We start from the raw sequence: 57130 nt of genomic DNA on the forward strand, positions 1-57130 counted from the left end.
GCTCAGCCGAGATCACCGAGACATCCTGTACAGCCATCGGCAGCGGCTCGGACCGGAAGGTCCCGCCGATCAGCGCCCAGCCAATCAGGCTGACATGCGCAATTGCCGAAATCTTGGTGCCGGTATCCACCGCGCAGCCTCACTCTCACCCTTCGTCCAGCGTTGGCCCGCCGGTATCAGTCACAAGGCCAACGTTGGAAAACCCGCCCGCGTTCAAAGCACCCATGACCTGCATCACTTGCGCATATGGAATCGCGCCGTCGGCACGCAAGAACACGCGGTCGCTGCTGCGCTCAGCTGCGATCGCGCGCAGCTTACCGATCAGTTCTTCGCGCAGCACATCCGTGGTCTGGATCTGCACGCGCCCATCTGCGGTCAGGGTCACAGTCAGCGGCTCTTCATTGTCACCGGGTAAGGCACTTGCGGCAGTCTTGGGCAGATCGACAGGTACGCCGACGGTCAACAATGGGGCCGCCACCATAAAGATGATCAGCAACACCAGCATGACATCAACAAAGGGCGTCACGTTGATCTCGGCCATCGGTTGGGCGCGCCCGCGCCGCCGTCCGCGCCTGCGTCCGTTCCCGCCCGAGCTTTGCTGAACTGCCGCACCCATCGTCAGCTATCCAACTGACGCGACAGGATAGTGGCGAATTCATCGGCAAAGGCCTCGTAGCCGCCGACGATGCGGTCACTGTCTGCGCTGAGTTTATTATAGAATATCACCGCCGGGATCGCGGCCAGCAAGCCAAGACCGGTGGCCAGCAACGCCTCGGCAATACCCGGGGCCACAACGGCGAGGTTTGTGTTCTGCTGCTCGGCAATCTCGATAAAGGCATTCATGATGCCCCACACCGTGCCGAAAAGGCCGATGAACGGGGCCGTTGAGCCAACCGTAGCCAGAATGGGCAACCCTTTTTGCAGCCCCTCAGCCTCTTTCGCGATCGCCACGTCCATCGAGCGATCGATCCGCGCCGTCGCCCCTGCGATCAAGCCGCCATCGGTGCGGTGCGAGCGTCGCCACTCGATCATCCCCGCCGCGAAAATCTTCTCGGAACTGCCATCGGGTTGGGTTCCGATCTGCTCGAACAGCTCATCTAGCGGATTGCCAGACCAGAAGCTTTCATCGAATACCTGCGCCTCGCGCCGCGCGGCTCGGTAGTTGATCAGTTTCTGAATGATAATGCCCCAGGACCAGATGGATGCACCGATCAGCATCAACATCACCAGTTTGACGATAAAGGTCGCGCGGGCATACAGCCCCCACATGGAGAAATCGATCTCCTGCGCCAGCGCCAGCGTTTCAGCTTCCATGAACCTGCTCTTTGTTTTGCCTGATGGCCATTTGGCCTTGTTTTGCCAAACGCTAACGCAGATGGAGATGAAAAGCCAACATAACCACCCCGGAGGCTGAAAATGTTACATCAATGCGCGAATCTCTGCCGGAAGGCGCACGGGCTTGCCCTGCGCATTCATACAGACGGCCGTTACTACGGCGCGGAAAATCTCGGTCTCGCCACGCTTGACCAATTGCGACATTGTCAACCGAGCGCCCGATAGCGAAACCATCTCGGTCTCGACCATCAGCTCGTCTTCAAACCTAGCGGCGGCGAGATAATCCGCCTCGATCCGCCGCACGACCCAGACAATGCCTGCGTCCCGCATCGCGTTCTGATCATTACCCAGTTTACGCACCCAGTCCGACCGGGCGCGTTCGATGAATCTCAGATAATTTGCGTGATAGACCACGCCTCCCATGTCGGTGTCTTCGTAGTAAACACGGACCGGGTAGTGATGCTTCATTGCGACGGCTCCAATCTGGCGAACAAGCGCAGCGCATGAGAGGGATCCTGCGCGGCACCGGGCAGAACAGGATCGTAGGCGGCGCGGATCAAGGCCGCAATATCAGGCCGCAAGATCGTCGCGTCACCAGCAATCGCCAGAGGTGAGGCGCTGCGAAAAGCTGTGTCGGACCAAAGCAGGATCGTTTGTACAACCTGGCTTAACGCGAGCGTTTCTGCCGGCACTTTCGACAGCTCTTTGTCCATGCGCAAAAACACAAATGCCGCGCGGATGGCGCCGTCTTCTTCGAACCGGAAAATGCGATACTGATTGGCATCGGCAGCCACCAGCCGGTCAACCAGTGGGGCCAGATCCGGGATCAGGCGATCCAGATCGGGCACGTCCAACAATTCCTGCCACTCACGGAAGAAGAACACCATGCAATTGGCACCCAGTTCGGGATCCGTCTCGGCCATCTTGTGATTTGCCAGAGTGACAACCGCCTCGAACGCACTTTTTACGGTCGACAGCGTTTCATCCTCGACACCAAACACGATGGGCACGATGGGTCTGCCCCAGCGCGCAAACAGAAACTCACCGCTATCGCGTGTGAACAGCGCCTCAATCTCATCGGGTGTCACGCCCCAGTCCTTCTTCTCGATTTAGATACGACTGCCTGAGGCTTAAAATCTAATGCGCCCCACTTCAACCAAACAGATCGCTCTGTCCTTTGGGTGCAGCCATCCCCAGATGAGTCCATGCCTTTTGCGCCAGCATCCGTCCGCGCGGAGTGCGCTGGATCAGGCCTTGCTGCAGGAGATAAGGCTCGATCACCTCTTCCAGCGAATCCCGGCTTTCGGACAACGCCGCCGAGAGTGTTTCAATCCCCACTGGCCCGCCCGCATAGTTCTCGGCAATCAGCTTCAAATACCGGCGGTCGGCCCCGTCCAGACCAAGGTTATCGACCCCCAGCCGGGTCAGTGACCCATCCGCCAAGTCGCGCGTAATCCGCCCATCGCCTTCAACAATGGCAAAATCCACTACGCGTCTCAGCAGACGACCGGCGATCCGTGGTGTTCCACGAGACCTGCGCGCGATCTCACGCGCGCCTTCGTCATCCGCAGGTGCGCCCAGTTTGCGGGCATTGCGGGTGACGATCTCGTGCAACTCGTCGACCGAATAGAACTGCAGCCGGGTCGGGATGCCAAACCGATCGCGCAACGGCGTGGTCAGCAACCCCATCCGCGTTGTCGCCCCGACCAGCGTAAATGGCTGCAGCTCGATCCGTACAGTCCGCGCCGCCGGACCTTCACCAATGACAAGATCCAGCTCGAAATCCTCCATCGCGGGGTACAGCACCTCTTCGACCGCCGGGTTCAGACGGTGAATCTCGTCGATGAACAAGACATCCCGCGATTCCAGATTGGTCAGAATCGCCGCCAAATCCCCCGCCTTGGCCAGAACCGGCCCCGAGGTCATGCGGAAATTCACTCCCAACTCGCGCGCCATGATCTGCGCAAGCGTGGTCTTACCCAATCCAGGTGGACCATGGAACAGCGTGTGATCCATCGCCTCACCGCGTTGGCGGGCCGACTGGATGAAGATGCGTAGGTTGGCCCGCGCCTCGGCCTGACCAATGAATTCATCCAGCCCCTGCGGGCGCAGGGCGCGGTCATTGTCCTCGGGCATCGGTTCGGGTCGCAGGGCGGGATCAGCGTCTACCATTCAGTTACCCTTTCACTCAGCCTTTGGGGGCCAGTAGCTTCAGCGCGGCGCGTATCAGATCGGCCTCGCCCGCATCTGGCATATTAGCCGCTGCCTCGGCCACGGCCGATGCCGCCTCGGACGGTCCATAGCCCAGATTGCCCAACGCCGACAGCGCATCCGCAGAAGCAGCGGCAGCGCCCGAGGCCGGTTTGGCCACCCGTTTCGGAACAGGCGCAGGCTCGGTCGTCTCAACCACTTCAAGTGCCGGGCCATCCATCGCTTCGGTCACCGTGCCGCCCATCGCCATCACACCCGGGGCCTTGTCCTTGAGGTCAAGAACGATCCGTTGCGCGGTCTTGGGGCCGACACCCTTTGCGGCCTTCACGGCCCCCCAGTCGCCCAAGGCAATCGCGCGGCTGACACCATCGGGCCCCAGCGCACTAAGAATGGCCAGCGATACCTTCGCACCCACACCCTGAACCGAGCACAGCAGACGGTGCCATTCCTTCTCGACCAAGGACAGAAAACCATAAAGCTGCATCAGGTCTTCGCGCACGACCATATCGGTGTAGATTGACATTGCCTCACCCACCCCCGGCAGGGCCGCCATGGTCCGGTCCGAGCAATAGACGATATAGCCGACCCCCCGCACGTCGATCAGAACGTGATCCGCCGCGCGGTAATCCAGCCGTCCAGTGAGCTTGCCGATCATGCGCGCACCTCTTTCATCCGTGCCTGCGGTGCGGCGCCATAGTAGGAATGGCAGATCGCAATCGCCAATGCATCCGCAGCATCCGCCCCTTTGGGGGAACAACCGGGCAGTTGAAGTTTGACCATATGCAGAACCTGCTCTTTTTCGGCGTGGCCGACGCCCACCACCGTTTTCTTGACGCGGTTGGGGGCGTACTCGCCAACCGGCAAACCCGCCTGCGCAAGCGTCAGAAGCGCAACACCACGCGCCTGACCCAGTTTCAGTGTACCGGCCCCATCTTTGTTGACGAAGGTCTGTTCAATTGCCGCCTGATCTGGATTGTGCTCGGCGATGACTTCGACGATTTGATTGTGTAGCGACAGCAGCCTTTCCCCCAGATCATCACCATCGGATTTGCACAATCCATTCGCAATGTGGCTCAGGCGGCTGCCATGCGATTCGATGACGCCCCATCCCAAGGTTCTAAGCCCTGGATCAATGCCCAGAATTCGCATGTTTTGTCTCGGCCTGCTCGGGTTTGTGTGATCTTTTTTCATCGACTAGCACGAAGCGTGAACATTTTCCAAGGAAATCAACTCAGGGTCCAAAACCGACATTCATGTCGCCTCCGGTTCCTCGCGGCCTGTTTGCGACCGGGTTAGGTTCGTTTTCGACGCTTTTCCGATCGAACTTTAACCAATGATTTAAGGGGTTTTCATCAATTTCGAGCGTTGCAAAAAATGCATAGGACACATGCAATTTCTGCGCTTGCGCACGGCGAAACTCATCACTAGATGCCGCTCAGATCGCAAGATCAGAGTTTAACACAAACCAGAAGGAAACAGGATATGGCTGCACTGGATACCACCCGCACCACCACTGGCTCATTCGGCCTCGTCGGCCGTATCGGCGCACTTTTTGCATCGGTTGTAAACGCCGTTGTTGAATGGAATGACGCCCGCGCAACCCGTAACGCGCTGAACGGTCTTTCTGACCGCGAACTGGACGATATCGGACTATGCCGCGGCGACATCGACGTTGTCGCCGAAGGCCGCCGTTACTGAGATAACGGACTACCGCATACGCCCCTTCCTCCTCCCTGTGGGGCAAACAGAAACACCGCACGCCGTGAGGCATGCGGTGTTTTTATTAGGAGGGTGCAAGATATCCGGTTAGAACCAAACCTTGTTCAGTTGGCTCGAGAAAAACGCGGTCACCGGATCGGCCTGCATGATCCAGGCGCCAGCTTTCTCAACCGGCGTGCCCTGATTCAGGCTTTCAACACGCGTTTCGTACGCAGTCGGGCCAAGATGGGACAGTAAAAAGGCCTTGAAGGCAAAGAAGCCAACCAAACACAGCAACAAAACCCTCGCTGGAACCGCTGAACGCATACGCTGGGGTTTCATCACCACCAGCCCGTCTGAGCGCAACGTGGCACGATAGCCGCGGCTGAGTTTCTGGTGCTTTTTGTTCAAACGCGAGATGCGTTGATCGAATTCGAGTTGTTTTCCTGTCATGGCAGCCTCCGAAAACCGCCCCCCGAGTGCATTGAAAGACGGTAATTAGAGAATGCGACAAAAACGTGGCAAAAATCCACAAAACTCCCGTAAATGGCCTAAATTCAGCCCTGTTTGCTTAAGATTAGCGTCGTCCACTCACCAATCCGATCCTGGCGAACCAGATTGAAGCCGTTTTGGAGATAAACCGAGATCACGTCATCGGACTGTTCATTGAGGATTCCCGATAGAATCGCTTGTCCACCCCCCCGCAGGTTCGCCGAAATTTCAGGCGAAAGGGCCACGAGCGGACCTTTTAGGATATTGGCGAATATCAGATCGTAAGGCGCATGCGCCTTCAGATCCGGGTGATCGAAACCTGCAGCTTCAACACATTTAACCGCACCCGCCATACCGTTCGCCCGTAGGTTGGCCTCGGCCACGTCGACGGCAACCTCATCAATGTCGCTGGCGATGATATCGCCATCCCAGACCCGAGCTGCGGCCATCGCCAGCACGGCAGTACCGCAGCCGATATCGGCAACTTTGGTGGCCGTGAACCCATGATCCAGAAGATGGTCCAAAGCCTTGAGGCAACCAAGCGTCGTCCCATGGTGCCCTGTGCCAAAGGCCATCGCAGCTTCGATCAGCAGCGGAATGCGGCCTTCGGGCAGTTTGTCGGCATCATGGCTTCCATAGACAAAAAACCGACCGGCCTCGACTGGGGCTAGTTCGCGGCGGACATGGGCGACCCAATCCGTTTCGGGCAACTCCGAGACCACAAAGGGCTTGGCCTCGAACGCGGCGGCCAGAACCGCCAGCGCGGTTTCATCCGGGGTTTCGGTAAAATAGCCGCCGACCTCCCACAGGCCCGAGCCATCCTCGACCTCGAACACGCCGACGCCGGTTGGTTCCGGGTCCAGCCGTTCCATCGCCTCGCCCAATCCTTCGGCGGCTTTCTTGCCGGTCAAAGTGGTCAGAGCAGTGAATGTTGGCATGGGGGCCTCCTGTTTCGATCGAAACAGCGCCTAGGGGCACCGACCGCCAAGGTCAAGCGGAGTCGCTTATTCGGCGGGCGCGGGGGCGTATTTCGACAGGATGGTTTCGTTGCCCGGTTCCGGATGACGCGGGATCAGTAATGACAGCAGAAGCGAGATGATCGCCATTGCAGCGGCCAAACCAAACACAGCGCCGGGCGAAACGACCCATAGCAGACCTAAAAGTGCTGGCAAGAAAACAGCGGCGATATGGTTGATGGTAAATGCCACCGCCGCAGTGGGTGCAATATCCGCCGGGTCGGCGATCTTCTGGAAATAAGTTTTCAAAGCCAACGCCAGAGCAAACAGCACATGGTCGATCACATAGAGAATCGCCGCCAGCAGCACGCCCCAGCTAAACCAGTAGATGCCGCCATAGGCTGCGAAAACGATGGCGAGCCCGGCATATTCAAAGATCAGCGTGCGGCGTTCGCCAAACCGCGCGACTGCCTTGCCCAGCAGCGGAGCCGCCATCATGTTGATCATCAGATTGATCAGGTACAGGCTGGTCAGTTCGTGTACTTCAAAGCCAAATTTCTCGACCATCATGAAACCGGCGAACACTACAAAAATCTGCCGCCGCGCGCCCGCCATGAACTGTAATGCATAATACAGCCAGTAGCGGCGGCGTAGGATCAGCTTCTTGGTCTGCGGCGTCGGCGCGTCGAATTGCGGGTAAGCGATCAGGCAAAACAATGCCAGCAAGGCCGTCACGCCGCCCGCCGCCATGAACACGAAGTTATAGGACAGGTCGAAGCGGTCCCATGTCAGAACGATCAACCCATAGACCACAGCCGTCGCAGCCGAGCCCATAGCCACCAGCCAGCCAAGCACCTGCGGCGCACGGTCTTTAGGCAGCCATTGCAGCTGCAGTGACTGGTTCACCGTCTCATAGTAGTGAAACCCGATCGAGCTGAACAGCGTCACAAACAGCAGCCCGCCAAGGCTGGGAAACCAGGCCGTCACCGCCGTCGCCACGCCCAACATCATCAATGAGATCATGGCCAGTACCTGTTCGCGGATGAAAATGATCACCGCAATCACGCCAACGGCCAGAAAGCCCGGAATCTCGCGTACCGTGTGCAAAAGCCCGATATCCGCCCCGTCGAAGTTCGCCGCCTCGATGACGAAATTGTTCAGCAATGCACTCCACGCGTTAAACGCGATCGGCATGGTCAACGCCATCACGAACAAGAGCGTCATAGGGCGGCGCCAGAGCGGAAGACTCTGCGCCTCAGACAAGGGCATGGGTTTCAGCATGAGGATGCTCTACGCCCATTTGTACTTTTTGGCGAGGGGAAAGCGGCCGGCGCACAGCGGCTCTGCACTGATGCAGGGGTCAGTAGAAGCTTTGCGGATCGATATCCACGGTCAGGCGGATATCGCCTTTCAACTTCAACGGGGCGATCCAGCGGGCGATGGCGTCCTGAATAGGCGCACCTTTCGGGGCTTTGACCAACAGCCGGACGCGGTGACGCCCACGTATGCGCGCGATCGGGGCTGGAGCAGGGCCAAATACCTGAGCACCAACATCGCGCAACGGCGCATCGTTGCGCGCCATGGCGTTGCCGATGTCGAAGACCGGCCCGACCTCGGGGCCAGACAGGACAATCCCGGCCATGCGGCCATACGGCGGCACCCCGGCGGCCTGACGCCCGGCGGCTTCAGCCTTCCAGAACCCTTCTTCATCGCCCGATAGAATCGCCCGGATCACCGGATGTTCCGGCTGGAATGTCTGCAACAACGCCTGCCCCGGTTTTTCCGCACGACCTGCCCGGCCCGCCACCTGCCGCATCAATTGAAAAGTTCGTTCCGCCGCGCGCAGGTCAGCCCCATGCAGGCTAAGGTCCGCATCGATCACCCCTACAAGTGTCAGCTTTGGAAAGTTATGTCCTTTGGCCACCAGCTGCGTCCCGATAACGATATCCGCATCGCCTTCGGCAATCTCTTCGATCTTGGCCTTCAGGGCACGAGCCGAACCAAACAGATCAGAGCTGAGCATAGCGATTTTGGCTTCAGGGAACGCCGCCTCGGCTTCTTCTGCCAGCCGTTCAATCCCGGGTCCGACCGGTGCCAGTTTGCCCTCGACCCCGCAGGATGGGCAGGCATCTGGCATTGGCTTGGTCTCACCACATTGATGGCACATCAGACGCTTGAGGAACCGATGTTCAACCATTCGCGCGTCGCAATGATCGCAGGCAATCTGCTCCCCGCACGCCCGGCATAGTGTCACGGGCGCATAGCCACGGCGGTTGATGAACAGCAGTGACTGCTCTTCGCGTTCGATACGCTGTTGCACCGCCTGCCGCAGCGAGGGGGAAATCCAAGTCCCGGCCTGCATCTGCTCGGCGCGCATGTCGATCGGCTTCATTTCGGGCAGGACTGCTGCACCAAAACGCGAGGTCAGGTCCAGCCGTTCGTATTTACCCGCCTCGGCATTGGCCCAGCTTTCCAGTGAAGGCGTCGCGCTGGCCAGAATCACCCGCGCTCCGCAGATGGCCGAACGCAGAACGGCCATATCCCGCGCACTATAATGCACCCCATCTTCTTGTTTGTACGAGGTGTCGTGTTCTTCATCGACAACTACGAGACCAAGATCGCGAAATGGAAGAAACAGTGCTGACCGGGCCCCAACGACCAGTTGCGCATCACCCTGACCGACCATCCGCCAAACCCGGCGACGTTCGGTCATGGTCGCGCCCGAATGCCACTCAGCCGGACGCGCACCAAATCGCGCCTCGACACGGGTCAGAAATTCAGCCGTCAGCGCGATCTCGGGCAGCAAGACCAGTGCTTGCCGCCCCACGCGCAGGGCCTCGGCGACCGCCTCAAGATAAACCTCGGTCTTGCCCGAGCCCGTCACCCCTTTCAGAAGAGTCGTTCCATAATCTCCCGTCCGTTGCCCGGTCTGAAGCCGCATCACGGCCTCCGCCTGATCCTCGGTCAGGTCCTTTCCCGGCAATTCAGGATCAAGATGAGGATAGGGAAGATCACGCGGGCTGTCCTCTTCACGCACAGCGTTCTGTTTGACCAACCCCTTGATGACCGAAGATGTGACCCCCGCTTGCTCGGCCAGTTCCTTCAGCGTAAAGGCCAAGCCGCCATAGTCTCGCAAAACTTCAAGTACCCGCATTCGTGCGTCGGTCATTCGGTCCGGTTGACCACCGCCCAAACGATAAACCTTGCGCATTGAGGGCGGATCGCCCAACCCCGGCGCGCGCGTTGCTAGCCGCAGCATCGCAGGCATCGGCGTCAGGGTGTAGTCAGCCACTTTCCCCAGAAACACCCGCATTTCTTCACGCATCGGCGCGACCTCAAGCACCCGGTTCACCGACCGCGCCTTGGCCAGATCAAAACCACCCTGCCCCGGTCCCCAAACCACACCCAAAACTTTGCGCGGGCCCAAGGGCACCTCGACAAACGCCCCAAGAAAGCACCCGCCCTCGGGCGCTTTGTAATCCAACGTCCGGTCCAGCGGCTGCGTGGTCAGCACCGCAACCAGCTCTCCTTCGTCGAAAAATCCGTTAGCGCTCACGGCATATCCTTCGCAGGGGGTTCCAGCATGGGTCTCTTTGAGGTAAAGCCATCCGCGACCAAGGCCAACCCATCAAAGGACTGCCCTCATGAAATTCTTCGTAGACACCGCCGAAATCGACGCCATCGCCGAACTGAACGATCTGGGCATGGTGGACGGCGTAACCACTAACCCCTCGCTGATCCTGAAATCGGGCCGCGACATTCTGGAAGTCACCAAAGAGATCTGTGATCTGGTCGACGGCCCCGTCTCGGCCGAAGTTGTCGCCACCGAGGCCGACGACATGATCGCCGAAGGCCGTAAGCTGGCCAAGATCGCGCCCAACATCGCAGTCAAAGTGCCGCTGACATGGGCCGGTTTGAAAACCTGTAAAACACTGACCGACGAAGGCCAGATGGTCAACGTGACCCTGTGCTTCTCGACCAATCAGGCCATTCTGGCCGCCAAGGCGGGCGCGACCTTCATCTCGCCGTTCATCGGACGTCTGGATGATATCAACCTCGATGGCATGGACCTGATCGCAGATATTCGCCAAGTTTATGACAATTACGGGTTCGAGACCGAAATCCTCGCCGCCTCGATCCGCACCGTAAACCACGTGACCGACAGTGCCCGCATCGGGGCTGACGTGATTACAGCACCTCCGGGCGTGATCAAAAAACTGGCCGACCACCCGCTGACCGACAAAGGCCTTGAAACTTTCCTGGCCGACTGGGCCAAGACAGGTCAGAAAATCCTCTGATCCCAAGCATTGCCGCGCGGTGCCATCAGGCACCGCGCCCGGCCCAACGGCAAAAGCTGATCTTTGATCAGCGCCGGGCAGGCGGGAGCGCCCGCCACAGCAGCGATGAAATTCGCGTTTCGCGTGCATTTTTCCCAAGGCAAATCCAGCAACCCATGTTATAAGCCCGCCAAACAAAAAAACGACCGGACGGGACATGAGCAGCGATCCTAAACTCAAGGACAATCTCCGCGCCGCAATTCTGGCTGAGCCTGACGCCGTGCTGGATGACAAAGACCTGATGCAGGCCTTGGTGGCTGCAAATGAGCAGGCGCGTGGTGACAACGTTATCGACCTGCGCGGTATCGCCATGCAGCGGCTTGAGGCGCGTCTTGACCGCCTTGAGGACACTCATCGCTCAGTCATCGCGGCGGCGTATGAGAACTTGGCGGGCACAAATCAGGTGCATCGCGCCATTCTTCGCCTGTTGGAGCCAACCGTGTTCGAGGATTTCCTGCGCGCGCTAGGCAATGACGTGGCCGAAATCCTGCGTGTCGATCACATCACTCTGGTCCTCGAAACAACCGTCGTACGTGATGATCCGGTGGTGAACCAGCTCGGCGGCGTGCTGACTGTGGCTGAGCCCGGCTTTATCGATAACTATCTAACCGCTGACCGCAACGGTCAGCCGCGCGAGGTTACCTTGCGCGAAATCCGCCATCCCAATCCGCAAGTTTACGGTAAACAAGCCGATCAGCTACGATCCGAGGCCTGCCTGAAACTTGATCTTGGCACTGGCCGCCTACCCGGCATGATTGTCATGGGCGCGCGCGACCCGAGGCATTTCTCACCTCAGCTTGGCACTGATCTTCTTGCCTTTTTTGCCGGCGTGTTCGAACGCTCTATGCGCCACTGGCTGTCGTGAGCCTGATTTCCCCAGCCTGCCGCGATGCTCTGCAGCATTGGCTGGACAGTTTGGGGGTGCTGGCGGGGCGGTCTGAAAATACGCTCAACGCCTATCGCGGCGACGTGACAGAATTCCTGTCCTTCATGACCTTGCATCACAGCGAGCGCCAAGGGCTGGCCGCGCTGGAACGCATCAGCGTTTCTGACATGCGGGCCTGGATGGCAGAGCAGCGCAATTCTGATGTCGGCGCGCGATCTCTGGCGCGCAAGCTTTCTGCCGTCAAAACCTTCTATCGCTGGTTGGCCGAACGCGAAGGGTTCGAACCTACTGCGGTGCTGTCCACCCGAGCGCCCAAATTTACCAAGAAACTGCCCCGACCTCTGGCCGAAGATGCCGCGCGCGCAATGATCGACACGGTCGAGCTACAATCCTCATCGGACTGGGTCGCTGCACGGGATGTTGCAGTTGTGACGCTCCTCTACGGGTGCGGGTTGCGGATTTCCGAGGCGTTGTCTTTGACCGGTGTGGACGCTCCTCTGCCAGAAACGCTGCGCATATCGGGTAAGGGCGATAAGGAAAGAATCGTACCGGTCTTGCCTGCCGCTCGGGCTTCGGTGGATCGCTATCTTCACCTCTGCCCACATCCGCAATCCCCTGATAAGGCGTTGTTCCGAGGTGTCAGGGGCGGCCCGCTCAACCCCGGAATCATTCAGGCTGTGGTCGCCAAGGCACGGATGCAACTTGGCCTTCCCGCAACAGCCACCCCGCACGCGATGCGCCACAGCTTTGCCACCCATCTGCTGTCTGCGGGCGGCGACCTGCGCGCGATCCAAGAGCTTTTGGGTCACGCCTCGCTTTCAACCACGCAGACCTATACCGCAGTCGATACGGCCCGGTTGATGGAAGTCTATAACCGCACGCACCCAAAAGCCTGAAGCAAAGACCCTTTTTGCTTTGCATCTGCGCCTTGCTTCCGTCATGACACCACCATGACACTCAGATTCAAAGCGCTTTCCGTTCATCTCTTCACCGCTACAGGTGCCGTTTTCGCAATGCTCGCCATGTTGGCAGCAGTCGAAGAGAAATGGAGCCTGATGTATCTCTGGCTCGTTGTCTCGTTCATCGTCGATGGCATCGATGGCCCGCTGGCGCGGCACTATCATGTCAAAAAGAATGCACCCGAGTTTGACGGGGTATTGCTGGATCTGATCATCGACTATCTGACCTACGTGTTCATTCCCGCTTTCGCCTTGTTTAAGTCAGGTCTGATGGACGGCTGGACCGGCTGGTTCGCAATCATCGTCATCACCTTTGCAAGCGCGATGTACTTTGCGGATACCCGCATGAAAACCAAAGATAATTCCTTCTCTGGCTTTCCAGGCTGCTGGAACATGTTCGTCATTGTGATCTTCGCCCTGGAGCCCAACTTCTGGGTCATCCTGCTGCTGGTCACCTTGCTGTCTGTCGCAATGTTCCTGCCGCTGAAATTCATTCACCCAGTCCGGACCGAGCGTTGGCGCACCCTGTCATTGCCTATGGCTTTTGCGTGGACATTCTTTGCAGGCTGGGCCGCCTGGGTCGACTTTCACCCCGAAAGCTGGGCCCATTGGGGGCTGGTGATCACCAGCTTGTATTTGGTCTCGGCCGGTATTGCGCAGCAGATCATTCCGCCGCGCAAGGCCCGGGATTACAAGACTTCCTGAACCTCGAACTCAGTCCCGTTATGGGTGAACACGTCACCCTCTTGCAGGCCAACCATAGTCAGATAGATCGGGCTTTGGGTCGAAATGCCCATGTAGGTTTTGCCGTCCACCTCAAACCGAGTCGTTGAGACACATACGACGAAGCGGCGATTGTTGAACTTGATTACGGCGCCGGGCTGCACCGTATCCGTGAGGCCAAAATCGGTGTTCTCGATCACGTCAATCTTGGCGTGATGCGCATGAACAGGCGCATCAAAGGCGGCCGCCAGATCTGCATTCTCGCGCGAGGCAGCGATGTCGTCCTTGTCATGCCCTTCTCGGTCATCCAACTGCGAGTCCTTAAGGAAGGCATCATAATGTGCCTGTGCGGTTGCCAGTTCCTGTTCTTCCAAAGACATCAGATGATCGATGATGGCTTTCTTGCGTGCGGCGGGGTCTGTCTGGCCGGTCATTCAATTCGGTCCTTCAAATTCACTATTCGATATAGGTTGGGGCCGTGCCGCTCCGATTGCAACAGATAAGTACCGATCAGATCAACAGGCTGGCAGCACCTTCGTGACGCAGCAGAGCCACTTTGGTCTCAACACCGCCGTGGCCTGAAAACCCAACCATCTTCCCATCTGCACCCAGAACCCGGTGACAGGGAATAATGATGGGGATGGGATTTCCCCCGCATCCGCGCCCAACCGCCTGCGCCGAGTAGCCAAGGTCGTTAGCCAACTCGCCATAGGTGCGCGTATCACCAAATGGGATAGCATACATTGCATCGCACACCTGACGCTGAAATTCCGATCCCTTGATCCGGTAGGGCAGTTCGAACTGCTGCAAACGCCCTTCGTCATAGGCACGCAACTGCGCCGCCGCTTCTCGCAGAACCGGGGTGGCTAGACCTTCGTCACGGCCATTCCAGACAAGACGCGTGATGGCGCCGCTGGTCTCTTCGACACCAAGGCAACCAAACTGAGTTTCTACGGCGATCATCGGCATAAGAGAACGGTTGCAGATGTTTCACCTCACCTGCAACCCGAATCCTGACGATCCGCCTCTTCATCTGGCCAAAAATACCTCGGAGCGCGAGGCAGAGCCTCGCATCAGCGATCTCTCTCTCGCGCTCCGTTCGAATGTCAGCTCAGCGCCTCGTTACAGCGCCCGCATACGCCCGGATGGGCGTGCAGCCCAACATCAGGAAGGATTTTCCAGCAGCGCTGGCATTTGTCGCCTTGGGCTTTTTCGAACACTACAGCTACGCCCTCGATTTCCGGCACACGGAACGCCTCAGCCGGGGCTGGATCGCCTGTGACGGCCAGACCAGAAGTGATGCACATGTCATCCACGTCGAAAGTCGCAAGCAGATCGCGGGTTTCCTGATCTTCGACATGCACGATCGGTGCGGCCTCAAGGCTGGATCCGATCACCTTGTCCTGACGTTGAATTTCCAGCGCAGCGGTCACGGCGCGGCGAACGCGGCGGACTTTGGCCATGCTGGCTTCCAGGTCTTCATGGCGCCAATCAGCGGGCGTTTCAGGGAAATCCATTAAATGGACCGAACTATCATCGGCCGGGAACCGTTCCAGCCAGACCTCTTCCATAGTGAAGACCAGAACTGGGGCCAGCCATGTGGTCAGACGGTGGAATAGGATATCCAGCACAGTCCGCGCGGCACGGCGGCGTAGGCTGTCACCGTCGCAATAAAGCGCGTCTTTACGGACATCGAAATAGAACGATGACAGATCAACCGTGGCGAATGTGAATACGGCGCTGAATACACCCTGGAAGTCAAATGCTGCATAACCTTTGCGCACTTGCTCATCCAAATCGGCCAGTCGGCTTAACACCCAGCGTTCCAGGCGCGGCATATCTTCAGGCGCAACCCGATCCGCTTCGGTGAAGTCCGCCAGCGAGCCCAGCATGAACCGCATGGTATTGCGCAGGCGGCGATAGCTGTCGGCTGTCCCTTTCAGGATCTCCGGTCCGATCCTCTGGTCGGCGGTATAATCGGTCTGAGCCACCCACAGGCGCAGGATATCGGCGCCGTATTGTTTAACGACCTCTTCCGGCACGATGGTGTTGCCCAGCGATTTGGACATCTTGTTGCCCTTGGAATCCAGCGTAAATCCGTGGGTCACTACGTTGCGGTATGGTGCACGCCCCTTGGTGCCGCAAGCCTGCAGCATCGACGAATGGAACCAACCGCGGTGCTGGTCGGTGCCTTCCATATAGACGTCAGCGATGCCGTCCGCGGTCCCGTCCTCACGATCACGCAGCACAAAGGCATGGGTCGAGCCAGAGTCGAACCACACATCCAGCACGTCAAAAACCTGATCGTAGTCGTCGGGGTTCGCGATACCGTCGAGGATCTTCTCCTTGAACCCGTCCGTGTACCAGACGTCTGCGCCATCCTTCTCAAACGCGGCTTTGATGCGGGCATTGAGTTCGTCATTGCGCAGCAGGTAGTCCGCATCGGTCGGCAATGCCCCCTTCTTGGTGAAGCAGGTCAGCGGCACGCCCCAGGCGCGTTGGCGCGACAGGACCCAGTCCGGGCGTGCTTCGATCATGGAATACAGACGGTTGCGGCCGGTCTGCGGCGTCCATTTCACCAGTTCATCAATCGAGCGCAGAGCACGTTCACGGATGGAGTCGCCCATCTCGCCCATGCCGTCCTCCAGCTTGCGGTCGACCGAGGCAAACCACTGCGGCGTGTTGCGGTAGATGATCGGCGCCTTCGAGCGCCACGAATGCGGATAGCTGTGCTTGATTTTGCCACGCGCCAGCAGCCCGCCAACCTCGGCCAACTTGTCGATGACGGCCTTGTTCGCATCGCCTTCACCGCCCTTGCGGGACAGGATGTATTTACCGCCAAAGAACGGTAGATCGGCACGGAAGCAGCCATCATCCATCACGTTGTAAGTGATGACCTGTTCCAACATCCCCAGATCACGGTAAAGCTCGAATTCCTCCATCCCGTGCGACGGCGCGCAGTGGACAAAGCCGGTGCCTTCGGTGTCGGTCACAAACTCAGCGGCGCGGAAATCGCGGATGTCGTCCCATTCGCCATTACCACCTTCGGCCCCGGCCAGCGGGTGTGCCAGTTGGATCTTGGCAAGATCCTCCTGCGTGACATCACACAGGCGGCGGTACATCGTATCGTCCAGACGCGCGCGGGCAAACACATCCGCCGCACGGTCATCAGCCAGTAGATAGCGTTCGCCGATCCGCGCCCAGCACTCCTCGGGGCGGCCGATGACTTCGTAGAGGCCGTAGGAGATATCCTCGCCATAGACCACGGCCTTATTCGAGGGCATCGTCCATGGGGTCGTCGTCCAGATCGCCACATAGGCGTTGTCCAGCGTCACATCGCCGGTGTTCACAACCTTGAACTTCACCCAGATGGTGAAGCTTTCCTTGTCGTGATACTCGACCTCGGCCTCGGCCAGAGCCGTCTTCTCGATGGGCGACCACATCACGGGTTTCGAGCCTTGATAAAGCGTCCCATTCATCAGGAACTTCATGAACTCATCCGCGATCACGGCCTCGGCGTGATAGTCCATCGTGATGTAGGGATCGGGCCAATTGCCGGTGATGCCCAGACGCTTGAACTCTTCACGTTGGATGTCGATCCAGCCTTCGGCGAACTTGCGGCATTCCTGACGGAAGTCGACGATGTTCACCTCGTCCTTGTTCTTGCCCTTCTTGCGATACTGTTCCTCGATCTTCCATTCGATGGGCAGACCGTGGCAGTCCCAGCCAGGTACATAGCGTGAATCGTAGCCCATCATCTGATGGGACCGAACGATCATGTCCTTGATGGTCTTGTTCAGTGCGTGGCCGATATGCAGGTGGCCGTTCGCGTAAGGAGGGCCGTCATGCAGGGTAAAAGGCTTGCGGCCCTCTTTCTCGCGAAGGCGGTCATAGACGCCGATCTTTTCCCAGCGGTCGAGCCATGCTGGCTCGCGCTTGGGCAGGCCTGCACGCATGGGGAATTCGGTTTTCGGCAGGTTCAGCGTGTCTTTGTAGTCAGGTGTTTCGGCGCACATTTGGGGCGTCCTCAGGATGTTCTGGTCGTGTATGGATCGAAGCGGTCAGTGCGATAACTCAAGCACCTTTGCCCGGCGTCTCGCGATATCAGAGCGCCGGGGATATAATTCGAATAATGATGGCCAGCCGGTCAAACATGGCCGCGCTTATAGGACGCCTGCTCTCAATGGTCCAGAGGTTCCGGGTCTTGCGACGAATGGCGCAGCTTGGCCCAGCGATTGAGCCATGCGAGACCCGCCAGTGCGAGACCGAGCGCCAACAGCGAAAACACCCGGATCAGCCCGCCCAATCCGGCAATATCGATCAAAAACACCTTGGCCACCGCGAGGCCAATCACGGCCAAACCGGCCTTGCGCATCAAATCGGACCGGCGGGCCAGCGACTGGTAGAACAACCCTGCGCCGACCACCAACAAGGTGATGGTGTATGAATAAAGCTCGGGCTGGGTGACGCCGTTGCCTTCATACATGCCACCTGCCCCCTGCCAGACATGACGGATTGTAAGCCCCAGCCAAAAAGCGATCAGGGCACCTGCGACCCCATAACTGATTTGCTTCAGCAGAACGGGCTGCGTCACGACGCGCCAAGCCGAGAAGCCGATGGCCAGCGCAGGCAACAGATAGGCCACCGCCAACGTGTTCAGCACCGGCTGGCCGAGCACGGGATCGGCAGATGGGTCGAGCAACGGGTTAGCCTCAGACAAAGCCTGAACCAGACGCATCATGCCGTGTGCCGCAAAGAACGCCGCGAGCGCGTAACGCGCGTAGTTCAGCTTACCGCCAAGCTCGAACCGCTGTATTTGTGCAAAAGCCAGCAGCAGCCAGATCACCGCCAGCAGCCCCAGCCCCCAATGGCTGTCTGTCGCGCCGCCTTCTCCGAAGCTTTCCAGCCAGCGCAGCAACAAGAGCGATAGCAGTATTCCCGCCGTTGCCCAGGCCGCGCTTTCAAGCAGCAATGAGGCAATCGGGCGGTCCAAGGACCTTAGCAACGCCCACCCCATGATGAACCCGGCAACCGCTACCGCATAGACCAAGGTCATTTCGATCAACGGCGCGGTTTCGGCCCAATCGAGCCCCGGGTCGAGCACAAGCCGTACGGTCACCGTGAACACACCCGCCCAAATGAACCAACTCATCGGAGCCAGAACAAATCGCCGGTCCAGCGCCGCGGCCACAACAATCATGGCGACAAGTGCTACCGTCAAAGCGGCAGAGCTGAGTACGATGATGCAAGCAAAGCTAAGGCACGATAGCGCAGACAGAGTTGCCAGGGCAGGCCGCATCCGTTTCTCACCATCGGCCCGCGCAAACCGTTCGGCCAAAACCACCATCATCGCGCCTAATGCGATTGCGTGTAAGGCCCACGCATAAGCTCCGATCACGTTTGCAGGCTGCCATCCTACTTCAAGCGCGATCGCCAGCGTCGGGGCATATAGGGCTGCACCCCCGGCCCAGACCACAGCGTAGCGCCCGGCGTGGAAGGACCGCCACGCAGCGAGCACGCTGATCAAGGCCCCGAGGGCAACCAATAGCGTGACTACCCAAGGATAATCGGCCTCGGCCGTTTCCACGTATGTGTCGGCAAAGCCGCGCCACACGGAGCCACCGTCCAACCCGTGCAGCAGAACAAACCAGATCAGACCCAACGCAGGCAGCACCGTCACATCCTGCAACGCACGCGCAGCTTTTGTCCAAAGGATCAGCGCCAGTATCAAAGCGGTAAACAGTGCAACGCCCAGCCAAAACTCACCGCTTGAATCCGACCAATGCAGCGACAGGATGATGGAACTGGTGAGAACCGCACCAAAGGCAATTCGGGTTGGAAACTCGGGCCATGGATCCCCTTTCCGTCGCCGGATGACCTCGGCAATCATCGGGCCGGTGTGGTCGGGCCAGATACTGCGCACGGGTATCGCGATCGCAATCAGCGCCAGTGCTGTCACACAGGTCAGATACCCCGGTTCCGTGGAGGGGGAAGACAGCACCAGCAAAAACGCCGCCCCGTATGCACCTACTAGCGTCAAAATGGAAATCCATGCCCAACGCCTGACGGTATCGATACCCAAGCCCAAAATGGCGATGATAAAGAAATAACCATAAAGCCAATTGGGATCGTCCGATGCGCCTCCAACCAAAAAGGGCGCGGCAAAGGCTCCAATTAGGCCTACGGCGGCGAGCAGCGGCCCGTGGAACCATCCCAAGACCAACGCAAACAGAGCGATGATAACGAGACCGGCCAGAGCGGCCTCGGGGCCGATCAGATCATAAAGCTGGCGCGCGGCAAGGACGCCACCAAACAAGGTCACCAGACCCGCGCCCGAGAAGACCGATGGTAGATAAGCGGTCGACGCGTCCTCGTCATCGCCGAAGCGGCGGCGGATCACTTCACCTGACCCAATCAGCAGAAGGCCAAAGATCAGGGCTGCGGCGACCCGCGCGGTGGGTGGCAACAGCCCGTTCTCAACCCCGTATTGCACCAGAAATATCCCGGCCAAGGCCAGTGACAGCGCCGAAACCGCATAGAACCAGTTCTCACGCAACCACGCGCCCAGCACGGCAATCTTTTCCTCACGAAAAACGATGGTGGCAGGAGGATCGTCAGCCTCTGAGGCCTGCGGCACATCCGATTGATTTTCGTCAGTGGCAGATGAAGTTTTTGCCGCGGCCCAGGGATCATGCTTGGTTTGCGTCGTCGTCGGCTCCGGCCTTGATGTCTTGGAGGTTTCGGCGCCGCTTTCCGGTATTTGCCTGGCCAATTGCCGCTCAAGCTGTTCGACGCGCTTACGCAACCGCGATTGACCAATCAGCAAAGCGATGATCGAAACAGGAATGGCCAGAACGATCAGACCAACGAGGACAAGCAAGGATTCCAACCGAAACCTCCGGGATGCGATGCGCCAAACGTACCGTGCAGACAGGCTAGTTTATAGTCTGGAAATCCGCATGGATACCGCCTGCTGCTCAGGTAATCGGCCTAGAAAAGCAGGATGTGAGGGCGTGCCAGCATCAGCCAAGGGATCGCCAGCACTGCGGCATAGGCCGGAATACCGCAAGCGAACCATCTGCGGAACAGTTTGTCGTAACTGCTTGGCAAGGAGGTACCATCCCGATCAGCCTGCCTTGCATAATCCCTCAGACGCAACTGAATCCAAACCACCGGCAGCCAGAACAGGCCGGTCAGTACGTAAAGCAGCAGTGATGTCGCGATCCGACCCTCCGACAGCAACCAGCCCAGTTGCCAGGCCAGCAACACGCCGGTGATCAGCTGGAAAATGACTGAGGTGGCCGTAATAACTGTGTCGGCCAGCACCACGATTCCCGCCGTATGAGCAATCACCCGTGCATCTGCCGTGCGGTGCGCCATCAGCATGAAAAAGGCGATCCCCGCGCAAGTGCCCAATAGAACGCATGCTCCGATCACGTGAAGCCAACGCAAGATCAGATCCGGGTCCATCAGCGGCTCTCCAACATGGGTCGCGCGATCAGTGATAGCATCAAAGCCGGTGCTATCTTGACCAACGGTCCCAAAGGGTCGAGCCACAGTTCAGGCACCGTCAACGTGGCGGCGATCAGATAGAAAGCGGCGATTGCAGCCTGCGCGAGGCAAGCGCGCGCGGCCCACGGACGCCACAAGATTGCCAGCCCCAGCGCGATATTGATCATCGACCAAAACACCACGCTCGCGTTGGCAATCCCAACGGGCCAACCATTGCGCGAGAGTATCTCGGCTGCCCGCGATAGCCCCGTCAATCCACCGCCGACTTGAAATCACGTAGATCCCCCGAGATCAGCGCAATATCCGGAAGGACCCTCTCAGCCGTCTTCTGGCTGCGCACAAGCCCCTTCACACAGGCGCCATCCGCATGCAGCGACCGAACGACCGCAGCACCGATGAAGCCATAAGCGCCCAGCACCAAAACAGTTTTTTCAGGACGATCCGTTGCCACGAGTTGCCTCGCATTGGTTTACAACACCATAGCGGATCAGATTCTGAGGATCAGCCTGATCACCCCGTCCGCGACAACAGCACCATTCAGGGGTGAAACAACGAGCCAACCCAGAAGGCGATAGCTGCCGCCGCACCCCCGATCAGCAGGGTTTCTCCGCCTGATCGCCACCAGGGGGCAAGCGACCACCGGCTTTTCATCGCGCCAATGGCAAAGAATACGCCCGCAGTCATCCAGGCTGATACCGTGAACGCATTTGCAACGGATAAGAGGAACGGCAACAACGGAATCATCCCCGCGATCAGAAAGGCAAAGAACGTCGCCATCGCGGCTTTGAGGGGATGCGGGTCGACGCTGCCCAGCCCGTATTCGCCCTCGATCATCAGGTCGACCCAATTGTCGTGGTTCGAAGTGATTTCAGCCGTCGCGTCATCCAGAACGCTGCCTGAAAGGCCTTTTTGTGCGAGGATTTCGCGCACCTCCTTTCGCTCGCCATCCGGATACAACTTGATATGCCGTTCCTCGATGGCTCGAATACGGTGGATGTTATCGAGCTCGGCCTTGGTTCCCGAGTAGTTGCCCGCCGCCATCGAGAAACCATCCGCCAGCACGTTGGCCAGCCCAAGTGCCACGATGACAAAAGGCGATAAACCTGCCCCGGCAACCCCGGCAACGATCGCGAATGTCGTGACTGAGCCATCGATGCCGCCATAAACCACATCGCGCAGAACCCCACGCCCCGGAGGCGCATTGATCCGTTCGAAAATCTCTTGCTGGCTGTGGCCGTGTTCGGTCATGGCTGGCTCCGTCCTGTTTATGCAGGACAGGTTCAGGCACGGCCTTGCGCCAGATCAAGTCCTGGAGAACAACCCGCTGAGCGCGCGTTTGATCATGCCACGGGTCGAGGGCTGGTGGCGTTTCGAGAAAGGCAGCGGGCGGCAGACCTCCATCGCGGCAACACCAACACGGGCGGTGAGCGCGCCGTTGACCAGCCCCTCGCCGAACCGGCGGGACAGTTTGCTGAGGACTGAGCCGCCCAATATCGGTTCCAGCAGATCATCCCCAACCGCTACTGCACCCGTTGCCACCAAATGCACGAATACGGCGCGGGTCAGTCGCCAACTGCCCAAGAAACCTGCGCGACCGCCATAGATTTCGGCAATACGTCGGATCATTCGCAATGAGCTTGCCAGCGCGGTCGCGACATCGGCCAGCGCGAGCGGAACCAAAGCGGTAACGGTGGCAACCTGCCGGGCTGCGGCCTCGACCTCGCGGCTGGCAGCAGCGTCCAGCGGGGCCAGCAATTCGTCTTCGGCCAAGCTCAGCAGGGTTGCCGCATCGAATTGCTCTCCCATGCGTTCGGTCAAACGGTCGCGACCCCAGCGTGTTTCATCGCGTCCCTTATAGAACGCAATCAGCCGTGTGGTTACAGCGCGGGCTTGCGACAAGTCCTCGTCTGATAAAGCTGTGTCCGCCGCGCGCCGCAGCCCATCGACGCGAGACAGACGGCTGATTGCGGCCAACTCGCGCAGTGCAATGATCAGGACGACCAGCAAAAGCGCAGCGATCAGACCGGTGACGATCCAACCCAGAATTGGTGCGCGTTCCAGCAGAGAGATGGCGAAATCCCATGCGGCGACCGAGACCACCGCCCCCACAACGGCTAATGTCAGCCCCCAGAACCAACGCGCCAAAACCGAAGGTTTCCGCGCTGCGAACCGTACCGCTGCCTGCATCGCTTGCCCCTGCGGAGGCGCGATGTCCGGAACAGGAGGCGCGGTCGAGACATCAACTGCCGAGGCATCGTCTTCCAGATCAATCAAAACGGGGCCTTTAGCCATCGACCAACTCCTCGCGCGTCCAAACATATCTGATGTCGGGCAGGTTTTCGTCGTTCTCGGACCCATCGCCGCGTGCGACCTCGACAAAGCCGTTACGCTCATAGAACCGGCATGCGGAAGGATTGGCCTGAAACGCATACAAGTTGAGCGTGGGACGCTGCGCTTTGGCGCGATCCAGCAATTGCTGCCCGATCCCCTGCCCGCGCGCCGAGGCCGCCAGATAGAGCGACTGCACTTCGTCCCCATTCAACGCCAGAAATCCGGCCACCTGCCCCTGCTTTTCGGCCACCGTGACCCAGCCGAGATCAATCATCCTGCCGCAAAACGCAATGGTCTCGGCCTCAGAATGCAGTTCAGGCATCCAGTCGTTTTCGCGGGCGAACCCGTGCAGAATAGCACCTGTGGTTCCGGCATCGGTACTGCGAGCGGGGCGAAGGATCACGTTCACAGCCGGTCTCCGATCAGAAACTGCGCAGCCCGGTCCAGCCGAATATGTGGCGGACCGTCACCGGGATTCAGGGTCAAATGTGCGGGTGCAAAGGCCATATTGCCATAGTCCTCGCCCAGCCATCGCTCGGCCCCATTGCGCGCGGGGCCCAGCAGATGGGCAGGGTCCTCTGGCAAATCACCGGGGTAAAAGGCCGCCTGCTTACCGCTATCTAGCAGAGTGCCGCGCACACATGGCAGTTCTACGCCGTTATGGCTGCGCATCTCTTCCGTCGTTGTCCGAAGTGAAGCCAACGATAAGGCCGCAGTTTCAGCCCCGGCAAAGCTGGCGCGGTCGCGGGCCTCACGGGTCAGGGCCTCAATGATCGCGGTCAGGCGCGGGTGCTGCAGATGGTGCAGATGGTCCGCTTTGGTGGCCGCAAATAGGATACGCTCGACCCGCTTGCCAAGCAGCAGCCTGTTGAGCCATGCGTTGCGACCGGGGCGGAAGGCCGACAGGATATCGGCCATCGCGCGGCGCATATCCTCGACCGCTTGCGGGCCTTTATGGATTGCCCCCAACGCATCTACCAGAACGATCTGCCGGTCGATCCGGGCAAAGTGGTCGCGAAAGAAAGGTTTGACCACACGCGATTTGTACGCCTTGTACCGCCGCTCCATCTCGCGGTGTAGTGAACGCCGAATTGACGCCCCCGACACCGGGAGCGGCGCGAATGTCAGCACAGGAGACCCGGCCAGATCGCCCGGCAGAAGAAACCGACCGGGAGTGCAGTCATAGAAACCGGCATCACGCGCAGCATTAAGGTAATCGGTGAAGCTGCGGGCGAGGTCCTGCGCCTGCGGCTCATCATGTGGCGCGGTTGGGTCGGTCGCCTGAACCTTTGCCAGAAATGCCCCTGCTTGTGGGCGATTGGATATGTGTTCCAGCGTGTCCCGCGACCAATCTTCATAGGATTTGTCCAGTAGGGCCAGATCCAGCAGCCACTCACCCGGATAGTCCACAATGTCCAGATGCAATGTTCGAGGGCCCTGCAATCCCGAAAGCAGACCTGCGGGCTGGACTTTGAAGGACAGGCGTAACTCGGAAACAGCACGCGTGCTGTCCGGCCAGTGCGGCGCTGGTCCGGTCAACGCGGACAGATGGGATTCGAAATCGAACCGGGGCACGGTGTCGTCGGGTTGCGGCTGCAGATAACTGGCGGTGACACGCCCCTCTTGCTGCGCCACAAGACCGGTCATGCGGCCCCGATCCAGCAGGTTGGCGACCAGAGATGTGATGAACACCGTCTTACCCGACCGCGCCAATCCCGTGACGCCCAGCCGGATGACCGGTTCGAAGAATGTCTCAGACACACGGTCACCCACGGATTCGACGCCGCGCACCAGACTGTCTGCCAATGATGAGATGACCAAGCTGTCGCCCCGCAATTATCGTTTTGCCCAAGATAGGTAGCGGTTGCGGCACTTGCCAGAGCTTTCGCCCCCTTGCCCGTCCGACCAAGGCGCGATACCAGCGCCCCATGCCCAGATACGCGTTGCAAGTCGAATACCAAGGGGAACCGTTTGCCGGATGGCAGCGGCAAAAGGAGCTGCCTTCGGTTCAGGGCGCGATCGAATTAGCGCTTTCGCGGATCGAACCCGGAGACCACACAATCGCCGCCGCCGGTCGTACCGACGCGGGGGTTCACGCGCTAGGACAAGTGGCGCATTGCGATCTGGTCAAAGAATGGGACCCATTCCGCCTGTCCGAGGCGTTGAATTATCACCTCAAACCGCGGCCTGTCGCGATCGTGCAAGCTGCACGAGTGGATGATGATTGGCACGCGCGGTTTTCGGCGCTTGAGCGGCAATATCTGTTCCGTATCCTGATGCGTCGCGCACCTGCAACCCACGACAAGGGGCAGGTCTGGCAGATCAATCATTCTCTGGACGTTGCAGCGATGCAGGCCGGGGCGGATATGCTGATCGGGCGACATGACTTCACCACCTTCCGTTCATCCATCTGTCAGGCCGCCAGCCCGGTCAAAACACTGGATGAGTTGCGGGTGGAACAGGTTCAGGGCTTCTCGGGGGCCGAAATCCACTTCTATGTTCGCGCCCGATCGTTCCTGCACAATCAGGTACGTAGCTTTGTTGGCACGTTGGAGCGTGTGGGGGCTGGGGCATGGACGCCTGAGGACGTTCGCGATGCGCTTGAAGCGGTTGACCGTGCGGCCTGTGGGCCGGTATGCCCGCCGCAAGGATTGTATCTGGCACGGGTAGGATATCCCGAACCGGTGTTTGGCTAAGTCTACAAGGCCCGCAGTAGCAGCCCGCTTGCAATCACGGCGATGATAAGACCCGCAACCAGTTCGATGGTCGGGGCCAGTACCGATGCAAAGCGCGTAGCCGAGGCTGAGGCCAGCAACCCGCCGCGCAACCCAAAGGATGTCCAACCGACCAAAGTGGTGACGGTTGCGGTGCCTAAAGCCATGGCGAATGCGCCTGCGATGCCGACCATTGCGATACCCATCTGCCATGTCAGGATCAGCACAAACAACGCGCCCGTACAGGGGCGTGCGGCTATACCAGCGATCAGGATCAACGCCTCGCGAAAGCTGCCGACCTGAGCGACCTCATCGGCCGTCGGGCCGTGGCGGTGGCCGCAGTCAGCGCAAACCTCGTGGTCGTGATGATGGTGGTCGTGATCATGCGCATGGTGATGGTGGTCGTGCGCTTGAGAGGCTTGGTTTTTGTGACGCCGCGCAAAACTGCGGATGGCGCGGAAAACCAGCCACAGGCCTATAGCGGCAATTGCGCCGTAGCTGATCGGTGCCATGACCTGTTCGGTCGTGCCTACAAGCGATTCGCGTGACATCTGGAATACCAATACCCCGGCATAAACCAGCACAACCGCCGTCACTGCTTGCCCTAGGCTCGATAGGACACTGATTGCAGAAAGTCGCCAAAACGCAACGCGACGGCCAAGCCCATATCCTCCGATCAGAACCTTGCCATGGCCCGGTCCGATGGCATGAAAAAACCCATATGCAAAACAGACCGTCAGTAGCGTTGCCACAGCTTCGGGCTGCTCGGCGCGTGCTGCGCGAAGGGCGCGGGCGATCTGGTTCTGGAATTCGCGTTGCTCTCCGGCAGCCCAAGCGGCCAGATGGTCAAAACCACCGCTGCCCCAGAACCACAGCAGCACCCCGCAGGCGATGGCAACGGGAACGATCAGGTATTTGGACATGAAAGCCGGATCTCGGTTGCGAATTTCTCACCGACCAGAGGGATATCGTTTTCTTCAAGGTCATACTCGGCATCCAGCGTCAGCAAAAAAGCCTGCATCTGGGCCAGTTCGTTGTCGATATCCGGATCGCTGCGTTCGATATTACAGATCGTGGGGCCTGAAACCAGAACCGGGCGGGTCACTTCGTATGCGGTATAAAAGCTCTCATCAAAGGCTTTGATCGACAGTGCATCCGCGGGAACGGGGTTTCCTTCGATCGCGCGCAGATGTGTGGTCACGATGCGGGCATCCTCGGTCGTGGCCTGCGGTTCAAGCGGGCCGGAAAGCGGGATCACGGTTTCGCCCATGCGAATGACCAGATCGCCATTGTAACCTTCGACCCACTGCGCGTCGAAGCCGCTTAAAAACTGCTCTTCGGCCTCGGTCAGCACGCCATCTGCATCCTGATCCAGTCGCATGTCTTCCAGAACCAGCAATGAATAGAACTCATCATAGGCCCAGGTCACACGCACATGGGTCAGGTTGCCTGCGTCATCGACCATGAACTCTAGCCCCGTGTCGATAAAAACATGGGGATGAGCCAGTGCCGGTATCGGCAGAAGGCAGGTCAAGGAGAAGGCAAGCCAGCGCATGTTGCAAAGATAGAATGCGCAGCGGGTATCGGCAATCCTACTAAACACCAGGCTGCAGAATCCCGCCATTTACTCCGGCGGGAACAGGACCAATGTCTGCAAAGCCGTCCCAACTGGCCCCTGCGTATCAAAAAGAACTGACTGCGACATACCGATCCCCGAGGGTTGCCAGTGCGAGATCGAGTCAGAGGCCAGCCAGTCCGAGACAGGCTCGCGGTGGACTTGCACAGTCAGGTCGGTATTCATGAAACCCATCTCAGATGTGGGCGCGTTCCACGATATGCCATTGCCGCAATCTGCAAGCGGGCAGAGCGCTTGGATCGGCGACGGGTCCTCTCCTTCCAGCAAGGCAGGTGTACGCATCCAGACGGTTTTCGGACCTGCCCCTTGCTTGCCATCAGCGGGATAGCCGATCTGGGAGTGATGGGCAAAACCGGGCAACTGATGGCGCATCTCACCGATCGGAAACGGGCCATCGACCATATCTTCGACCCTGGGCGCGGGCAGTTCGACATTGGGCACGGCCCCAAGGTCTTTGCGCACCATATGCATGGTTGTGGCGGTGGCGCAAAGCGTGTCGTCCAGATCATGTACGGTGACCCGTGTGGTCGCCAGCGTCTTGGTATGGCGTGTCGTCTCTGCCGCGACTCGCAAACCAGCCAGAGGCAATGGACGCAGCAGATCGACGGTCAACCGGGTCAACATCTTCTCAGGGCCAACTTCGGTTTCTGCCGCCCGCACGATCAATCCGCTGACTGGCCCAGCATGGCAATGATCGGCTGACCAAGGCCCGCGCGCGGGGTCATTTCCGACAAACACACCCTGCGCATTTTGGTGGAAATACGCCTTCCCCAACACATCCGATGTCATTGTGGTTCTGTCGCCTCAGACTTTTTCCTGCGTGTATTTCTTCAACTCGGCACGCGCGACCTGACGGCGATGCACTGCGTCCGGCCCATCCGCCAGACGCAGGGTGCGCACATGGGTCCAGGCATTTGCCAAGGGCGTATCCTGACTGATCCCCTGTGCGCCGAACATTTGCACGGCCTCATCGATCACCTTCAGCGCGACCTTGGGGGCAACGACCTTGATCTGGCTGATCCATGGGGCCGCCGCCCTTGCATCGCCCTGATCCATGTACCAGGCGGCCTTGAGGCACAGCAAACGGGCCATTTCGATCTCCATCCGACATTCGGCGATGATGTCGTAGTTTGCCCCCAGCTGCGCCAGTTTCTTCCCAAACGCCTGGCGCTGTAATGAACGCTTGCACATCTGCTCCAGCGCAGACTCGGCCTGACCAATCGCGCGCATGCAATGGTGAATACGGCCCGGCCCCAAGCGCCCCTGCGCAATCTCGAACCCGCGCCCTTCACCCAGTAGAATGTTTTCGGCTGGGACCCGAACTTCTGTGAAACGGATGTGCATGTGTCCATGGGGCGCATCGTCGTGGCCATAGACCTCCATCGGGCGCAGCACTTCGATCCCGGGCGCGTCTGCTGGAACTACGATCATCGACTGGCGCTGGTGTTTTGGCAGATCGTCCCCGCCGGTTTTGACCATCACGATATAGACCTTGCAACGCGGATCGCCCGCCCCAGACGACCACCATTTCTCGCCGTTCAGAACATATTCGGCCCCGTCCCGCACGCAGGACATCGAAATGTTGGTGGCATCTGATGAGGCCACATCGGGTTCGGTCATCAGATAAGCCGAGCGAATCTGCCCGTCGAGCAAAGGCTTCAACCACTGCTCTTTCATCGCGCCTGACCCGTAGCGTTCAAACACCTCCATATTCCCTGTATCGGGCGCGGAGCAGTTGAAAACTTCGGCCCCCAAGGGCGTCTTGCCCATCTCCTCGGCGAAATAGGCGTATTCAACTGTACTGAGGCCAAAACCTTTGTCGCTGTCTGTCAGCCAGAAGTTCCAAAGCCCCGCCGCCTTGGCCTTGGCTTTCAGCCCCTCGAGAATCTCGGCCTGTCGCTCGGTATATTTCCAACGATCGCCTTTATTGATTTCTGCCTGATACTCATCTTCAAGCGGCATGACCTCGTCGTGAATCATATCTCTCACCCGCTGTAACAGGGCGCGGTTTTCCTCACGCAATCCGAAAGTCATGGTCATGTCTATTCCTTCCCTGTGGCGCAATGCGGGTCTTTGGCTTTGGTCCGAGGATGGCTTAGTGGCCATGAGCGTGTCCAGCTAAGTGACGGAACGTCATTCACGCAAATTGAGCCCGGTCCAGCATCAATGCGATGCCCAGCAGGGGGCCTGCGGTCAAATTAGCTGGAGCAAATCACAAGGGTGCAGCTGTGCTAGTTCGGGTGCTGGCCAGGGCACCGACCTTTAAGGTGTCAGGATCCAGTTCCCATCAGCGGTCTTGCAGCGGCGCGTTCTGATATCGCGGGCCTGTGCAGCACCTTCAGGCTGCACAAAGTGCTGAAGTATCACACAATTGCCCTGAACGCTTTGCACGCGGATTGTCCCCTTCGAGCCGGTGTCCTGATTGAGCCAAGCCCTCTCCTGCCCCACGGATGGAGTGCCCGTCGACAGCAACGCGTTTGAGGTGTCGTTCAACACCTCAAAGTCAGCGGGGCTCAACCCCATTTCCGCGATGATTCGGGAAAGTGGTTTAGCCTGTGCTATTCCACCCACCCCCAGAAAAAGTGCAGCAACCAGCGCTGTGTAAACAAAGGCTTTCATCAAAGGGCCTCGCCGATTTGAATGACTTTCACGTCCATAGATATACCTCTATGCGTGTGCGGCCAAGCCCCACTTGGCCACCTTCAAATTATCCCGAACAAACCTTTCGCAAGGCGGGCGCTAGGTCCGCCCGTGAGATCGCCTCATATTGCCCCCAGACGAAGCAGAGGCATTTGATGACACATCCTAACTATTATGCACCGACAGGCGGACATCCGGGGCAAGAGCAACTGTTGACCGACCGTGCCATGTTCACCGATGCCTATGCGGTAATCCCCAAAGGCACGATGCGCGACATCGTTACCAGCTTTCTGCCTTTCTGGGAGAATACACGTCTTTGGGTCTTATCCCGGCCTCTGAGTGGTTTTGCCGAGACATTCTCGCAATACATAATGGAGGTGCAGCCCGGCGGTGGCAGCGATACGCCCGAAACCGATCCAAATGCGCAAGGGGTGATCTTCGTGGTCGAGGGCAGCGTCACGCTGACCCTGAACGAAGCGGATCATGTTCTTGAGATCGGTGGATATGCCTATATCCCCCCGGGCAGCGACTGGACGCTGCACAACCATGGCGATTCAGTTGCCCGGTTCCATTGGGTGCGCAAGGCTTATGATGCAGTGCCCGGCCTGCCCGCCCCTGACCCGATCATCACCAATGAACGCGACGTGGTACCCAACGAAATGCCCGGCACCGAAGGCCGCTGGTCTACCACCCGCTTCACCGATCCGCAGGACCTGCGTCACGACATGCATGTCAACATCGTCAATTTCGAACCCGGTGGCGTGATTCCCTTTGCCGAAACCCATGTGATGGAACACGGCCTTTATGTGCTTGAAGGCAAGGCTGTTTACCGGCTCAATCAGGATTGGGTCGAGGTCGAGGCCGGTGACTACATGTGGCTGCGCGCTTTCTGCCCACAGGCCTGTTACGCAGGCGGACCGGGACGGTTTCGCTATCTGTTGTACAAGGATGTGAATAGGCACATGCCGTTGTCTGTACCGTCTAGGTAGCTGACGATCGGGGCTTTACCGGGTCAAGTTCAGGTAAAGGGGTTCACAGAATCGCTGGAATCTGATGAAATCAAATGAGTTTTCAGCACTGGAGATTGTTCGATGTTACTGCGCGGTACGATGATTGCACTGGTTGCCACCCTTGGCCTTTCGGCGTTCAACGCCGCCCCGGTCGCAGCCAAGGAAGAAACCAAATCCGTTTTCGTCATGAGCCGCACATGGGCGGTGACGCAGGTCTCGGACGCGCCTGTGGTTTATCGGGCGACGCGGGATAATAACAATCTGAACCCCTTTGGCCCGCCGCCACGTCTTCGCACCATCCAGGCAATGGCCGCGATACAGAAGGCGACCGGCTGCAAGGCGATCTATTCCAGCATGTATCAGAACATTTCGGGCCAGTTCTTTTCGCAGGTCAGCTGCAACTGAAATTGGTACAATACTTTGATTGAGATCGCCTGATCTGCCTGCCATAGCTTGCGCATGAAACTCGCGATCAACGGATTCGGCCGTATCGGCCGCACCATTCTGCGTCAGGTCTTAAGCCTGCCGCAGCATTCGGATGTAGAACTGGTGCTGATCAACGATATCGCACCGCTGGAAACATGCGCATACCTGTTCAAATATGACAGCACGTTTGGCCCCTATCAGGGTTCGGTCACGACCGAAGGTGAAGCACTGAATATCGATGGCCGCGTTATTCTGGTGTCTCACAGCGCCGATTTGGCACAGGTCGATCTGTCCGGCGTCGATGTCATGCTCGATTGCACCGGCATCGCGCGGACATCCGACGTGGCCAGCCGGGGTTTGACTGCCGGGGCGAGCAAAGTGTTGATTTCCGGCCCCTCACCCGCAGCCGAGGTCACGGTGGTATTGGGTGCAAACGAAGATCAATTGGGCAGTGCACGGATCGTGTCGAACGCATCCTGCACCACGAATGGGCTGGCGCCGCTCGTCAAGCTGATCGATGAAATCGGCGGGCTTGTGTCCGGGCACATGACCACCATCCACTGCTATACAAACAGCCAGCCGATGGTCGATGCGCCACGCGGGGATTTGGCCCGATCGCGCGCCGGGGCATTGTCGATGGTGCCCACGACCTCAAGCGCGACGCATTTGATTGATATCGTCTTGCCAGACCTGGCCGGTCGTATGTCGGGGGCCGCGGTGCGTGTTCCGACGGCCAGCGTATCTGCCGTTGATCTTGTCGCCACGCTAGAACGTGGCATGAGCGCAGATCAATTCGAGCAAGCGTTTCGCGACGCGGTCGCAGCTTCGTCCGTGCTGGGCTGGACTGATCTGCCTTTGGTTTCATCTGATTTGCGGTCCCGCCCTGAGTCACTGGTAGTGGCGGGGCCCGAGACGCGCATGATTGGAGAGAGGCAGATCAGGGTTTTTGGCTGGTACGACAATGAATGGGGGTTTTCAGCCCGCATGCTGGATGTCGCGCGCCTAATGGCAAACGCCGGGTAATCCGCAGCGCTGAAGCACGCTGCGGATTTCTTCAAGACTTCAATCGTGAGGTAGGCTACCCGCCCCGTGACCGGCCATACCTCCTGAAACCTCTTCAGTCGATTCTTCGGCCAATTCTTCTGGCAGGACCAAATTCAGTACAATGGCGATCAGCGCTGCGGGCAGCAGGCCGCTGGTCATCAGGATACGAAGTGTATCAGGAAGGTGCTGAACCGCGCCGGGTTCCAGCTGCAACCCAAGACCGATCGACAGCGAAATCGCAAAGATCACCATGTTGCGACGGTTCCAATCCACGTCTGACAGCATCGAGATACCTGCCGCGACCACCATGCCGAACATGACGATCACACCACCGCCCAGCACTTCGATAGGCACGGTGCGGATAATTGCCCCGACTTTTGGCACAAGGCCACACAGGATCAGGAAGATAGCTCCACAGGTCACGACATGGCGACTCATGACGCCCGTCATCGCAATCAAACCGACATTCTGGCTGAAGGACGTATTGGGAAACCCGCCAAACATACCGGCAATCGCTGTTCCGAAACCATCTGCATAAGTCGCGCCCGCGATTTCCTTGTCGGTTGCTTCGCGACCTGCACCACCTTTGGTGATTCCCGATACGTCACCGACGGTCTCGATGGCCGAGACGAAAGACATGAGACAAAAGCCGATCACGGCGGCCAGAGAGAACTCAAACCCATATTTGAACGGTACGGGCAGAGCAAAAGCTGAGGCGCGTGACCAACTTGTGCCAATGGCCTCGAACGTCACCATCCCGACCATCAGAGCATAGACGTAGCCGATGGCCAAACCAACCAGTACGGCAGACACCGACAGCATACCGCGTGCAAAGAACTTGAGGCCAAGCGTCACAACAACCACAACCAGTGCAGCCGACCAGTTGAGCAGCGATCCATACTCAGGAGTTCCAATCGCAGGCACACCACCAGCGGCGTATTGTATGCCGACCTTGACCAGCGCCAAACCGATCATTGTTACGACAAGTCCGGTGACCAGCGGCGGAAGCGCAAACCGTATCTTGCCTATGAAGAGGCCAAGAAAGGCATGAAACAAGCCGCCAACCAGGACACCGCAAAACAGCGCCCCTAAGGCATCCACGCCTTTTCCGGCGACCAGAGGGATCATGATGGGCAAAAACGCAAAGCTCGTTCCCTGTACAATCGGCAGAGCCGCTCCGACCGGGCCAATCGTGATAGTCTGCAGCAGTGTCGCCAGCCCTGCAAACAGCATCGACATCTGGATCAGGTACAGCAGTTCGGGAAAATCCGGGGAGTTCGACCCAAATCCAAACCCGGCAGCACCCGCCACGATGATGGCCGGTGTCACGTTCGAGACGAACATCGCCAATACGTGCTGAATGCCCAGCGGTATCGCCTTGTGCAAGGCGGGTGTGAAGTTCGGGTCCCGAAGCTGTTCGGGCGTCCCTATCGAAGTTTCAGCCATGATCTCATTGTCCTCCCTAAGATCCAATGGGGTTCTTACCGCTTCTCTGGCGGCTTCGGTTCTGGTTTCAGCGGTTGACCACCTCGTATGGTGTGCTGAACCAGTATTCCTCCAAGTTCGGGCCTTCCCCGATCCGATCAACGACTGCGAACAGACCGGGTCCATGCAAGGGTGTCAGGACTCCGTGCCATGTTCCCCGGTGATAGTTCACCGCCTGTCCTGGCTGTGTAATGAACGCGCGAGGACGACCCGGTTGCCCCTCCTCATCCGGGGCGACGATCACGAGAAAGGGCTGGTGAGTCATCGGAATGAACGCCTGGCTGCCGTCGGGATGACGCTCAACCATCGCTAGCTGATAAGGCAGTTCGCGTGGGTTTGCATTGAACAGGCTGATGCCCGCTTGGGCATCACCGAAATCCAGCCTTGCCCGATCATGATACCGCCCGCACTGGCCCTGGTTGATGATCTTGTCGGCCTCACCTGACACATCAATCAGATCACCAAACGGTGCGAAAGCTTCGGCCGAGATCGGTTCAGCGACAATCCGTGTCATGAGGGCAGCACATCGCGAAGACGGAACTCGGCAATCCGCTCGACCTGTAGGCAGGCCTCGGCGAACTCGGTTTCGCGATCCTGTTCGATGCGCCGTTCGAATGCGTTTAGGATCGAAGCCTTGTTGTGGTCCCGTACGGCAACGATGAACGGAAAGCCGAATTTTTCCGTATAGCGCTGGTTCAGTTCGGTGAAGGTGGCGCGTTCCTCATCCGTCAGCGCATCAAGCCCTGCCGAGGCTTGCTCGGACGTACTTTCCTGTGTCAGCCGCTTTGCCTGCGCCAGTTTGCCTGCCAGATCAGGGTGGGCCGTCAAAACGCCCAACCGTTCCTCGGTTGAGGCGGACCGGAACATGCGGGTCAAAGCATTGTGTAATCCGCCTGCCGTGTCATGCGCCGCGCCCAATTCCAGATCATAGGCGCGCTCGGCGATCCAAGCGGAATGCTCGAAGATACCTCCATACGCAGAGACGAATTCTTCGCGGCCCATTTGCGAGGGTTGTGGACGCTCAGCCGCCGGGTGCTTTTCGGCCCAATGCTCGGCAATCTGCAATCGCGTTGCGAACCACACGTCCGAGAACCCACGCGCGTAATCCAGAAACCGTTTCAGCGCCATGACGCGTCCCGGTCGCCCGATCAGGCGACAGTGCAAACCGATCGACAGCATCTTGGGTGCACCAGCCTCACCTTCCGAATAAAGCGCATCGAAACTGTCTTTCAGATATGAATAGAACTGATCCCCGGCGTTGAACCCCTGTGGCGTCGCAAAGCGCATGTCGTTGCAATCCAGCGTGTAGGGAACAATCAACTGATCCCGACCACCGGTTTGCATCCAGTAGGGTAGATCGTCTGCATAGGTATCGGCAACATAAGCAAAGCCACCTTCCTCGGCGACCAGACGCACGGTGTTGTCCGAACAGCGCCCAGTGTACCAGCCGCGCGGGCGATCCCCTACAACTTCGGCATGCAGACGGATCGCTTCGGCGATCTGGGCCCGTTCTTCTGCCTCAGGCATATCCTTGTGCTCGACCCATTTCAGGCCATGACTGGCAATCTCCCACCCTGCCGATTTCATCGCCGCAACCTGATCTGGCGAACGCGCTAACGCGGTAGCCACACCATAAACGGTGATCGGTAGGTCTTTCATCAAGCGATGCAGGCGCCAGAACCCCGACCGCGAGCCGTATTCATAGATCGATTCCATGTTCCAATGACGCTGGCCCGGCCACTGCGCCGCCCCAACGATCTCGGACAAGAAGGCCTCGGACGCAGCGTCCCCGTGCAGAACACAGTTTTCTCCACCTTCTTCGTAGTTCAACACAATCTGCACAGCCAGTTTCGCCCCGCCAGGCCATGCGGCGTCAGGTGGGTTGGCTCCGTATCCGATCATATCGCGGGGGTAACGAGGCGGCTGCATAGGGTCTTCCAGTCCGATTAGGTGTTTTGACAGCTTTACCGCAGAAACGGTCTATTGATTATCAAATCAATCCGAACACTGTTTCCACTTCTTTCGGCATTTCAACCATTTTGCGGTTTGGCCCAGACTGTGGCACACCAAAAGAAACACATAGGAGAGACCCTTGGCTGGCTATCTGACAACCCACGTTCTCGACACGGCGCGCGGCTGCCCCGCTGAGGGGTTGAAAATCGCGCTCTACAAAGTGTCAGGGAACTCGCACCGTAAACTGGTCGAGATCGAAACCAACGCGGATGGCCGAACCAATAGCCCGATCTTACCGCAGGACGACTTTAAAACCGGCACTTATGAGCTGATATTCTTCGCCGGAGATTACCTGCGCGCGACGGGTCAGGATGGCGATGATCCTCTGTTTCTGGATCAGGTGCCGATCCGCTTTGGCATGTCCGATGCGGACGCGCACTACCACGTTCCGCTGCTGTTGTCCCCCTACGGCTATTCGACCTACCGGGGTAGCTAGCCCTAGACTTCGGCGCTTCGAACCACTTTGCCGATCCGGTCAATCATGAAATCCATAAACAGCCGCGCCTTCGGGTCCTGATGGCGGCGATGCGTATACAGGCAGGCCATTTGCACGGGAACCGGAGGCGTCTTCATCGCCACCGGGATCAGCCTCCCCGCCTTCAATTGCTCTGACACCTCAAAAACGGGTTTCATGGCAATACCTTGCCCGGACAGCGCCCAATCGGTCAAAACATCACCATCGTCACATTCATACCTGCCCGAGACAGCAAATCGTTTCGGGCCATCGGGAGTTTCCAGCATCCACTGAAACTCTGCCGCGCCGGGGAAGCGTAGGTTCAAGCATTCATGCTTGCCTGAAATCAGATCGGATCCAGCTTCTGGCATCCCACATCGGCTCACGTAATCAGGGGCTGCACATAGCACACGCTGGCAATCCGCAATCTTGCGAATGCGCAATGTGCTGTCTTCGGGCTGACCGATGAAAAAAGCCAGATCCAAGCCTTCGGTGGTCAGATCAACCGAGCGGTCTGTCAGTCTTAGACGCACATCAATCTCAGGGTATTCTGACAGAAAATCAGGTACATGAGGCGCCAATAACCGGCGCCCGACACCTAAAGGTGCGGCAACAAACAGAGACCCGCGGGGGGCTTCGGTCAGATGCGTGACCTGGGCTTCTGCCTCATCAACTGCATCCAGAACCGCAACCGCGCCGGGGTAGAACGCCCGTCCCTGTTCCGTTGGTGTCAGGTTCCGGGTTGTGCGCTGAAACAGGCGTACTCCCAGATGATCCTCCAACTGCGAAATTCGCGCCGACGTCACCGCAGGTGAAATTCTCATATCCCGCCCGGCGGCTGACATGCTGCCCAAGTCATAGACCCGGACAAAGGTTCGAATGTTGTCGAGATAGGACATCTTATCGTTTTTTTTGATACAGTTTGACAATATACGGGAATACCGAAGAAAAGCCCGTTTGCCTAGTGTGGCGCAACGCAATCGGAGACATAAGCATGTACGACTTCGCCGTGTTCTGGGATTGGATTGGTTTTGGCGTGCGCTGGTTGCACGTTATCACCGCGATTGCCTGGATCGGATCATCCTTCTACTTCATCGCGCTGGATCTTGGTTTGAACCGCGATATCCCCGGACCGGCGGACGGCGAGGAATGGCAAGTCCATGGCGGAGGATTCTATCACATCCAGAAATATCTCGTCGCTCCGGAGCGTATGCCCGACCACCTGACCTGGTTTAAATGGGAAAGCTACGCCACATGGCTCAGCGGTGCCGCGCTACTGATGATCGTCTACTGGGTAGGCGGAGAGCTCTATCTGATCGATGCCCAAAAGGCGGATCTGGCGCTATGGCAAGGCATATTGATCTCGGCTGCCTCGCTGACTGTCGGTTGGCTGGTCTACGATTTTCTTTGCAAGTCGGGATTGGGCGAGCGTCCGACATTGCTGATGGTTCTTCTGTTCGTGCTGCTGGTGATTATGGGCTGGGGTTATAACCAGATATTCACCGGTCGCGCGATGATGCTGCATCTGGGGGCCTTCACGGCCACAATCATGACCGCAAATGTGTTTTTCATCATCATGCCAAACCAGCGCATTGTGGTGGACGATCTAAAGAACGGGCGCACACCTGATCCGAAATACGGCAAGATCGCCAAGCTGCGTTCGACCCACAACAACTATCTGACATTGCCGGTCGTGTTTCTGATGTTGTCGAACCACTATCCGCTGGCATTTGCGACCGAGTACAATTGGATCATCGCCGCGCTGGTCTTCCTGATGGGTGTCACGATCCGGCACTATTTCAACACCCGCCATGCGCGCGCTGGAAACCCAACCTGGACCTGGTTGGTAACGGCTTTGCTGTTCATGACCATCATGTGGTTGTCGACCGCTTCGATGAACGACCCGTTGGAAGAGGCCGAAGCACGGCAACTAACTCCCTACGAACAGAAATTCGCATCAGCGGATGGCTTTGAAGAAGCACAGGACATAGTTCTGGGTCGCTGTTCTATGTGCCACGCGCGCGAGCCTGTCTGGGAAGGCATCCTGTGGGCACCCAAAGGTGTCCTGCTGGAAACAAAAGCTGACATTGCTCAGAACGCGCAGCAGATTTATCTGCAATCCGGCGTCACACATGCCATGCCTCCCGCGAACGTGACCTATATGGAACCTGAAGACCGGGATGCGATTGTTCGCTGGTTCCGAAATGCCAGTCTGTAGCGGATTGGCACACGAGTTTGCCAATAAAAACACCTGAACTTTGTTTAGTTCTTCCCCTAAGCGCCGTCAGATGCTCTAAATGAATTCAACACGCCGCATTCGTTTTGTTTCGCGGCCATAGCGATTTCGACTTGGGGCAGTTGGAGCCATACAATGACAGGGAGCAGACCGCGCAGCGATCTGAGAGGCTGGCTTTTTGGTGCGTTTGTGGCCTTGTCCCCCAATCTTGCTACCGCGCTAGAAACGACCCTATCCGCCCCTGGTGCATCTGAAGATCTGGTCGACCGCTTGGAAGAGACTTCATCCATCTTCACCTCGGAATCGCGTGGTCTTGATACGTCACTGGAAATACTGTCGGCAGCTTTGTCCGACTACCGCACCATCGTTCAGATCATGTACGACGAAGGCTATTTCAGCCCCGTCGTCAGCATCAAGCTTGACGGGCAGGAAGCCGCCAAAATCAATTCGCTGAACGTTCCAGCCCAATTCAAACGGGCGACTATCCTTGTCACACCAGGGCGGAAGTTCAAGTTCGGAACGGCTGTCGTGCAACCGCTGGCACCGGGCACGGAACTGCCCGAAGAGTTCGCCACGGGCAAGACCGCGACCACCAGAGCGATCCAACAGGCGGCCTCGGCGGGGGTGCAGGGCTGGCGCGATACAGGCCATGCCAAGGCGGAAGTGGAAGATCAAAAAGTGATAGCGCGCCATGCGCAGGCACGGCTGGACGCGACAATTGATCTGGCTCCGGGGCCAAGGCTGCGGTTCGGTAAAATGATCATTCAGGGCGATACAAATGTCCGCCATCGATCGATCGAGAAAGTCGCAGGCTTCCCGTCGGGTGAGGTTTATTCGCCTGAACAGGTCCAAAAGGTTGGCACCCGCCTGCGGCGCACCGGCACATTCGCTACGGTTTCGCTCAAGGAACATGAAGAACCCAACCCGGATGGCACGCTTGATTTCGACGCGACGTTTGAAGACCTGCCACCGCGCCGCCTGACCTTTGGGGCCGAGATTGCCTCGCGCGACGGGGTTGATCTTACCGCTACGTGGACCCATCGAAACGTTTTCCGGCGAGCCGAAAGGCTGCGGTTCGAGGCGGCAATCCGCAATATCGGCGGTGCCGAGGATATCGATGGACGCATTGGTCTGCGGCTGGATCAACCTGATCGTCTGGGCCCTGACGACAATACATTCTGGAGCGCGCTGTTGGAGCGGCGCAATACCGAAAACTACAACGTCACCGTCGCCTCGCTTGCATATGGTGCACGCCGCACATTCTCTGACCGCCTCTACGCCGAAGCCTCGGCAGGTTTCCAATGGTCGGACGCAGATGACGCCTATGGCGATGGGCGCAAGTTTCGATACTTCATTCTTCCGTTCCGGTCAGAATGGGATGAACGCGACAGCAAAGTCAGTGCTACGCGCGGTTATTATCTAGACTCGCAAGTCATGCCCTTTGTCGGGTTCTCCGGGTCGGATACCGGCCTGAGAATGTTCTTTGACGGTCGCGCCTATAACGATCTGGGCACCGCCGGTCGGCTGGTGTTGGCAGGCCGGGTGCAGTTGGGATCGGTCCTCGGACCTCCGGCAGATGGTGTGACTCCAGATTTCCTGTTCTTCTCGGGTGGTGCCGGTACAGTACGGGGTCAGCCATTTGAAAGCCTAGGTATCCCCGTCGGGGATGGTGTCGCCGGTGGCAAATCCTTTCTGGGGCTCTCAGCCGAGGTCCGAGGCAAAGTCACTGACGCAATCTCGTTGGTTGGGTTTTATGACTACGGTGTGGTCGACACGTCCTCATTCATCGGCGGCGGCGCGGAAGAGCATTCTGGCGCGGGCCTTGGAATCCGTTATGATCTGGGCGGCTTCGGGCCCTTGCGCTTTGACCTTGCGGTGCCGGTTCAGGGCGATACGGGTGACGGGCTGCAATTCTACCTCGGGATCGGGCAAGCCTTTTGATGCGTCGCGTTGTATATCCCCTGTTGCTAAGTTCAGCAGCGATCACCGTTCCCATCGCGGCGACCGCTCAGGACGAGGGCGGCAGCATGATCGAGCAGTTTCTGCAAGATACCCTGTCTGGTGATGATCAGAATGTGCGGGTGATCGGCCTTGAAGGAGCTCTGAGTTCGCGTGCGACGATTCAAGAAATCACAGTCGCCGATGACGACGGCGTCTGGCTCACCATTAAAAACGCTGAATTGGACTGGAACCGATTGGCACTGCTGCGCGGTCGGTTCTCGGTCAACACACTATCGGCGCAGGAAATCGATATCGCCCGCGCACCCGGTACAACAACTAAGGACGCACCGCCCCCTTCAGCCGAAACCCAACCCTTCCAACTACCTGAGCTTCCGGTTTCGATCGAAATCGGAGAGCTGCGCGTCGATGACCTGTCTTTAGGTGAGCCGCTGATCGGCGTCGCTGCCGAGCTTGCCGTGAACGGCAACCTATCGCTGGCTGATGGAACACTGGATACTACGCTGGATATCGACCGACTGGACCGCGCCGGGGACACGATTGATCTGAAAGCAGGCTTTCAGAACGACAGCCGCCAGATCGATCTGGACTTGACCGTAGCCGAAGCATCAGGCGGTCTGATCGCAACGGCCCTGTCCATCCCCGATGCCCCGCCGCTTGAGCTGACTGCAAAAGGCTCGGGGCCGATAACGGATTTTAATGCTGATATCGGTCTAAGCAGCGATCAGCAGCTTCGCGTGTCCGGTCAGGTACGACTGCGCACAGCCGAAGAGAGTGGCAACGCTTCCGATGGAATCGCGTTTACTGCCGATGTCGGAGGCGACCTGACGCCGTTTCTGGCCGAAGAGATGGACACGTTCTTCGGTACCGACACACGGCTGTTTGTAGATGGGCGCACCCATTCTGACGGGGCGCTGGATATATCGGATATCGAGATTACCTCGGAAGCGCTGGACCTCAAAAGCGAACTCAGCCTTGCTTCGGGTGGTGTTCTGAAACTGGTCGCCCTGCAAGGTCGTATCACACCGCCGGAAGGTGACAAGGTCGTTCTGCCCGTCAGCGGCGGCGATACGTCAATCGGCGCGGCTCAGATTTCGGCCTTGTACAATACCGAGAATGGCAATCTCTGGGACCTGAGCCTGACGACCAACAAGATTGAAACCCCCAACCTGAACCTCGATCATGCACGGATCAGCGGGCAAGGCACGCTAGATCAATCCAGCGGGCTGTCGGTCGATGGCGATCTGCAGGCTGTGCTCGATGGCATTGATCTGACAGATGTCGCACTGAATGCCGCCGTCGGAAATCAGATCACACTGGATGGACAGTTCGAGTACGGCAGCGACCAGACATTGCAATTGTCCGGGGTCGAACTGGTCGGCAGCGACTATACTCTAGACGCTGATGCGTTGATCAGCGGGCTTGCGACCGGGTTGCAGGTTGATGGCACGGCACTGCTGCAGGCGACCGACCTGTCGCGGTTCTCGGACCTGGCACAGCTTCAGCTTGGTGGCGAGGCTTCGGTCCAGGTGGCTGGAAAGGGCTCGCCACTGGAACGCAGCTTTGACGGCAAGGTCACGGTGAATGGGCGTGATCTGGTGACCGGGCGTGACGATATTGATCCAATGATCACGGGTGAAACCGAAATCGTTCTGGATGCCAAACGCGACACCGATGGGGTAACAATTCGCGATTTCACCGTGAATGGCGACGCTCTGACAGCGCAGGCCAGCGGCACGGTCACGACGCCAAATGGCAATCTGACAATTGACGGTCAGGCCAGCGTGAACGCCCCCGATCTGGCGGTGTTCTCAGGCATCGCACAGCGTGATCTGGCGGGCGCATTACAGGCCCGGCTGGATGGCAAAGGCACCGTACAGACGTTGGAATTCGACGGCCAAGCCAGCGTGATCGGAACAAATATCGAAACCGGGATGAGCGAATTCGACCCGCTGTTGAAAGGCCGGACATCAATCAATCTGGACGGTGCGCATTCGGGCAACCAAATCGTTATTCGAAACGCCACGGTCAAAAGTGCTGCTCTTACTGCCGAGGTGGGCGCAACCATCAATGACCCCACCGGAAACATCACGGTGGATGGAAGCGCCAAGCTGAACGCCCCCGACCTGTCTTTGTTCTCCGGCCTCGCCGGGCTTGATCTGGCCGGGTCGATTGATGCCGACGTCACCGGTCGGGCCGCGCAAAGCAGCAAGGCCTTTGATATCAAAGGCAACCTGAGCGCAGACGACCTTGCCACGGGTATCCAAGCCGTAGATGCGTTGGTACAGGGACGAACCACGCTGAACGTGGATGCCGCCAACGATGATCAGGGGCTGAACATCCGCACTTTCAGTCTGAACGGAACCGCGCTGACTGCAGATGCATCGGGCCGATTGGATCGGGAGGCAGGTGGCCTCGATTTCTCGGCCATGCTGGACGACATCGGCCGTCTATCTTCGACATTGTCCGGGCCGCTCACGCTGGATGGCAACGTCGCCCCGACAGGGTCCGGTTTGGAAGGCAATGCGCGCCTGCAGGGACCTGATAGCTCGTACGCCAATTTAACCGGAACCGTAGAAACCGGTGGCACCGCGGATCTAAATTTTGACGCCCGCCTGAATCGGGTCGAACGTTTTGTGCCCGATTTCCCCGGAACCGTCGCCGCCAGTGGTACCGCCCGCCGCGACGCCGGGATGTGGACCATCGACGCAAAGGCTAATGGCCCCGCCGATATCAATACAACAGTTGCCGGGACCTTTAACGAAACCAGCGGCGAAGCGGACCTGAAGATGCAGGGCGGTGTCAACATCGGTATCGCCAATGCATTTATCTCTCCCAACAATCTGGCCGGTACTGCCCGGTTCGACCTGGCCTTGAAAGGGGCACCTGCGCTGGATGCGTTTAGCGGAACGATTTCAACATCCGGCGCGTCGATGGCCTTGCCCGATGTGGGACAGACAATCACTGGCATCGGGGGTTCCGTAAACATCGCGCAAAGCCGCGCCACGATTGCACTGCAGGGTGGGTTACGAGCGGGCGGAGGGTTTACCGTCAACGGCCCGATTGATCTGACGCCACCCTTCAACGCCCAGATAACCACAGCGCTCAACAATCTCGTGCTGACAGACAAGCTGCTCTATGAGACCACATTGAACGGTCAGATCGCCCTGACCGGGGCATTGGCCGGTAACAGTTCGCTGGCCGGGCAGATCAACTTTGGCGAAACCAACATCAATCTTGCAGCCGCCGCAGGAGCAGTCGGCGCAGCACCAATTCCGACGATCCAACACTTGAACGAAAGCCGTGCCGGTTTCGTAACGCGGGAACGCGCCAATCTGGTGGAAACCGAGGATGAGACTAAAAGCAACTCGCGCATGTCGCTCGACATCGGATTGCTTGCACCCAAGGCAGTTTTTGTCCGAGGACGCGGCGTGAACGCGGAACTGGGCGGTCGCATACAAATTGGTGGAACTACAACTTCTGTTGTGCCGTCAGGCCAGATTGAGCTTATCCGCGGTAATATCGATATCCTTGGTCGCCGCCTTGCGCTGACTAAGGGTGTGGTCACCCTGCAGGGTGACCTGACGCCATATATCGAGTTTGAATCGTCCTCCAGCACCTCGGACGGCACCGCAACGATCGAGATCGCCGGGCCGCTGGACTCACCCGAGGTCGACGTATTCTCAGATCCTGAACGCCCGACCGAGGAAGCGCTAGCAATGCTCTTGTTCGGCAACCGGTTCTCAGAACTGTCACCGTTTGTCATTGCGCAGATGGCGGCCTCATTGGCCCAACTCAGCGGCGCCGGCGGGGATACTACCAAAGGGGTGCGCGAGGCCACGGGCCTGGACACTATCGACCTTGGCGCGACTGAGGGCGGTGGGGGCAGCCTTGGTGCGGGCGCATATCTAAGCGACAATCTCTACACCGATTTCACCGTCAATACCGAAGGTGACACCGAGGTGAATTTGAACCTCGACGTCACCGACAGCTTCACGGTTCGCGGCACCGTGGATGGCCGAGGCGAGACGGGTTTGGGTATCTTTTTCGAACGCGACTACTGAAAATAAAGGCGACCCCAAAGGGCCGCCTTTTTTCAGTTGATTGAAGACTATTCCGCCGCGACGGCGTCTGCGATCTTTTCGACGCGAATTGCCGAAAACTTGAACTCGGGGATCTTGCCATAAGGATCGATGGCCGAGTTGGTCAGGATATTCGCCGCCGCCTCGACATAGGCGAACGGGATGAACACCATATCTTCGGCAATCGCCCGGTCGGCCCGCACCATGATTTCAATCGAACCGCGGCGAGTAGTCAGACGGATCATATCGCCCGGCTCAATTCCCATCAGTTTCAATGTACGCGGGTTCATCGAGCAGTTCGCCTCAGGTTCCACGGCATCCAGAACGTTGGACCGGCGGGTCATCGACCCGGTATGCCAATGCTCCAGCTGGCGCCCAGTGGTGGCGATCATCGGGTATTCATCATCCGGGGCCTCATCCGGTGGGATGACACTGGCTGGCGTGAACCGGGCGCGACCATCCGCACGTGGGAAACCATCGCCGAACACAATCGCCTGACCTGGGTCTGTCTCGGACAGTGACGGGTAAGTGATCGTCTCCGTCTCAAGCCGTTCCCACGTGATGTTGTCGAGCGAATTCATCGTCAGCTTCATCTCAGCAAAGACCTGAGAAACATCGGAATAATCCCAGTTCAAACCGATCCGCTGCGCCAGCTCAACGGTGATCTTCCAATCCTCGCGCGCCTCACCCGGAGGGGTCACGGCGGGCCGGACCCGCTGTACCTGACGGTTGGTGTTCGACACGGTGCCGTTCTTCTCATAGAGCGCTGAGGCGGGCAGAATGATGTCGGCATAGTTCGCCGTTTCGGTCAGGAAGATATCCTGCACGATCATCAGTTCCAGCTTGGCCAGTGCGTCGCGCGCGTGATTCACATCGGGGTCGGACATGGCGGGGTTTTCCCCCTGGATGTACATACCCTTGATGTTGCCCGCATAAGCCTGATCGATGATCTCGGTGACGGTCAGCCCCTTCTCGTTCGAGAAGTCGCGGTCGTCATTCCAGACGTTGGTGAACTTGGCCCGAATGCCGTCGTCGGTAACGGACTGATAGTCCGGCAGGAACATCGGGATCAGGCCCGCGTCTGAGGCACCTTGCACGTTGTTCTGCCCGCGCAGAGGGTGAAGACCCGCACCGGGTTTACCAACATTGCCGGTCATCAGAGCCAACGAGATCAAGCAGCGCGAGTTGTCGGTGCCATGGATGTGCTGGCTGACACCCATACCCCAGAAAATCAGACCGGCCTTGGCTTGCGCAAAGGTACGCGCCACTCGGCGCAGTTGATCCGGTTCGATGCCACAGATCGGCGACATAGCCTCAGGCGTGAACTGGCGCAGGTGTTCTTTTTCGGCTTCCCAGTTTTCGGTCCAGCGGTGGATGTACTGGCTGTCATAGAGCTCTTCTTCCACGATCACGTTCATGATCGCGTTCAGCATCGAAACATCCGCACCGGGACGGAATTGAAGCATCTCATCAGCAAACTTACGCATCCCAACGCCGCGCGGGTCCATAACTATCAGCTTGCCACCACGTTTGGTGAACTGCTTGAAGTAGGTCGCAGCGACAGGGTGGTTTTCAATCGGGTTGGCCCCGATGATGATCGCCACATCCGCGTTTTCGATCTCGTTGAAGGTCGCGGTCACAGCACCCGAGCCCACATTCTCAATCAGGGCCGCAACAGATGACGCGTGGCACAGACGGGTGCAGTGGTCGACGTTGTTGTGGCGGAAGCCCTGACGGATGAACTTCTGGAACAGATAGGCTTCTTCGTTGGTGCACTTGGCCGAGCCGAAGCCTGCAACGCTGCGCGGGTCTTTGTCGCGCAAGTCCATCAGCTTGGTCGCGGCCAAATCCATCGCCTCTTCCCACGTTGCTTCACGGAAATGGGTATCCAGGTTGCCGGGATCGACGTTCAATCCCTTGGCTGGAGCATCCTCGCGACGGATCAGCGGCTTGGTCAGGCGATGCGGATGGTGAATGTAGTCAAAGCCAAAGCGGCCTTTGACGCACAGACGACCTTCGTTTGCAGGGCCGTTGATGCCCTCGACATACTTCACCTTGCCGTCTTTGACCTTGAGCGAAACCTTACAGCCCACGCCGCAGAACGGGCAGACGCTTTCCGTTTCCGAGTCGTAGTCCTTGCTGTCGCCTCGCTGCTGGTCATCCAGTACGGTTGCTGGCATCAAAGCACCGGTCGGGCAGGCCTGCACGCATTCACCACAAGCCACACAGGTCGAAGCACCCATCGGGTCGTTCTGGTCGAACACCACCTGCGCTGTGTGACCACGACCGGCCATACCAATCACGTCGTTGACCTGCACGTCGCGGCAGGCCCGGACGCAAAGGTTGCAGTTGATGCAAGCGTCCAGATTGACGCGCATCGCAACGTGGCTGTCATCCAACAGCGGGATTTTCTCGGCCTCTTTCGCCGGGAAACGGCTGTCGCTGACATGGTTCAGCTTGGCCATATCCCAGAAGTGGCTGGAGGTGTCGTGCGCTTCCTCAGGCTGATCCGCGACCAACAGCTCCATGACCATCGCGCGCGATTTCTCGGCCCGGTCGCTGTCGGTCTTAACCACCATGCCGTCGGCTGCCGGACGGATGCACGAGGCGACCAGCGTGCGCTCGCCTTCTACCTCGACCATGCAGGCACGGCAATTGCCGTCGGGTTTGTAACCGGGTTGCGGCTTGTGACACAGGTGAGGGATAGTGAACCCCTGCCCCTTTGCGGCTTCCCAGATGGTCCAGCCTTCGGGCACGGTGACATCTTCGCCATTCAGGTTGAAGGTGACGGTCTTGTTTGGGCTTGCATCAAGCATGGCTGTCTCCCTCAGATTTCGCCAGCGAAATGTTTCATGACCAGGCGGATCGGGTTCGGGGCCGCCTGCCCCAGACCGCAGATCGAGGCATCGCCCATGACCTGACACAGGTCTTCCAGCAGTTCCTGATCCCATTTGTCGGCTTGCATCAGCTTGACCGCCTTTTCGCAGCCTGCACGGCAGGGCGTGCACTGGCCGCAGCTTTCGTCTTCGAAGAAGCGCAGCATGTTCAGTGCCGCATCGCGTGCGGTGTCCTGATCGGACAGAACCACAACCGCAGCGGACCCGATGAAGGTGCCATGTGGTTGCAACGTGTCGAAATCCAGCGGGATGTCATCCATCGATGCAGGCAACAGACCCGAGGATGGACCACCCGGCTGATAAGCCTTGAAGGTCTGGCCCCCGGCCATGCCTCCGGCAGCCTCGATCACGTCCAGAATGGTGGAGCCAGCGGGCAGAAGGTAAACGCCCGGCTTTGCGACACGACCCGAGACCGAATAGCTACGCAAACCCTTGCGACCGTTCTTTTCGGTGCTGTTAAGGCATTCAGGCCCTTCACGGCAAACTTTGGTCACCCAATAGAGCGTCTCGACATTGTGCACCAAGGTCGGACGGTTAAAGACCCCAACTTGCGCCACGAATGGAGGACGGTGACGCGGCAGTCCTTTTTTGCCTTCGATCGACTCGATCATCGCGGATTCTTCACCGCAGATGTAAGCGCCAGCACCACGGCGCAGGTCGATATAGCCTTCTTCGACGATCCCGGCTTGTTCGAGCGCGGTAATCTCACGACGCAGGATTTCCAGAACTGCCGGGTATTCGTCGCGCATATAGATAAAGCAGGTCTCTGCCTCGACGGCCCAAGCGGCGATCAGCATCCCTTCGAGGAAGACATGCGGCGTGCGCTCAAGATAGTAGCGGTCCTTGAATGTGCCGGGCTCGCCCTCATCGCCGTTGACAGCCAGATAACGCGGGCCTTCATTCATGCGAACAAAGCCCCATTTCTTGCCCGACGGGAAGCCAGCGCCGCCCAGACCACGCAGGCCCGAGGACAGTACGTCTTCCTGCACCTTCTCCCAATCGCCGCCCTCGCGCAGCTCTTTCAATTTGGCGTAGCCACCTTCGGCCTCATAGGCCGCGAAGGTTTCGTAGTCGGGCAGGTGCGCATGGGTGTCATCGGCAACAATAGCGGCCCGCACTTTTTCGGGGGTCGCGTGGTCGATGTGGTTGTGACCGATCTCCAGCACTGGAGCGGTGTCGCAGCGTCCCATGCAGGGCGCACGGACAACGCGGACCTGCGAGGCATCCAAACCGTCTTCCAGCGCTTTTTGCAGCTGCTGGGCACCTGCCATTTCGCAGGACAGCGAATCGCACACACGGATCGTCAACGCCGGAGGAGGCGTTTCACCCTCTTTCACTACATCGAAATGGGCATAGAAGGTTGCGGTTTCGTAAATCTCAGCCTGCCCGATCCGCATCTCAACCGCCAGAGCGGCGATGTGGTCGGCGCTGATATGGCCGTGTGCGTCCTGAATCAAATGCAGAAATTCAATCAGCAGATCGCGACGTCGCGGGCGGTCGCCCAGCAGACGTGCAATTTCTGCTTGTGCCTCGTCCGAGAATTGACGGCCTTTGGGCGTGTGCCGCCCCTTGCCTTTACCTGACTTCCAGACGCCCTTTGGCGCGCCTGATGGCTTGGTGTCTAATGGTGCCATGATGCCCTCCGATTGAGGCCCCGTGTCTCATCAGACTAGCATATCGTCAAATCGCATATTTCAATCGCACGATAACGACAGTTTATCACCGCAAAGACGCCATCACTGTGCGCAAGGCCGCGACCGTGGGTAATTCCGGGTCACGAGTGAGCGTGGCCAGACAAATCGGCTTGCTCACCACGGGTTCGATCAGGGACAGCACCCTTGTGTCCTTCAGGTCGCCCAGCGCCCGCACCAGCACGCGTGGAATCACGGTGGCCGCTAGCCCCTCGCGTGCCATGACCATCGAGGCAGTGAATCCGCTGGTCTCGGCCACAATATCCGGGTGCAAGCCCTGTTCGGCGAATATCCGATCCAGAATCCGCCGGTTCTGCATCTGTGGTTCCAGCAGGCTCAGGGGAAACTCGGCCACGCGGGCCCATGGGATCGGGCCTGTCTCATGGGTCATATGCGAGGGGACCAATAGGACATAAGTTTCTTCGTACAAGCGCTGCACTTGCCGTAGATCGGTACCGATACTGTCGCCATAAGTGATGCCAGCATCCAGACTTCCTTCGTCCAACCGGTGCTGAATGGCCGTTGCAGACATTGTTTCAATCCGGGTCACGATACGAGGATGCGCATCGCGCAACCGCTTCGTCAGACGCCCGGTGAAGGCAATCGCTGTAGGGATGACACCCAAAATAAGCGTGCCGGTGATCTCACCCTTTGCAGCGAGTACCTGTTGTTCCAAAGCCTTGGTGTCGTCGAGAATGCGCCGCGCGCGCTGGACAATCATCTCGCCCTCTTCGGTCAGCCCCTGAAATCGGTTTGCGCGGCGAACGATGGAGACACCCAGCCGATCCTCCAGGTTTCGGATTCGCATCGAGAACGCAGGCTGTGAAATCCCGCATTCCTCAGCTGCCTTGGCGAAATGACGATGCCGCGCCAATGCGCTGAGCAATTGCAGGTCGCGGATTTCGATCATCTAGAGCTGTCTCAAGTATCAGGTCAAAATCCAAACTAACCACATTTCTGCACGAGAGAAATGTGCGAGATGCGAGCATCGTCAATTTGTTGGCTGCCAAAGGATCGGCGTTTCAGGTACATGCAATACTCGGGTGGTTGAGCCTGCCGAACTGCTGTTCCAGCCCAAATGAAACCAACGGGATCGCATCTTGCCACCTGAGCGGTTTTGACACTTCGCCATAACGCGCGATATGCCAGTTTAACAAAAAGATAGAACCGAATTATTCCATGAACCTTACGAGAAACCAAATTGAGGACTTCTTGGTGCGTGAATGCGTCGATTTTGATCCTCTCAATTCCAAAGAAGGTGGTGAGGTTGTTCAATGCTGGCATCAGACATTCGCCGGGAGTGTAAAGAAATCAACCGGTTCCTGGATTCACAATCGCATCCGCTGGCATGGTTTCAGTTACGGGTTTCAAATCGCGCGGGCGGGCGATGACGCTTTAAATGCCTATAAGAACCAGTGGCCTGCCGCGTATGTTATCTTTGATGAAGATATCAAATGGTCGTATCGCTGCGTCTCAGAAACATATCCAGATTTCACATCTTTTGGCGCGGATATCTACGTAGCCCACCACAACATGAAGTGGACAATGGCGTTCACGCACGAGCAACCCGATATCGGCCCGTTCTTCGCAGAAAATCCGAGGTTATAAGCTGAGCAGTGACTGCTTTGGTGGCTTCTCAGGTGTTGAACAAAAAGTGCATCACATCGCCATCCTTGACGATGTAGCCTTTCCCTTCGGCCCGCATCTTACCCGCCTCTTTGGCACCCTGTTCGCCATTGGCGGCGATGTAGTCGTCATAGGCGATAGTCTCGGCACGGATGAAACCCTTCTCAAAGTCTCCGTGGATGACACCTGCGGCCTGTGGTGCGGCGGTGCCGGTGCGGATGGTCCAGGCCCGGGCCTCTTTCGGGCCGACGGTGAAATAGGTTTCCAGCTTGAGCAGGTCGTAACCGGCACGGATCAGACGGTCGAGGCCGGGCTCTTCCAGACCCATTTCCTCTAAGAACATCTGTGCCTCGTCGTCTTCCAGAAGGCTGATCTCTTCCTCGATCTTGGCACTGATAATGACATGAGCATTACCTTGCGCGGCAGCCATCTCAGCGACTTTGGCAGAGTACTTGTTGCCTTCGGCGGCCTCTTCTTCGGACACGTTGCAGACATAAAGCACCGGCTTGGTGGTCAGAAGTTGCAGCATTTTCCATGCTTTAGCGTCTTCATCAGACACTTCAACCAGACGCGCTGGCTTGCCGTTTCCCAGCATCTCCTGCGCCTCGGCCAGCAGGCGGTCCTGCTGTTGCGCTTCTTTGTCATTGCCCTTCAGCTTGCGCACCAGATTGGCGCGACGCTTTTCGATGCTTTCCAGATCGGCCAGCATCAGCTCGGTTTCGATCGTATCGGCATCGGCCACCGGATCAACGCGGCCATCCACATGGGTCACGTCACCATCTTCGAAACAACGCAGCACATGGGCAATCGCGTCAGTCTCGCGGATGTTTGCCAGAAACTGGTTGCCCAGCCCCTCGCCTTTCGAGGCCCCTTTCACCAACCCCGCGATATCCACAAAGGTCATGCGGGTTGGAATGATCTGTTTCGAGGACGCAATCGCCGCCAGTTTATCCAGCCGGTCATCAGGAACGGCGACATCCCCCACATTGGGTTCGATGGTGCAGAACGGGAAATTCGCCGCCTGAGCTGCCGCAGTTTTGGTCAGTGCGTTGAAGAGAGTCGACTTGCCAACATTCGGCAAACCCACGATTCCCATTTTAAAGCCCATGACGGCCTCCTGATACCATTCGAGCGCCGCTTCTAGGCAGGTCCGGTGCAATGCGCAAGGCAAAGTGCCTGAACACTGCCGCGAGTCTATTCTGCCACATCACAAAATCGACATCGATTTGTGTTCTTGCGTCCATTGAAAACATGCACCTACATTCCTCAATAAAACCAATACCAACGAACGACGGACATAGTAGGTAAAAATGAAATCCCTTGTTATTCTGGCTTTTGCGCTGACAGCCGCTACTGCAGCACAAGCCCAATCCATCATTTTCGGAGCAGGCTACGCAGATTATTCCAGCGCTGAGAGCGAAGATCAGGCGATTGTTTCGCTGGAATACCAGCATCGCTCTTTCTACGAAGCGACCCGTTTCAGCGCCACCTGGGGTGCGTCCCTGTCTGTTGATACCGACGGTGACACGCATGTCGGCGCGGGCCTGATCGGGCTTTACACTTTTGCGGACCGTTGGTTCATCGAGGGCAGTGTCATGCCGGGATACTATAGTGAATCCAATGAACGGAATGATCTGGGCGGCAGCTTTCAGATACGCAGCTTACTGGGCCTTGGCTATACGCTGGAAAGCGGCAACAAACTGTCTGCCGCTATCACTCATATATCCAACGCCAGCACGCAGGAAGACAACCCAGGCGTAAATGCACTTTTGCTGAGATACCATTACGCCTTCTGATCGGAAGCCCACCAAGCGGGATTGATTTTCAGCGAAAGTTTCTGCACATCAGGTCCAAACCCGAGTGCAAGGACTTCCGATGACCCGTATCGACGCCAAATTCGCCGCCCTGAAGGAACAGGACAAAAAGGCATTTGTAGCTTATGTCATGGCCGGAGATCCCGACTATGACACTTCGCTGGAGGTCGTGAAGGGTTTGCCCGGCGCAGGTGTCGACGTTATCGAGTTGGGCCTGCCCTTTACCGATCCCATGGCCGATGGCCCGACCATTCAGGCTGCTGGCCAACGGGCGTTGGATGGTGGAATGACATTGCAACGCACTCTGGATCTGGCCCGCGCCTTTCGTGAATCCGATGACACCACACCGATCGTGCTGATGGGATATTACAATCCGATCTACAGCCGAGGTGTCGAGAAATTCCTGGCAGATGCAAAATCAGCGGGGATCGACGGGCTGATCGTCGTCGACCTGCCCCCCGAAGAGGACGAAGAGCTTTGTCTGCCCGCGCAAGCTGCCGGGCTGAACTTCATCCGCTTGGCGACGCCGACGACCGATGACCAACGCTTGCCTCGCGTACTGCAAAACACATCCGGCTTTGTGTATTATGTATCGATTACCGGCATAACCGGTGCTGCCGAAGCGCAGGCAACCGATGTTGGGCCCGAGGTCGCTCGGATCAAAGCTGCAACTGATTTGCCCGTGATCGTCGGTTTCGGGATCAATACACCAGAAAAGTCTCGCAACATCGCGAGTGTATCCGATGGCGCGGTTGTTGGATCTGCCATTGTCAGCCAGATCGGTTCCGGAAAACCGGTGACCGAGGTTCTGGATTTTGTCAAAACACTGTCAGATGGCGCACACTCCGCCTAACAATTTCTTTCCATTTTCAGATGGTTCTTCACCGCAGCAGGCGCGCCGCCTACTGCGGTGTTTTTTGTTTTGACCACGCGGCAACCAACCGCAGCAAGCGGGCATTGCAGTGTTTCAAAATAATTGGTAAAGAAACTTAACCAATCCTGCGAGAGCCTGATCAATGCCAGTCATTACTAATATCGAAGACCTCAAACGGATCTATGAGCGTCGCGTACCCCGCATGTTTTTTGACTATGCAGAAAGCGGCAGCTGGACCGAACAAACCTTCCGCGAGAATACGTCGGATTTCGAAGATATCCGCCTGCGCCAACGGGTCGCCGTAGACATGACAGGGCGCTCGACCGCATCGCAGATGATCGGGCAGGATGTATCCATGCCCGTTGCATTGGCTCCGGTAGGTCTGACAGGAATGCAACACGCGGATGGCGAGATCAAAGCGGCCAAAGCCGCCGAAGCCTTTGGTGTACCCTTCACACTGTCGACCATGTCGATCAATTCGATCGAAGATGTCGCTGAAAACACTTCGGCCCCTTTCTGGTTTCAGCTCTACACCATGAAAGATCAGGACTATGTCGGGCGACTTATTCAGCGCGCGAAGGATGCGAAATGCTCGGCCCTTGTCATTACGCTTGATCTGCAAATCCTTGGCCAACGACACAAGGACCTGAAAAATGGCCTATCTGCGCCGCCAAAGCTGACCCCCAAAACCATCGCCAACCTGATGACGAAATGGGCCTGGGGCATCGAGATGCTAGGTGCCAAGCGCCGAGAATTCGGGAATATCGTCGGTCATGTCGATAGCATCACAGATACACGCTCGCTCGGCACATGGACCGCCGAGCAATTCGATCCCAGCCTCGACTGGGGCAAAGTCGAGAAGCTGATGGAACAATGGGGCGGCAAGGTGATCCTTAAGGGCATACTCGATGCCGAGGATGCCAAAATGGCTGCCAAGCTGGGCGCAGATGCAATTGTTGTCTCAAACCATGGTGGACGGCAGCTGGATGGCGCGCTCAGTTCGATCCGGGTTCTGCCCGAGATCATGGATGCCGTCGGCAGTGATGTCGAAGTGCATCTGGATAGCGGCATCCGTTCAGGGCAAGACGTGCTGAAAGCTCTGGCGCTTGGGGCCAAAGGCACCTTTATTGGTCGCGCCTTTGTCTATGGGCTAGGTGCAATGGGTCAGAAAGGCGTGACAACGGCATTGGAAGTGATCCAGAAAGAGCTCGATACAACGATGGCACTTTGCGGTGAACGTAACGTAGCCGATCTTGGGCGCCACAATCTTCTAGTCCCCGAAGACTTTGGCGGTCGCTGGCAGGCTTGATCCTACGCCTCCCACGTAGATGGAGACGCCGCATGGCCGCCCATTGAGCGTCTCGTTCAAGGTACTTGCAGCCAGATGAAGCAGAGGATCTGTCCTTCATCTGGCCGTAAATACCTCGGAGCGCGTGGCAGAGCCTCGCAAAATTTCTCGGGCTACAAAAAGCCCTTTCCAAACCAACTGAATCAAGCTAAGGACGCGGCTTCACGCGGGCATACAGCCTTGGAGGATGCCCGCCCTAACATTGGAGAATTATCATGGCTGGAGAGATTCCTGATCTCGTAGCTCTGGAACGGACGGGGACAGGCAAGGGCGCCGCTCGTCAAGCACGCCGCGATGGCATGGTTCCGGGCATTGTTTTTGGTGGCGACAAAGAGCCGCTGCCGATCCAGATCCCGTTCAACGTACTGTTCAAGCGCCTGAAAGCAGGCCGGTTCAAGTCGACCCTGTGGAACCTGAAAGTCGAAGGTCACGAAGACGTGCGCGTCATCTGCCGCGATGTCCAGCGTGACGTTGTCAAAGACCTGCCGACCCACCTGGACCTGATGCGCCTGCGCCGGACCACCAAGATCGCGCTGTTCATCCCCGTTGAATTCATCAACGAAGAAGAAGCCCCCGGTATCAAAAAGGGTGGCGTTCTGACCGTTGTCCGCCCCGAGGTTGAACTGCTCTGCACCGCCGGTGACATTCCTGAGAAGATCACTGTTGATCTTACTGGCATGGAAATCAACGACGTTGTCACCATCTCTTCGGTTGTGCTGCCCGAAGGCACCAAGCCCACCATCGATCGTGACTTCGTGATCGCCAACGTCTCGGCACCCACCGGTCTGTCGACCAGCGACGACGAAGAGGGTGATGAGGAAGAAGTGGCTGCAGATGAAGTTGAAGTCATCGGCCAGGAAGAAGAATAAATCCGGATCAAATCCAGATTTGAAACGGGGCGCCATCTGGGGCCCCGTTTTCTTTTGCGTGTACGGGGCTGGAAAACATCCCCTGATCCATGCAATGAGATAACGACGCGAGACTGTAAGGGACAAAGCGATGAAACTGTTTGTCGGTTTGGGAAATCCGGGATCAAAATACGCTCGCAACCGGCACAATATCGGCTTCATGGCGTTGGAGCGAATTGCCGAAGATCACAACTTTGGTCCGTGGAAGTCCAAGTTCCAGGCTGAAATTGCCGAAGGACGTCTAGGCGGCCAAAAAGTGCTGCTGGTCAAGCCGCTAACCTTCATGAACCGCTCTGGCCAGTCAGTGGGAGAGGCAATGCGCTTCTACAAGCTCGACTCGACGGACGTGACCGTCTTCCATGATGAGCTGGACTTGGCACCCGGTAAAGTGCGCGTTAAGGCAGGCGGTGGCCACGCAGGCCATAACGGGTTGCGGTCGATCCACGACCATATCAGCCCGGCCTATGATCGCGTGCGGCTGGGTATCGGTCATCCGGGCCGCAAAGAAATGGTCTCGCCTTATGTTCTAAGCGACTTTGCAAAGGCGGATGCGGACTGGCTGGATGACGTGCTGCGCGGCGTCTCGGACGGTGCCACTTATCTTGCCGATGACGAAAGCGGGAAATTCATGAATGCCGTTGCACTGCGCACTGCTCCACCCAGATCATCGAAGCAGCCCACTAAACTTGAAACGCCCCCCAAAGCTGCCGCCGAAGCCGTTTCAGCGCCCGATGAGCGTTCGGCCATGCAAAAGCTGCTGGATAAATTCAGATAATCATTCCGCAACGTTGCGCTTGCGCAAAGCCTCAGGCCAAAGTCCAATGTCAGAGGCA

At 58.1% G+C, this 57130-nt stretch carries 55 protein-coding genes (1 of these 55 cut by a window edge); 19 read left to right on the plus strand and 36 right to left on the minus strand.

Features of this window, described 5'->3' with window-relative positions; genetic code table 11:
• The 8 genes from ACR0EN_RS12920 to ruvC form a co-directional block, all read right to left on the minus strand.
• Positions 1 to 130, minus strand: the 5' end (the start) of a protein-coding gene (locus ACR0EN_RS12920; RefSeq protein WP_480587077.1) for an energy transducer TonB. Its footprint begins 974 nt before the window's first position; 130 of the gene's 1104 nt are visible here — the first part of the coding sequence; it begins with the start codon at positions 128 to 130; the stop codon falls past the left edge of the window.
• 15 nt (positions 131 to 145) lie between these two features.
• Positions 146 to 616, minus strand: a complete 471-nt coding sequence (gene tolR / locus ACR0EN_RS12925) for a protein TolR (protein WP_170424320.1) — start codon at positions 614 to 616, stop codon at positions 146 to 148.
• A 2-nt stretch (positions 617 to 618) separates the two neighbouring features.
• On the minus strand, positions 619 to 1314 hold the full coding sequence (gene tolQ, locus ACR0EN_RS12930) for a protein TolQ (protein ID WP_170397391.1): 696 nt from the start codon (positions 1312 to 1314) through the stop codon (positions 619 to 621).
• Positions 1315 to 1419: 105 nt separating this feature from the next.
• Positions 1420 to 1803, minus strand: a complete 384-nt coding sequence (gene ybgC / locus ACR0EN_RS12935) for a tol-pal system-associated acyl-CoA thioesterase (RefSeq protein WP_170636436.1) — start codon at positions 1801 to 1803, stop codon at positions 1420 to 1422.
• Positions 1800 to 2423, minus strand: a complete 624-nt coding sequence (locus ACR0EN_RS12940; protein ID WP_480587080.1) for a hypothetical protein — start codon at positions 2421 to 2423, stop codon at positions 1800 to 1802. Before ACR0EN_RS12940 ends, ybgC begins: the two co-directional genes overlap by 4 nt.
• 64 nt (positions 2424 to 2487) lie before the next feature.
• Positions 2488 to 3507: a Holliday junction branch migration DNA helicase RuvB gene (gene ruvB, locus ACR0EN_RS12945; protein WP_480587083.1), complete on the minus strand. Its 1020-nt coding sequence runs from the start codon at positions 3505 to 3507 to the stop codon at positions 2488 to 2490.
• Positions 3508 to 3523: 16 nt separating this feature from the next.
• Entirely contained in the window at positions 3524 to 4201 is a 678-nt protein-coding gene (gene ruvA / locus ACR0EN_RS12950; protein ID WP_170424326.1) for a Holliday junction branch migration protein RuvA, read from the minus strand.
• The gene (gene ruvC, locus ACR0EN_RS12955; RefSeq protein ID WP_170818083.1) at positions 4198 to 4695 is read right to left on the minus strand and encodes a crossover junction endodeoxyribonuclease RuvC; all 498 of its coding nucleotides are present in this window, start codon (positions 4693 to 4695) and stop codon (positions 4198 to 4200) included. Before ruvC ends, ruvA begins: the two co-directional genes overlap by 4 nt.
• A gap of 333 nt (positions 4696 to 5028) precedes the next feature.
• Between ruvC and ACR0EN_RS12960 the strand changes: the two genes are divergently transcribed.
• Positions 5029 to 5244 (plus strand): DUF1127 domain-containing protein, encoded by a 216-nt coding sequence (locus tag ACR0EN_RS12960; protein WP_170397404.1) that lies wholly within the window; start codon positions 5029 to 5031, stop codon positions 5242 to 5244.
• Between the two features lie 108 nt (positions 5245 to 5352).
• Here the strand turns inward: ACR0EN_RS12960 and ACR0EN_RS12965 are convergent, their stop codons facing one another.
• The 4 genes from ACR0EN_RS12965 to ACR0EN_RS12980 form a co-directional block, all read right to left on the minus strand.
• Entirely contained in the window at positions 5353 to 5697 is a 345-nt protein-coding gene (locus tag ACR0EN_RS12965) for a hypothetical protein (protein ID WP_170397406.1), read from the minus strand.
• A gap of 104 nt (positions 5698 to 5801) precedes the next feature.
• A complete protein-coding gene (locus tag ACR0EN_RS12970; protein ID WP_170397408.1) occupies positions 5802 to 6674 on the minus strand; it encodes a 50S ribosomal protein L11 methyltransferase in 873 nt (290 codons plus the stop codon).
• A 66-nt stretch (positions 6675 to 6740) separates the two neighbouring features.
• Positions 6741 to 7973 carry an MFS transporter gene (locus ACR0EN_RS12975; protein ID WP_170511419.1) on the minus strand — a complete coding sequence of 411 codons (1233 nt, stop codon included), beginning with the start codon at positions 7971 to 7973 and terminating at the stop codon, positions 6741 to 6743.
• Positions 7974 to 8052: 79 nt separating this feature from the next.
• Positions 8053 to 10248, minus strand: a complete 2196-nt coding sequence (locus ACR0EN_RS12980; protein ID WP_170818084.1) for a primosomal protein N' — start codon at positions 10246 to 10248, stop codon at positions 8053 to 8055.
• An 88-nt stretch (positions 10249 to 10336) separates the two neighbouring features.
• Here ACR0EN_RS12980 and fsa point away from each other — a divergent pair, with 88 nt between their 5' ends.
• From fsa to ACR0EN_RS13000, 4 genes are all read left to right on the plus strand, one after another.
• Positions 10337 to 10990, plus strand: a complete 654-nt coding sequence (fsa, locus tag ACR0EN_RS12985; protein WP_170397415.1) for a fructose-6-phosphate aldolase — start codon at positions 10337 to 10339, stop codon at positions 10988 to 10990.
• A 196-nt stretch (positions 10991 to 11186) separates the two neighbouring features.
• On the plus strand, positions 11187 to 11894 hold the full coding sequence (locus ACR0EN_RS12990; protein WP_480587086.1) for a DUF484 family protein: 708 nt from the start codon (positions 11187 to 11189) through the stop codon (positions 11892 to 11894).
• Positions 11891 to 12811, plus strand: coding sequence for a tyrosine recombinase XerC (locus tag ACR0EN_RS12995; RefSeq protein ID WP_170424332.1), 921 nt, complete (start codon positions 11891 to 11893; stop codon positions 12809 to 12811). The genes ACR0EN_RS12990 and ACR0EN_RS12995 overlap by 4 nt, the downstream gene beginning before the upstream one ends.
• 54 nt (positions 12812 to 12865) lie before the next feature.
• Positions 12866 to 13579 carry a CDP-alcohol phosphatidyltransferase family protein gene (locus ACR0EN_RS13000; RefSeq protein ID WP_170397421.1) on the plus strand — a complete coding sequence of 238 codons (714 nt, stop codon included), beginning with the start codon at positions 12866 to 12868 and terminating at the stop codon, positions 13577 to 13579.
• Here the strand turns inward: ACR0EN_RS13000 and ACR0EN_RS13005 are convergent.
• The 11 genes from ACR0EN_RS13005 to ACR0EN_RS13055 all read right to left on the minus strand — a co-directional run bounded on the left by ACR0EN_RS13005 (position 13564) and on the right by ACR0EN_RS13055 (position 25261).
• Positions 13564 to 14031: a hypothetical protein gene (locus ACR0EN_RS13005; protein WP_170647496.1), complete on the minus strand. Its 468-nt coding sequence runs from the start codon at positions 14029 to 14031 to the stop codon at positions 13564 to 13566. The genes ACR0EN_RS13000 and ACR0EN_RS13005 overlap by 16 nt on opposite strands.
• A 76-nt stretch (positions 14032 to 14107) precedes the next feature.
• Positions 14108 to 14566: a methylated-DNA--[protein]-cysteine S-methyltransferase gene (locus ACR0EN_RS13010; protein ID WP_170397424.1), complete on the minus strand. Its 459-nt coding sequence runs from the start codon at positions 14564 to 14566 to the stop codon at positions 14108 to 14110.
• Between the two features lie 137 nt (positions 14567 to 14703).
• Complete coding sequence (gene ileS, locus ACR0EN_RS13015) at positions 14704 to 17613, minus strand: isoleucine--tRNA ligase (protein ID WP_480587090.1); 2910 nt, start codon at positions 17611 to 17613, stop codon at positions 14704 to 14706.
• Positions 17614 to 17777: 164 nt separating this feature from the next.
• Positions 17778 to 20486, minus strand: coding sequence for a DUF2339 domain-containing protein (locus tag ACR0EN_RS13020; protein WP_480587093.1), 2709 nt, complete (start codon positions 20484 to 20486; stop codon positions 17778 to 17780).
• Positions 20487 to 20587: 101 nt separating this feature from the next.
• Entirely contained in the window at positions 20588 to 21067 is a 480-nt protein-coding gene (locus ACR0EN_RS13025; RefSeq protein ID WP_480587096.1) for a DUF2269 family protein, read from the minus strand.
• A complete protein-coding gene (locus ACR0EN_RS13030) occupies positions 21067 to 21363 on the minus strand; it encodes a DoxX-like family protein (protein WP_480587099.1) in 297 nt (98 codons plus the stop codon). The genes ACR0EN_RS13025 and ACR0EN_RS13030 overlap by 1 nt, the downstream gene beginning before the upstream one ends.
• Positions 21360 to 21560 (minus strand): NAD-dependent epimerase/dehydratase family protein, encoded by a 201-nt coding sequence (locus ACR0EN_RS13035; protein ID WP_170511429.1) that lies wholly within the window; start codon positions 21558 to 21560, stop codon positions 21360 to 21362. The genes ACR0EN_RS13030 and ACR0EN_RS13035 overlap by 4 nt, the downstream gene beginning before the upstream one ends.
• 86 nt (positions 21561 to 21646) lie before the next feature.
• Positions 21647 to 22357 carry a VIT1/CCC1 transporter family protein gene (locus tag ACR0EN_RS13040; RefSeq protein WP_170404431.1) on the minus strand — a complete coding sequence of 237 codons (711 nt, stop codon included), beginning with the start codon at positions 22355 to 22357 and terminating at the stop codon, positions 21647 to 21649.
• A gap of 54 nt (positions 22358 to 22411) precedes the next feature.
• The gene (locus ACR0EN_RS13045) at positions 22412 to 23401 is read right to left on the minus strand and encodes a YcjF family protein (protein WP_480587102.1); all 990 of its coding nucleotides are present in this window, start codon (positions 23399 to 23401) and stop codon (positions 22412 to 22414) included.
• Entirely contained in the window at positions 23394 to 23849 is a 456-nt protein-coding gene (locus ACR0EN_RS13050; protein WP_170397439.1) for a GNAT family N-acetyltransferase, read from the minus strand. Before ACR0EN_RS13050 ends, ACR0EN_RS13045 begins: the two co-directional genes overlap by 8 nt.
• Entirely contained in the window at positions 23846 to 25261 is a 1416-nt protein-coding gene (locus ACR0EN_RS13055) for a YcjX family GTP-binding protein (RefSeq protein WP_480587105.1), read from the minus strand. The genes ACR0EN_RS13050 and ACR0EN_RS13055 overlap by 4 nt, the downstream gene beginning before the upstream one ends.
• A gap of 107 nt (positions 25262 to 25368) precedes the next feature.
• On the opposite strand from ACR0EN_RS13055, the gene truA reads away from it, so the two are divergent.
• Complete coding sequence (truA, locus tag ACR0EN_RS13060) at positions 25369 to 26136, plus strand: tRNA pseudouridine(38-40) synthase TruA (RefSeq protein WP_170626487.1); 768 nt, start codon at positions 25369 to 25371, stop codon at positions 26134 to 26136.
• Positions 26137 to 26138: 2 nt separating this feature from the next.
• On the opposite strand, the gene ACR0EN_RS13065 is transcribed toward truA, so the two are convergent.
• The 5 genes from ACR0EN_RS13065 to ACR0EN_RS13085 form a co-directional block, all read right to left on the minus strand.
• On the minus strand, positions 26139 to 27077 hold the full coding sequence (locus ACR0EN_RS13065; RefSeq protein WP_170626488.1) for a HoxN/HupN/NixA family nickel/cobalt transporter: 939 nt from the start codon (positions 27075 to 27077) through the stop codon (positions 26139 to 26141).
• Entirely contained in the window at positions 27062 to 27709 is a 648-nt protein-coding gene (locus tag ACR0EN_RS13070; protein WP_170626489.1) for a DUF1007 family protein, read from the minus strand. The genes ACR0EN_RS13065 and ACR0EN_RS13070 overlap by 16 nt, the downstream gene beginning before the upstream one ends.
• 69 nt (positions 27710 to 27778) lie before the next feature.
• On the minus strand, positions 27779 to 28579 hold the full coding sequence (locus ACR0EN_RS13075) for a thioesterase family protein (protein ID WP_170397449.1): 801 nt from the start codon (positions 28577 to 28579) through the stop codon (positions 27779 to 27781).
• A 15-nt stretch (positions 28580 to 28594) separates the two neighbouring features.
• A complete protein-coding gene (locus ACR0EN_RS13080; protein ID WP_170424353.1) occupies positions 28595 to 29830 on the minus strand; it encodes an acyl-CoA dehydrogenase family protein in 1236 nt (411 codons plus the stop codon).
• 222 nt (positions 29831 to 30052) lie between these two features.
• Positions 30053 to 30409, minus strand: a complete 357-nt coding sequence (locus ACR0EN_RS13085; RefSeq protein ID WP_170404458.1) for a hypothetical protein — start codon at positions 30407 to 30409, stop codon at positions 30053 to 30055.
• A gap of 176 nt (positions 30410 to 30585) precedes the next feature.
• Between ACR0EN_RS13085 and ACR0EN_RS13090 the strand changes: the two genes are divergently transcribed.
• The 3 genes from ACR0EN_RS13090 to ACR0EN_RS13100 all read left to right on the plus strand — a co-directional run bounded on the left by ACR0EN_RS13090 (position 30586) and on the right by ACR0EN_RS13100 (position 32889).
• A complete protein-coding gene (locus ACR0EN_RS13090; protein WP_170511358.1) occupies positions 30586 to 31419 on the plus strand; it encodes a bifunctional allantoicase/(S)-ureidoglycine aminohydrolase in 834 nt (277 codons plus the stop codon).
• 102 nt (positions 31420 to 31521) lie between these two features.
• Complete coding sequence (locus ACR0EN_RS13095; protein WP_170397457.1) at positions 31522 to 31845, plus strand: hypothetical protein; 324 nt, start codon at positions 31522 to 31524, stop codon at positions 31843 to 31845.
• 54 nt (positions 31846 to 31899) lie between these two features.
• Positions 31900 to 32889, plus strand: coding sequence for a glyceraldehyde 3-phosphate dehydrogenase NAD-binding domain-containing protein (locus ACR0EN_RS13100; protein ID WP_170818097.1), 990 nt, complete (start codon positions 31900 to 31902; stop codon positions 32887 to 32889).
• A 39-nt stretch (positions 32890 to 32928) separates the two neighbouring features.
• Here ACR0EN_RS13100 and ACR0EN_RS13105 read toward each other — a convergent pair whose 3' ends face one another.
• From ACR0EN_RS13105 to puuE, 3 genes are all read right to left on the minus strand, one after another.
• Positions 32929 to 34356 (minus strand): nucleobase:cation symporter-2 family protein, encoded by a 1428-nt coding sequence (locus ACR0EN_RS13105; protein WP_170424357.1) that lies wholly within the window; start codon positions 34354 to 34356, stop codon positions 32929 to 32931.
• A 67-nt stretch (positions 34357 to 34423) separates the two neighbouring features.
• Complete coding sequence (locus tag ACR0EN_RS13110) at positions 34424 to 34909, minus strand: ureidoglycolate lyase (RefSeq protein ID WP_170564627.1); 486 nt, start codon at positions 34907 to 34909, stop codon at positions 34424 to 34426.
• A complete protein-coding gene (gene puuE, locus ACR0EN_RS13115) occupies positions 34906 to 36324 on the minus strand; it encodes an allantoinase PuuE (protein WP_480587109.1) in 1419 nt (472 codons plus the stop codon). Before puuE ends, ACR0EN_RS13110 begins: the two co-directional genes overlap by 4 nt.
• 163 nt (positions 36325 to 36487) lie before the next feature.
• Between puuE and uraH the strand changes: the two genes are divergently transcribed.
• On the plus strand, positions 36488 to 36844 hold the full coding sequence (gene uraH / locus ACR0EN_RS13120) for a hydroxyisourate hydrolase (RefSeq protein WP_170564621.1): 357 nt from the start codon (positions 36488 to 36490) through the stop codon (positions 36842 to 36844).
• 2 nt (positions 36845 to 36846) lie between these two features.
• On the opposite strand, the gene ACR0EN_RS13125 is transcribed toward uraH, so the two are convergent.
• On the minus strand, positions 36847 to 37761 hold the full coding sequence (locus ACR0EN_RS13125) for a LysR family transcriptional regulator (protein ID WP_170818101.1): 915 nt from the start codon (positions 37759 to 37761) through the stop codon (positions 36847 to 36849).
• A gap of 95 nt (positions 37762 to 37856) precedes the next feature.
• Here ACR0EN_RS13125 and ACR0EN_RS13130 point away from each other — a divergent pair, with 95 nt between their 5' ends.
• The 3 genes from ACR0EN_RS13130 to ACR0EN_RS13140 all read left to right on the plus strand — a co-directional run bounded on the left by ACR0EN_RS13130 (position 37857) and on the right by ACR0EN_RS13140 (position 45121).
• Positions 37857 to 39080, plus strand: a complete 1224-nt coding sequence (locus ACR0EN_RS13130; RefSeq protein WP_480587112.1) for a urate hydroxylase PuuD — start codon at positions 37857 to 37859, stop codon at positions 39078 to 39080.
• Positions 39081 to 39233: 153 nt separating this feature from the next.
• Positions 39234 to 41039, plus strand: coding sequence for an autotransporter assembly complex protein TamA (locus tag ACR0EN_RS13135; RefSeq protein WP_480587115.1), 1806 nt, complete (start codon positions 39234 to 39236; stop codon positions 41037 to 41039).
• Complete coding sequence (locus tag ACR0EN_RS13140; RefSeq protein WP_480587118.1) at positions 41039 to 45121, plus strand: translocation/assembly module TamB domain-containing protein; 4083 nt, start codon at positions 41039 to 41041, stop codon at positions 45119 to 45121. Before ACR0EN_RS13135 ends, ACR0EN_RS13140 begins: the two co-directional genes overlap by 1 nt.
• A gap of 47 nt (positions 45122 to 45168) precedes the next feature.
• On the opposite strand, the gene fdhF is transcribed toward ACR0EN_RS13140, so the two are convergent.
• From fdhF to ACR0EN_RS13155, 3 genes are all read right to left on the minus strand, one after another.
• Entirely contained in the window at positions 45169 to 47955 is a 2787-nt protein-coding gene (fdhF, locus tag ACR0EN_RS13145; RefSeq protein ID WP_170397477.1) for a formate dehydrogenase subunit alpha, read from the minus strand.
• Positions 47956 to 47966: 11 nt separating this feature from the next.
• Positions 47967 to 49670: an NAD(P)H-dependent oxidoreductase subunit E gene (locus ACR0EN_RS13150; RefSeq protein ID WP_480587121.1), complete on the minus strand. Its 1704-nt coding sequence runs from the start codon at positions 49668 to 49670 to the stop codon at positions 47967 to 47969.
• An 85-nt stretch (positions 49671 to 49755) separates the two neighbouring features.
• Positions 49756 to 50637 carry a LysR family transcriptional regulator gene (locus ACR0EN_RS13155; protein ID WP_170424371.1) on the minus strand — a complete coding sequence of 294 codons (882 nt, stop codon included), beginning with the start codon at positions 50635 to 50637 and terminating at the stop codon, positions 49756 to 49758.
• A 269-nt stretch (positions 50638 to 50906) separates the two neighbouring features.
• On the opposite strand from ACR0EN_RS13155, the gene ACR0EN_RS13160 reads away from it, so the two are divergent.
• Entirely contained in the window at positions 50907 to 51335 is a 429-nt protein-coding gene (locus tag ACR0EN_RS13160; protein ID WP_480587124.1) for a DUF4275 family protein, read from the plus strand.
• 28 nt (positions 51336 to 51363) lie between these two features.
• Here ACR0EN_RS13160 and ychF read toward each other — a convergent pair whose 3' ends face one another.
• A complete protein-coding gene (gene ychF, locus ACR0EN_RS13165) occupies positions 51364 to 52461 on the minus strand; it encodes a redox-regulated ATPase YchF (RefSeq protein ID WP_480570983.1) in 1098 nt (365 codons plus the stop codon).
• A 202-nt stretch (positions 52462 to 52663) separates the two neighbouring features.
• Here ychF and ACR0EN_RS13170 point away from each other — a divergent pair, with 202 nt between their 5' ends.
• The 5 genes from ACR0EN_RS13170 to pth all read left to right on the plus strand — a co-directional run bounded on the left by ACR0EN_RS13170 (position 52664) and on the right by pth (position 57072).
• On the plus strand, positions 52664 to 53149 hold the full coding sequence (locus ACR0EN_RS13170) for an acyloxyacyl hydrolase (protein ID WP_170397488.1): 486 nt from the start codon (positions 52664 to 52666) through the stop codon (positions 53147 to 53149).
• Positions 53150 to 53228: 79 nt separating this feature from the next.
• Complete coding sequence (gene trpA / locus ACR0EN_RS13175) at positions 53229 to 54020, plus strand: tryptophan synthase subunit alpha (RefSeq protein ID WP_170397490.1); 792 nt, start codon at positions 53229 to 53231, stop codon at positions 54018 to 54020.
• Between the two features lie 163 nt (positions 54021 to 54183).
• Positions 54184 to 55350: an alpha-hydroxy acid oxidase gene (locus ACR0EN_RS13180; RefSeq protein ID WP_170397492.1), complete on the plus strand. Its 1167-nt coding sequence runs from the start codon at positions 54184 to 54186 to the stop codon at positions 55348 to 55350.
• Positions 55351 to 55604: 254 nt separating this feature from the next.
• Positions 55605 to 56258 carry a 50S ribosomal protein L25/general stress protein Ctc gene (locus tag ACR0EN_RS13185; protein ID WP_170397494.1) on the plus strand — a complete coding sequence of 218 codons (654 nt, stop codon included), beginning with the start codon at positions 55605 to 55607 and terminating at the stop codon, positions 56256 to 56258.
• A 130-nt stretch (positions 56259 to 56388) separates the two neighbouring features.
• Entirely contained in the window at positions 56389 to 57072 is a 684-nt protein-coding gene (gene pth / locus ACR0EN_RS13190; protein ID WP_480587127.1) for an aminoacyl-tRNA hydrolase, read from the plus strand.
• Positions 57073 to 57130: the final 58 nt, after the last annotated feature.

It is taken from the genome of Ruegeria sp. AB7, assembly GCF_056542625.1.

Excerpts from the sequence above, each read along its gene's own strand:
- ACR0EN_RS13170 (WP_170397488.1), top strand. The coding sequence starts at position 52,664 with ATGAAATCCCTTGTTATTCTGGCTTTTGCGCTGACAGCCGCTACTGCA.
- ACR0EN_RS13040 (WP_170404431.1), bottom strand. The coding sequence starts at position 22,357 with ATGACCGAACACGGCCACAGCCAGCAAGAGATTTTCGAACGGATCAAT.
- tolR (WP_170424320.1), bottom strand. The coding sequence starts at position 616 with ATGGGTGCGGCAGTTCAGCAAAGCTCGGGCGGGAACGGACGCAGGCGC.
- ychF (WP_480570983.1), bottom strand. The coding sequence starts at position 52,461 with ATGGGCTTTAAAATGGGAATCGTGGGTTTGCCGAATGTTGGCAAGTCG.
- ACR0EN_RS13155 (WP_170424371.1), bottom strand. The coding sequence starts at position 50,637 with ATGATCGAAATCCGCGACCTGCAATTGCTCAGCGCATTGGCGCGGCAT.
- ACR0EN_RS13185 (WP_170397494.1), top strand. The coding sequence starts at position 55,605 with ATGGCTGGAGAGATTCCTGATCTCGTAGCTCTGGAACGGACGGGGACA.
- ileS (WP_480587090.1), bottom strand. The coding sequence starts at position 17,613 with ATGTGCGCCGAAACACCTGACTACAAAGACACGCTGAACCTGCCGAAA.
- ACR0EN_RS13130 (WP_480587112.1), top strand. The coding sequence starts at position 37,857 with ATGTACGACTTCGCCGTGTTCTGGGATTGGATTGGTTTTGGCGTGCGC.
- fsa (WP_170397415.1), top strand. The coding sequence starts at position 10,337 with ATGAAATTCTTCGTAGACACCGCCGAAATCGACGCCATCGCCGAACTG.
- tolQ (WP_170397391.1), bottom strand. The coding sequence starts at position 1,314 with ATGGAAGCTGAAACGCTGGCGCTGGCGCAGGAGATCGATTTCTCCATG.
- fdhF (WP_170397477.1), bottom strand. The coding sequence starts at position 47,955 with ATGCTTGATGCAAGCCCAAACAAGACCGTCACCTTCAACCTGAATGGC.
- ACR0EN_RS13010 (WP_170397424.1), bottom strand. The coding sequence starts at position 14,566 with ATGCCGATGATCGCCGTAGAAACTCAGTTTGGTTGCCTTGGTGTCGAA.
- ACR0EN_RS13110 (WP_170564627.1), bottom strand. The coding sequence starts at position 34,909 with ATGACACGGATTGTCGCTGAACCGATCTCGGCCGAAGCTTTCGCACCG.
- ACR0EN_RS13080 (WP_170424353.1), bottom strand. The coding sequence starts at position 29,830 with ATGACCATGACTTTCGGATTGCGTGAGGAAAACCGCGCCCTGTTACAG.
- ACR0EN_RS13065 (WP_170626488.1), bottom strand. The coding sequence starts at position 27,077 with ATGTCCAAATACCTGATCGTTCCCGTTGCCATCGCCTGCGGGGTGCTG.
- ACR0EN_RS13045 (WP_480587102.1), bottom strand. The coding sequence starts at position 23,401 with ATGGCTAAAGGCCCCGTTTTGATTGATCTGGAAGACGATGCCTCGGCA.
- ACR0EN_RS13005 (WP_170647496.1), bottom strand. The coding sequence starts at position 14,031 with ATGACCGGCCAGACAGACCCCGCCGCACGCAAGAAAGCCATCATCGAT.
- ACR0EN_RS12975 (WP_170511419.1), bottom strand. The coding sequence starts at position 7,973 with ATGCTGAAACCCATGCCCTTGTCTGAGGCGCAGAGTCTTCCGCTCTGG.
- ACR0EN_RS13160 (WP_480587124.1), top strand. The coding sequence starts at position 50,907 with ATGAACCTTACGAGAAACCAAATTGAGGACTTCTTGGTGCGTGAATGC.
- ACR0EN_RS13000 (WP_170397421.1), top strand. The coding sequence starts at position 12,866 with ATGACACTCAGATTCAAAGCGCTTTCCGTTCATCTCTTCACCGCTACA.
- ACR0EN_RS13085 (WP_170404458.1), bottom strand. The coding sequence starts at position 30,409 with ATGAAAGCCTTTGTTTACACAGCGCTGGTTGCTGCACTTTTTCTGGGG.
- ACR0EN_RS13135 (WP_480587115.1), top strand. The coding sequence starts at position 39,234 with ATGACAGGGAGCAGACCGCGCAGCGATCTGAGAGGCTGGCTTTTTGGT.
- ACR0EN_RS13095 (WP_170397457.1), top strand. The coding sequence starts at position 31,522 with ATGTTACTGCGCGGTACGATGATTGCACTGGTTGCCACCCTTGGCCTT.
- ACR0EN_RS13025 (WP_480587096.1), bottom strand. The coding sequence starts at position 21,067 with ATGGACCCGGATCTGATCTTGCGTTGGCTTCACGTGATCGGAGCATGC.
- truA (WP_170626487.1), top strand. The coding sequence starts at position 25,369 with ATGCCCAGATACGCGTTGCAAGTCGAATACCAAGGGGAACCGTTTGCC.
- ybgC (WP_170636436.1), bottom strand. The coding sequence starts at position 1,803 with ATGAAGCATCACTACCCGGTCCGTGTTTACTACGAAGACACCGACATG.
- ACR0EN_RS12960 (WP_170397404.1), top strand. The coding sequence starts at position 5,029 with ATGGCTGCACTGGATACCACCCGCACCACCACTGGCTCATTCGGCCTC.
- ACR0EN_RS12990 (WP_480587086.1), top strand. The coding sequence starts at position 11,187 with ATGAGCAGCGATCCTAAACTCAAGGACAATCTCCGCGCCGCAATTCTG.
- trpA (WP_170397490.1), top strand. The coding sequence starts at position 53,229 with ATGACCCGTATCGACGCCAAATTCGCCGCCCTGAAGGAACAGGACAAA.
- ACR0EN_RS13075 (WP_170397449.1), bottom strand. The coding sequence starts at position 28,579 with ATGACATCGGATGTGTTGGGGAAGGCGTATTTCCACCAAAATGCGCAG.
- ACR0EN_RS13180 (WP_170397492.1), top strand. The coding sequence starts at position 54,184 with ATGCCAGTCATTACTAATATCGAAGACCTCAAACGGATCTATGAGCGT.
- ACR0EN_RS13100 (WP_170818097.1), top strand. The coding sequence starts at position 31,900 with ATGAAACTCGCGATCAACGGATTCGGCCGTATCGGCCGCACCATTCTG.
- puuE (WP_480587109.1), bottom strand. The coding sequence starts at position 36,324 with ATGCAGCCGCCTCGTTACCCCCGCGATATGATCGGATACGGAGCCAAC.
- ACR0EN_RS13070 (WP_170626489.1), bottom strand. The coding sequence starts at position 27,709 with ATGCGCTGGCTTGCCTTCTCCTTGACCTGCCTTCTGCCGATACCGGCA.
- ACR0EN_RS13125 (WP_170818101.1), bottom strand. The coding sequence starts at position 37,761 with ATGTCCTATCTCGACAACATTCGAACCTTTGTCCGGGTCTATGACTTG.
- ruvC (WP_170818083.1), bottom strand. The coding sequence starts at position 4,695 with ATGCGAATTCTGGGCATTGATCCAGGGCTTAGAACCTTGGGATGGGGC.
- ruvB (WP_480587083.1), bottom strand. The coding sequence starts at position 3,507 with ATGGTAGACGCTGATCCCGCCCTGCGACCCGAACCGATGCCCGAGGAC.
- ruvA (WP_170424326.1), bottom strand. The coding sequence starts at position 4,201 with ATGATCGGCAAGCTCACTGGACGGCTGGATTACCGCGCGGCGGATCAC.
- ACR0EN_RS13140 (WP_480587118.1), top strand. The coding sequence starts at position 41,039 with ATGCGTCGCGTTGTATATCCCCTGTTGCTAAGTTCAGCAGCGATCACC.
- ACR0EN_RS12965 (WP_170397406.1), bottom strand. The coding sequence starts at position 5,697 with ATGACAGGAAAACAACTCGAATTCGATCAACGCATCTCGCGTTTGAAC.
- pth (WP_480587127.1), top strand. The coding sequence starts at position 56,389 with ATGAAACTGTTTGTCGGTTTGGGAAATCCGGGATCAAAATACGCTCGC.
- ACR0EN_RS13150 (WP_480587121.1), bottom strand. The coding sequence starts at position 49,670 with ATGGCACCATTAGACACCAAGCCATCAGGCGCGCCAAAGGGCGTCTGG.
- ACR0EN_RS12970 (WP_170397408.1), bottom strand. The coding sequence starts at position 6,674 with ATGCCAACATTCACTGCTCTGACCACTTTGACCGGCAAGAAAGCCGCC.
- ACR0EN_RS13090 (WP_170511358.1), top strand. The coding sequence starts at position 30,586 with ATGACACATCCTAACTATTATGCACCGACAGGCGGACATCCGGGGCAA.
- ACR0EN_RS13105 (WP_170424357.1), bottom strand. The coding sequence starts at position 34,356 with ATGGCTGAAACTTCGATAGGGACGCCCGAACAGCTTCGGGACCCGAAC.